At 57.3% G+C, this 40714-nt stretch carries 26 protein-coding genes; 9 read left to right on the top strand and 17 right to left on the bottom strand.

Features of this window, described 5'->3' with window-relative positions:
- Positions 1-83 precede the first annotated feature (83 nt).
- From E1H13_RS19430 to E1H13_RS19420, 3 genes are all read right to left on the bottom strand, one after another.
- On the bottom strand, positions 84-3014 hold the full coding sequence (locus E1H13_RS19430; RefSeq protein WP_169615725.1) for a right-handed parallel beta-helix repeat-containing protein: 2931 nt from the start codon (positions 3012-3014) through the stop codon (positions 84-86).
- Positions 3015-3541: 527 nt separating this feature from the next.
- Entirely contained in the window at positions 3542-4420 is an 879-nt protein-coding gene (locus E1H13_RS19425) for a mechanosensitive ion channel family protein (protein WP_169615723.1), read from the bottom strand.
- Positions 4421-4536: 116 nt separating this feature from the next.
- Positions 4537-6825 (bottom strand): bifunctional (p)ppGpp synthetase/guanosine-3',5'-bis(diphosphate) 3'-pyrophosphohydrolase, encoded by a 2289-nt coding sequence (locus E1H13_RS19420; protein ID WP_169615721.1) that lies wholly within the window; start codon positions 6823-6825, stop codon positions 4537-4539.
- A gap of 402 nt (positions 6826-7227) precedes the next feature.
- On the opposite strand from E1H13_RS19420, the gene patD reads away from it, so the two are divergent.
- Positions 7228-7572: a heterocyst frequency control protein PatD gene (gene patD / locus E1H13_RS19415; protein WP_169615719.1), complete on the top strand. Its 345-nt coding sequence runs from the start codon at positions 7228-7230 to the stop codon at positions 7570-7572.
- On the opposite strand, the gene E1H13_RS28335 is transcribed toward patD, so the two are convergent.
- Positions 7484-7699, bottom strand: a complete 216-nt coding sequence (locus tag E1H13_RS28335) for a 2-dehydropantoate 2-reductase N-terminal domain-containing protein (protein ID WP_169615718.1) — start codon at positions 7697-7699, stop codon at positions 7484-7486. The genes patD and E1H13_RS28335 overlap by 89 nt on opposite strands.
- A gap of 647 nt (positions 7700-8346) precedes the next feature.
- Here E1H13_RS28335 and E1H13_RS19405 point away from each other — a divergent pair.
- Entirely contained in the window at positions 8347-10347 is a 2001-nt protein-coding gene (locus E1H13_RS19405; protein WP_169615716.1) for a serine/threonine-protein kinase, read from the top strand.
- A gap of 12 nt (positions 10348-10359) precedes the next feature.
- Positions 10360-11349, top strand: coding sequence for a hypothetical protein (locus E1H13_RS19400; RefSeq protein WP_169615714.1), 990 nt, complete (start codon positions 10360-10362; stop codon positions 11347-11349).
- A 133-nt stretch (positions 11350-11482) separates the two neighbouring features.
- On the opposite strand, the gene map is transcribed toward E1H13_RS19400, so the two are convergent.
- A complete protein-coding gene (map, locus tag E1H13_RS19395) occupies positions 11483-12337 on the bottom strand; it encodes a type I methionyl aminopeptidase (protein WP_169615713.1) in 855 nt (284 codons plus the stop codon).
- A gap of 257 nt (positions 12338-12594) precedes the next feature.
- Between map and E1H13_RS19390 the strand changes: the two genes are divergently transcribed.
- Both E1H13_RS19390 and E1H13_RS19385 read left to right on the top strand, forming a co-directional pair.
- On the top strand, positions 12595-14049 hold the full coding sequence (locus E1H13_RS19390; RefSeq protein ID WP_206070718.1) for a 1-acyl-sn-glycerol-3-phosphate acyltransferase: 1455 nt from the start codon (positions 12595-12597) through the stop codon (positions 14047-14049).
- 197 nt (positions 14050-14246) lie between these two features.
- Positions 14247-15770, top strand: coding sequence for an N-acetylmuramoyl-L-alanine amidase (locus E1H13_RS19385; RefSeq protein ID WP_169615711.1), 1524 nt, complete (start codon positions 14247-14249; stop codon positions 15768-15770).
- Here E1H13_RS19385 and E1H13_RS19380 read toward each other — a convergent pair.
- The 5 genes from E1H13_RS19380 to E1H13_RS19360 all read right to left on the bottom strand — a co-directional run bounded on the left by E1H13_RS19380 (position 15767) and on the right by E1H13_RS19360 (position 23755).
- Complete coding sequence (locus tag E1H13_RS19380) at positions 15767-16948, bottom strand: TRC40/GET3/ArsA family transport-energizing ATPase (protein ID WP_169615709.1); 1182 nt, start codon at positions 16946-16948, stop codon at positions 15767-15769. The two genes, E1H13_RS19385 and E1H13_RS19380, sit on opposite strands and share 4 nt — an antisense overlap.
- 112 nt (positions 16949-17060) lie before the next feature.
- Entirely contained in the window at positions 17061-19061 is a 2001-nt protein-coding gene (locus E1H13_RS19375; RefSeq protein ID WP_169615707.1) for an FAD-dependent oxidoreductase, read from the bottom strand.
- Between the two features lie 71 nt (positions 19062-19132).
- On the bottom strand, positions 19133-19558 hold the full coding sequence (locus E1H13_RS19370) for a hypothetical protein (RefSeq protein ID WP_169615705.1): 426 nt from the start codon (positions 19556-19558) through the stop codon (positions 19133-19135).
- A gap of 125 nt (positions 19559-19683) precedes the next feature.
- Complete coding sequence (locus E1H13_RS19365) at positions 19684-22215, bottom strand: CPBP family glutamic-type intramembrane protease (protein WP_169615703.1); 2532 nt, start codon at positions 22213-22215, stop codon at positions 19684-19686.
- Positions 22216-22372: 157 nt separating this feature from the next.
- Positions 22373-23755, bottom strand: coding sequence for a hypothetical protein (locus E1H13_RS19360; protein WP_169615701.1), 1383 nt, complete (start codon positions 23753-23755; stop codon positions 22373-22375).
- Between the two features lie 368 nt (positions 23756-24123).
- On the opposite strand from E1H13_RS19360, the gene E1H13_RS19355 reads away from it, so the two are divergent.
- The 3 genes from E1H13_RS19355 (at position 24124) to uraD (ending at position 27181) form a co-directional block, all read left to right on the top strand.
- Positions 24124-25074, top strand: coding sequence for a FecR domain-containing protein (locus E1H13_RS19355; protein WP_206070716.1), 951 nt, complete (start codon positions 24124-24126; stop codon positions 25072-25074).
- 297 nt (positions 25075-25371) lie between these two features.
- Complete coding sequence (locus E1H13_RS19350; protein WP_169615697.1) at positions 25372-26550, top strand: 5-(carboxyamino)imidazole ribonucleotide synthase; 1179 nt, start codon at positions 25372-25374, stop codon at positions 26548-26550.
- Between the two features lie 112 nt (positions 26551-26662).
- Positions 26663-27181, top strand: coding sequence for a 2-oxo-4-hydroxy-4-carboxy-5-ureidoimidazoline decarboxylase (gene uraD / locus E1H13_RS19345; RefSeq protein WP_169615695.1), 519 nt, complete (start codon positions 26663-26665; stop codon positions 27179-27181).
- Positions 27182-27498: 317 nt separating this feature from the next.
- Here uraD and E1H13_RS19340 read toward each other — a convergent pair whose 3' ends face one another.
- The 6 genes from E1H13_RS19340 to E1H13_RS19315 form a co-directional block, all read right to left on the bottom strand.
- On the bottom strand, positions 27499-30132 hold the full coding sequence (locus E1H13_RS19340) for a DUF3536 domain-containing protein (protein WP_169615694.1): 2634 nt from the start codon (positions 30130-30132) through the stop codon (positions 27499-27501).
- 1179 nt (positions 30133-31311) lie between these two features.
- Positions 31312-32673 (bottom strand): HAMP domain-containing sensor histidine kinase, encoded by a 1362-nt coding sequence (locus E1H13_RS19335; protein ID WP_169615691.1) that lies wholly within the window; start codon positions 32671-32673, stop codon positions 31312-31314.
- 6 nt (positions 32674-32679) lie between these two features.
- Entirely contained in the window at positions 32680-33120 is a 441-nt protein-coding gene (locus E1H13_RS19330; protein WP_240966731.1) for a hypothetical protein, read from the bottom strand.
- 409 nt (positions 33121-33529) lie between these two features.
- Positions 33530-34954 (bottom strand): NADP-dependent phosphogluconate dehydrogenase, encoded by a 1425-nt coding sequence (gene gndA, locus E1H13_RS19325; protein WP_169615689.1) that lies wholly within the window; start codon positions 34952-34954, stop codon positions 33530-33532.
- A gap of 660 nt (positions 34955-35614) precedes the next feature.
- Positions 35615-35959, bottom strand: a complete 345-nt coding sequence (gene cutA, locus E1H13_RS19320) for a divalent-cation tolerance protein CutA (protein WP_169615687.1) — start codon at positions 35957-35959, stop codon at positions 35615-35617.
- Complete coding sequence (locus tag E1H13_RS19315) at positions 35956-36948, bottom strand: pentapeptide repeat-containing protein (RefSeq protein ID WP_347404192.1); 993 nt, start codon at positions 36946-36948, stop codon at positions 35956-35958. Before E1H13_RS19315 ends, cutA begins: the two co-directional genes overlap by 4 nt.
- Positions 36949-37285: 337 nt before the next feature.
- Here E1H13_RS19315 and E1H13_RS19310 point away from each other — a divergent pair, with 337 nt between their 5' ends.
- Positions 37286-38008, top strand: a complete 723-nt coding sequence (locus E1H13_RS19310) for a DUF2834 domain-containing protein (RefSeq protein WP_169615686.1) — start codon at positions 37286-37288, stop codon at positions 38006-38008.
- On the opposite strand, the gene E1H13_RS28330 is transcribed toward E1H13_RS19310, so the two are convergent.
- Positions 37923-40292 carry a tetratricopeptide repeat protein gene (locus tag E1H13_RS28330; RefSeq protein ID WP_169615684.1) on the bottom strand — a complete coding sequence of 790 codons (2370 nt, stop codon included), beginning with the start codon at positions 40290-40292 and terminating at the stop codon, positions 37923-37925. The two genes, E1H13_RS19310 and E1H13_RS28330, sit on opposite strands and share 86 nt — an antisense overlap.
- Between the last annotated feature and the right edge of the window lie 422 nt (positions 40293-40714).

The raw sequence follows: 40714 nt of genomic DNA, 5'->3' as shown, positions 1-40714 counted from the left end.
GTTCACCAGGTGGTCAACCTCACCGATGAGCGTCGCCATATCCTGCAATTCTTTGGAGCGCCCTGCCGGAAATACTATCTCCTCTACTGAGGTCTCTGGTTAATTCTCGCTGTGCCAGTTGAAAGTGCGGAATGTAGGCTGGACCCCTGGATCTGGTTGCTCACTACTGCCAGGCTGGAGAGGCGGCTGGTGCTGTCGGCAAAACCAAACACCCCGGTGTTGCCCACCTGCTGGGTTTGGTTTTGCCTGATCTGGCCCTGCTCAATGGTGCCGCCGTTGGTGGCAAACAGTCGCAGGCCGTCCTGGGCCGCTGCGCTGACTTGATTGCGATCCATGCTGACCGTAGCGAGCTGGCCGCCGGTTTCCGCAAAGGCCACAATGCCATCCTGGCCAATGGTGGTCAGGGTATTGGCGGTAATTTGGGCGCTATCAATGCCCCCCTGGTTGGCGGCAAATACCTGAATGCCGCTGCCGGTGGTTTGATGAATCTGGTTGGCGGTGATGTCAATTGCTGACAGCTGCCCTTCTCCATCGGCGATCGCCTGAATGCCGCTACCCCCGATAGTGTGTAGCTGATTACGGGTCAGGGCCACCTGGGTGAGTTGACTTTGGCCGTCAGCTATCACCAACAATCCCTCGCCGCCAATGGTATGCAGTTGATTGTTCTGAATCTCGGTACTGTCAACCCGGCTCTGGCCGGAGGCGAGCAGTTGAACACCACTGGCGCTGACCCCAGCCAGTTGGTTGCCGGTAATGCTGGCGGTTTCGATCTGACTGCCCTGATCAGCCAGGATCAGCAGGCCGTTACCGGCGATCGCGCTATTGTCTCTGCTGTGTCCCACCTGGGTCTGGGTAACCGTCAGGCTGGCTAGGCGGCTACCCTTGTTGGCGAGTAGCAATACCCCGTTTTGCCCTGCCCCCTGGATGGTGCCCCCCTCCAACCGAACAGCCCCCACCTGGCTGCCATTGTCCGCCAGCAGCAAAATCCCATTCCCTGCGGCCTCACCCACCTGAGGCTGGATCAGGGCAACCCCCTGCAGGGTTGAGCCTTGGTCAGCACTGACCAGGATGCCGTTGGCCCCGGCTTGAACCACCGATAGGTTGTCCAGGGTGACGGTAGCTAGGGTAGCCCCAGCTTGCCCAGCCACAATCACGCCATTGGCCCCAGCGGTTTCGATAGCGGTGTCGCTGATGGCAACCGGCCCCAGGGCACTGCCCCCCGCCGCCAGCACCAGCACCCCGTTGTCACCGGCCATGGCAACCGTCGTATGCCTGAGGTTTAGCGCCCCCAGCCCACTACCCTGCTGGGCCAAAATCGCCAGGCCATTGCTGCTGGCCTGATTCACCTGGTTCTGTTGTAGGTTGACCTGGTTGATCTGACTGCCGTTGTCAGCCAGCAGCAGCAGGCCATTGGCCCCAGCCTGGCCAATCTGGGTTTGTTGAATGTCCACGGTACCCAGGCGGCTGTTGCTGTCAACCAGGACCCCCAGACCGTTTGCCCCAGCTTGGTTGATATGGTTTTGATGGAGGTGGAGGCGGTTGATTTGACTGCTATCCGCCAGTCGGACCAGCAAACCATTGCCAGCGGCCAGACCAACTTGGTTGTGGCTGAGGTCAGCGGTTTCTACCGTAGCGGCTTCTGTGACAGTCAGCAGAATGCCATTTTGGGTCGCGGCTTGTACCTGGTTGCGCTGCACCGCCAGGTCCCCACTCACCTGGTTCAGCAAAATGCCATTGCGGGCCGCCAGGATGTGGTTGTCTTGCACCGTCACCGATCGCACCCCATTGGCCTGAATCCCGTCTTGGTCTGGGCCCGGGTCGAGGGTAAACCCTGACAGCAGACTGTCGTTGGCCATGACCACCGTGCCCGGCACATAGGGGCGACTGCCGCTGCCAGAGCCCGGTAAAGCCACCGTGCCCAACTGGGTGCGCAGGGGTTGTACCGGGCCAGGGGAAAGAACGTGCACCCCGGCCGGAATGGTAAACCCACGGGTTAAGCTGCCCGGCTGCACATAAATGCGATCGCCGCTGCCAGCCACCGCCAGGGCCAGATCAATCCCTGGGTAGGGGGCCGCCACAGACCCATCCCCTGGCCCTCCTCCGGGCTGCACATGGTAAAACTGGTAGGCCTGGTTGGTGTCAGGGTTGAGGGCAGTCTCAATCCGGCGATCGGTGGCGGTGGCAATTCCCATGGTGCGTTGAATGGGCTGCCCCAGGGCGATGGATCGGGGGGACTCGGCCCCAGAGCCACTTCCCCCCCAGCTAAAGCTAGTCTGTAGCAGCAGATTGGCCCCAAACCGTGGGTCATACTGCGCCCCCAGTTGCAGGGTCAACCCCGCCGCCGGGTTGGCGGTGAGCCAGGCCCGCCCGCCCAGAAAGCTGCCCTGGTCGAGGGGGGCATAGTAGTACAATCCGCCATAGCCATGCAGCGGCCCCAGGTCACCCAGGTGGGCGATCGCGCCCCCCACACTGACATCGCCACCCGCCATGGTCACCTGTCGGGTGGTGGGCAGCCGTAGCTGATTCCCCTGAAAAAAGGGCGCACCCCCCAAGCTGGTCCCAGAGGCGCGATCGCCCACTGGCCAATAGAGATTTCCCCGCAGTTCCCAGCCAGCCCACCCCTGCTCTACCCCGGCTGCCAATTGGTAAAAGCTGCCGCCGTCATAGTCCTGGGTGTCAAACCCCACATACCCCCCGTTCAAGCGGGCTTGATCGGGGCCCAGGGTGCGATACCCCAGCTGCACATTACTGCCCAAAACGCCAGCGGTATCCAGGCGGGCCTGCCCCTGCAAAAACCACAGATGCTGACCCGGCACTTGCCCCAGCGGCACAAAGCCGGTCAGGCTAGCAAACTCTCGAAATGCTCCATTGGTGTCAAACGTAACGCCCAGCCGTGGGCTCACCGGGGTATCGACCACCCTTGGCCCTGGCCCAGCCAGGACTGGGGTGAGCCACCCAGACCCAGCCACGACTACCCCAAGCAGCCCCACCCCTCTCACTATTCGCTGCAACACCCACTGCCTCCTCAATGTCTTGCCCAATCTACGGGGGCTCAGACTGTAAACCCGCCCATGGCTGGTAAAGAGACCGCAAACTTGTGTCTGAGTTTTGTGTGCCCTAGCTAAAGGGGCCGGGGGGATGCCCGTGAAAGGGCGGGGTGGTCCCCTCCTGGGAGGGGTGCCCGTTCGCGTTCGCGAAGCGTTCCGAGGAAAAGCGTTCCGCAGGAAAGGGCGGGGTGGGTCTTTTCAATCTAGCTTGACTCACCCCTACCCCTCCAAAGGAGGGGATTTCGGACCTTGATGCCACCGAATTTCTACATCTGGAAGCCCTAACGTCAAGATTTGACGTTGCACTAGTGGTCTGTCAATTCTAAATTTGTAGGTTGGGTGGCGCGCCAGCAGAACCCAACAAGGCTTACTGCTGTTGGGTTCCACTACGTTTCACCCAACCTACGGGGACCCTAATGTTGAAACTTGACGCTGCACTAGCGTCACTCGTTTAACAACTCGCTGCCTCCTGACAAGAAGCTGGCATCATAATCTCAGTTCGTGCTACTGCGTCGCTGACTTTCGTTAAACTGGTCCTGGTCAAACATATGGACGGTGCGAATGGGGTAGGGAATGGTAATACCGGCTTCGTCGCAGGCCGCTTTCAGGGCCATGGCCACCTGTGTCTGAATCCGTCGCACCTCAGCCATTTGGGGCGTGGTCCAATAGCGTAGCTTAAAGTCGATGGAGCTATCGCCAAAGCCAATCACATCCACCTCAGGTTCCGGGTGACTGAGCACCCCATCAGCCCGGTTAAGGACATCCAAAAAGGTTCCCTTGGCCAGGGGCAGGGGCGTGGTGTAATCTACCCCGATATCTAGGTCGGTGCGGCGGCTGCGAAACGCAGTCAACACCCGCACCGGATTGGTAAACACAATGGCATTGGGAATCTCGACCAGTTCTCCGGTATAGGTGCGCAGTTGGGTCGATCGCACTTTAATTAATTCCACTGTGCCCTCGTAGTCCCCCATGATCACCTGGTCTCCCAGACTGAAGGGCTCTTCGATCAGTAGCAAAATACCCGCCAGAAAGTTTTTGAAGATATCTTGAAAGGCAAAGCCAATGGCCACCGAGCCTAGCCCCAGCAGCCCAATGATGTCTCCCAGGCGCAGGTCAGGAAAGGCCACCACGGCGGCAATGATTAAGCCGATCGCCCAGGTGCCAATCCGGGCCACCTGCATGGCCAGAAGCTGCAGCGATCGGCTAGACACCAGGCGCTCAGCCATTTTACCAACGATCTGCTGGGTCACCTTGGCGACATACCAGGTGAGCAGCACCAACACCAGTCCAATGAACAGCCCAGGTAAAAGTTGAACAGATTGCCCCACTAAATCAAGCAGGCTGTCCTGAATACGCTGAAGCAAGGGGTTCATGGAGCTAAGGGTAATTAACTATTACAAAGTGATTACCTTAACATTGAACTGGCGTTTAGGAGTGGGTGTCGGGCTTTGGGGCCAGCCTAACCCCTGACACCCAACCCCGTCTCCCCTCATCCCCCCTCGCTCATCCGTCGAATATTCAGCACGTCGGTCATCTTGCGAATTTGGCTAAAGGTTTGGTCTAGGTGATCGTGGTCTTTGACATCTAGACCCAGATCAATTTCGGCGGTTTGGCCGGGGAAGGTTTTAACCTGGGCCTTGTGGACATTAATTTGCAGATCAGACAGGTGGGAGAGGATATCCTTCAGGACCCCTACCCGATCAATCACCTCAATCCGCACTTCCACGGGGTAGGTCTGGCGAGAACTATTGAGTTCATTGGGGTTCCAGCTGACTGGGATGATCCGATCGCCGGGAACCCCCTCCAGGTTGGGGCACCCCTGGCGGTGAATGGCAATTCCCCGACTGCCCATGGACACGCTGCCCATAATCGGTTCCCCGGGCAGGGGGTTGCAGCAGCCCGCAATGTGATACATCAGCCCTTCTACCCCCAGGATGGGTGCCTTAGAGGTGACCTGGCGCTGAGCCTTGTGGGAGCTGGTGACCGCCCCGGCCAGAAACTGATCAGAGCTGTCGAGGGAGGCCTCTGGGGAAACCGGTTCTAGGGGCTGCTGAGCCTTGACCGCATCCCGCAGGCGATTGACGAATAGACTGAGGGTGACTTCGCCATAGCCTAGACCTGCTAGCAAATCATCCACGGTTTGGTAATTGCAGCGTTCTGCCGCCATCTGGGCGGGTTCCGATTTAAGCAGGGCTTCAAAGCCATTGCGGCCCAACTCTTTTTCCAGTAGTTCACGGCCCCGGGCAATGTTTTCATCCCGGTGCGATCGCTTGTACCACTGACGAATCCGGTTGCGGGCGCTGGGGGTGACCACAAAGTTTAGCCAGTCGAGGCTGGGGTGACTATTCTTTTGGGTCAAAATCTCAACAATGTCACCATTTTCCAGATGGGTGTCAAGGGTGACGATGCGACCATTGACCCGCGCCCCAGAGCAGTGATTCCCCACCTCGGTGTGGATGCGATAGGCAAAATCTACCGGTGTTGCCCTCCGACTCAGGGGCATGACATCCCCATCGGGGGTAAAGACATAGACATCTTCATCAAACAGGTTGCCCTTGACGTTTTCTAAGAATTCCTGGGCATCTTTGAGGTCGTTCTGCCACTCTAGGAGCTGCCGTAGCCAGGTGAATTTTTCATCATCCGCTGTCATGCGGGCATTACTGGAAGCTCCAGTTTCTTTGTACTTCCAGTGGGCGGCAATCCCGTATTCAGCGATGTGGTGCATTTCTAGGGTGCGAATTTGCACCTCAATGGGCTTACCTTTAGGGCCAATGACAACGGTGTGTAGCGACTGATAGCGGTTAGGCTTGGGCAAGCCAATGTAGTCTTTAAACCGGCCAGGAATAGGACGAAAGGCGTCGTGGGCAATGGCTAAGGCTCGATAGCATTCTTCGTTGGTGCCCACAATCAGGCGGATGGCGGCAATGTCATAGATTTCGGTGAAGTCTTTCCGCTGCCGCTCCATTTTGCGGTAAATGCCATACAGGTGCTTGGGACGGCTACTGACATCGACCACTTGAATATCGGCCTGGTGCATGCGATCGCGCAGGGTTTCCGCCACTTGCACTAATCTAGCCTCGCGATCGGCCCGCTTTTCGGTGATGTGCTTCTGCATCTGCCGGTAGGCGTGGGGTTCCAGGTACTTAAAGGACAAATCCTCCAATTCCCACTTAAACCGTCCAATCCCCAGGCGGTTGGCCAAGGGGGCAAAAATTTCCATGGTTTCCCGAGCAATGCGGCGGCGCTTGTCATCGTTCAGGTGCTCTAGGGTGCGCATATTGTGCAGGCGATCGGCCAGCTTCACTACAATCACCCGAATATCCTGGGCCATGGCCAGAAACATGCGGCGAAAGTTTTCGGCCTGGCGCTCGGTTTTGCTTTCAAAATTAAATTTAGACAGCTTGGTGACCCCTTCCACTAGCTGCCGCACTTCATTGCCAAACTCTGCTTCAATCTCCTCTGGGGTAATGTCAGTATCTTCGACAATGTCGTGGAGAAAGCCGGAGGCGATCATGGCGCTGTCTCCCCCCAGATCCCGCAGCAGCCCTGCTACCGCAATCGGATGACAGATGTAGGGTTCGCCCGAGGCCCGGTACTGCCCCTGATGGAGTTCGTGGGCAAATTCAAAGGCCCGGCACACCAGGGAACTATTCGATTTATCGTCCACATCGGCGCTGGGTTCATCAGGGTGATCCCCATGGTGGGTCAGCACACAGGTTTTAAGCCACCCAGGGAGGGGGCAGTCGGTGGGAAGCGGGGAATGAACCGTTGCTGTCATAGGATGCGACGAAAGAACTTAGGGTGAAATAGTATCAGTCTTGGCAGAGCATTGACCTCGATGCTGAATTGACCAGATGGCGGTACCCTTGCTGTGGGTACCAGGTTATGGGTGCCAGAAACCTAGCCTCGAAAGAGGAGTCAACTTACGCTTAAATCACTCTAAAAAAAGAGTAGTGGTATGAAACCTAAGCACAGATCGTACAAATGTTCTGTGTCAGATGTCAGGTATTCAAGATAGAGATAAACTACACCATAACCAGAGAAAATGTTTCTGTGGTTAGTTAAGCCGCAACAAATGCTTATTGAGGGGCATTAGTTGAAAGACAGTTATTCATTAACCTTAACATTTGTTTCCAGGAGCGTGAACCTTTAAGCCAAATTGTTACTGATCCCCGCGTTTATGGCGATAGATTTAATTCAAACCTTACAAACCCGGCTGAATCAGCTGAGATCGCTGGGGCAACAGGCTAACCCCGACAGCCAATTGTTGCAGCAGCGCTTTCTGGAAGCCCAGCAGCAGTTTCAAACCCAGGTGCTCCCCCTGGGCGATCGCGCCGATGCCGCCCCCAATCTTCAGCCCATTCTGACTGAGATGAACCGCACCTTTCGCCTGCTGGGAATGGATGTGGCGTTTTTGCAGGCGGCCCGGCAGTCGGTCACCGCTCAGCAGCGACAGCGGCAGTTGGGTGACAAGCTCCAACAACTGCTGGACTTTTGTCAGGCTCTAGCTGACACTGGGCTGTAAAGCGTAACGATGTGGGTTTTGCATAACGTTGCCCCAGAGCTAACAACGCTACCTCATGACCAGCTTCCTGGAGGCGAGCAGCATATAGGCTGCCGAGTACACCAGCGCCAAACCCTAAAATTTTCATCGTTGAGCTCCTCGCTATAGCACTGAATTAGTGAAGCATCCACCCCAGTTAAAGCTGATCAAGACTGGGAAATAGCGCTAATTAGCTGGTTTTTGACAGTGACTGCGGTAAGACCTGCTGTTCGACGGCGTCCAACAACTGTTTGATGTTGGACGCGTTTTTTCCCAAATCAATGACTTGCAGCGGGAAAACACACCGACTAGACACCATTAACGCCCCATCAGACTGGAAATTAATGGTTACCCTCTCTCCATAGCGGTGGCATCGGGGTGACGGTTGTCTAACGGTTGTATGCGCTGCCATCAATGGGTGTTGTCCTATGGAAAAACCCACCCCCAAAACGTTGCTGTAACCAACTGCCTTCGGCTTAGCGATCGCAGTCTTAGCAAAACCAAGCATGCATCTGCTTGACCGAGGGCCGTTCAGAAACGTTCCGGGTTGTGGGTTGAGGCGACTCAACATTAGCCGTTCACAAGGTAGTGTAGGATGGCGCTAATTTGTGACAGGGCTGTTTAAGATCTATACCAAGTCCAGCTCGGGATCGGGAGTTTTCCACAGGCAGAACTCCAGGTCTGGACTTGGATCTGGTTTCGGTCTGGACTTGGATCTGGTTTATTGACAACCGCTAGGGTTAGCAACACAACGTTATGGACGGCACAGAACAGGGAGAAGGGTTAATTGGGGGCCGCTATCGGATCTTGCGGCAGCTGGGTCAGGGCAGCTTTGGCGACACCTACCTGGCCGAGGATGTGCATCGGTTTCAAGAACTTTGCGTCCTTAAAGAATTTAACCCCCAGGTGGAGGGCAAACCAGCCTTAGATAAGGCTCAAATGCTGTTCGAGCGGGAAGCAGGCATTCTCTACCAGCTCAACCACCCGCAGATCCCTCGCTTCCGGGAGCTGTTGCGGGACCAGGGTCGTCTATTTTTGGTACAGGACTATGTGGAAGGTCCCACCTACCGTGAGCTGCTGAATCGCCGCATCGCCTATGATGGCCCATTCTCGGAGGCGGAGGTCACTCGCCTGCTGATGCAGTTGCTGCCGGTACTGCAATACCTGCACAGCATTGGCATCGTCCATCGGGATATTTCCCCCGATAACCTGGTCCAGCGTAATGCCGATGGCCGTCCGGTGTTGATTGACTTTGGCGGTGTCAAGCAACTGGTGGTGAATGTGCGCCACCAGCTGGGGGTGCCTGACCCCTATCAGTCGGTTTCGGGGCAGGTAACCCGGCTGGGGGAGGGGGGCTACGCTCCAGAAGAGCAGCTAGAAACGGGTCGGGTTGACCCCACCACTGACTTGTACGCCCTGGGCATGACCGCCCTGGTGTTGCTGACTGGCAAAGAGCCAGAGCAACTCTATGACGAGCGCACCCAGTCCTGGACCTGGCCGGATCAGGTGTCCTTGTCCCCCACCGTGCGCCAGGTGCTAGAGCGGATGGTGGCCCAGACCCCTCGAGATCGCTACGTCACCGCCGGACAGGTGATGGCCGCCCTGAACTTAGCCCAGCCGACTTCAATGCCCGCCAGCCTAAATCAGCCCATGCCGGTGCGGATGCAGCCGATGACACCGCCGCCCCCCCTGGAACCCCCACCGCCGCCGCCCACTAGGGCCGTGGTTCCGCCACCGACCTATGATCCTACGGCCACCTTGGCCGCACCCCCCAGGGCGGTACCCCCAAAGCGATCGTCATCAGGATTTTGGCCCGCCCTGGGGGTCCTGTTCGTGGTGGTGGCGGTGTTAGGGGGGCTGTGGTGGTGGTTGCCCGCGTTGGAGCTAGGGTTTGTGAACCGTGAAGACACCCTAGACGATACCGAGAATCCTGCGTTTAGCGAAGCGGAGCAAGCCCGGAAGCAAGCCATTCGCGATCGCGCCCTGGCGCTGAATGTTGATCCGACCTATCTAACCCAACTGACTGACCAGTTCTTTTTTGAGCAGCACCCAGAACGGCAGGGCAATCCCCTCACCGACCAACCCGAGGACGAAGCTCTACGAGCAGAATGGGATGCGATCGCCGAGGCCAATCTCGACCTGCTGGAGACTAACCTGAGCACCGATGCCCGCAGTCGGCTAGGGCGCTATAACCCCAGCGATCGCGATCGCTGGCAACGTCAGGTCAACCAGATGTATGTCAGTAGCCGTGCCCTCTACGATCTGACCGACGCCCGCTTCGCCCAGATTTTTCCCGATCGGGCCGCCGAAGGGTTTGTGGAAACCCCAGTGGATCAAATTTGGTCTGCCCTGGCCCAGGATCAAGTGACCGCCATGGAAACAGGAGAGATCCTGAGTGAGATTCAGTTTGAACCAGATAGCTTTAGCCAGCAGGTGCAGGGAACCCTATCCCCAGGGCATGGCACTGTCTATATCCTCAACCTCAGTGCCGAACAGTTGATGCGACTTAACTTACAGGCTCCCCCGGACTCGACTCGGCTCTCATTTTTTGTGCCCTTGCCCGATGAAGCGGTGCCCTATCTGCTGAACAACAGTAGCCAAAATACTTGGGCGGGTGAGCTACCCCAGACCGGGTACTACGAAATTGTGATCATTTCTCGGGCCAGTAATCCCATCAACTATCGCCTTACTACTGCTGTGGACAATGTGATCGACGACATTATTAATCGTCCCCAAGCACCAGCCAAGTCGAACTAACGCTATTTTGGTATGCCTGTTCCCTTTCCATCGACCACCCCTGACACCGCTAAACCTTTGTGGCAAATACTCTGGGCCCCCATGTTGTTAATGTCCCTGGGGTTGCATGGGGTGTTGTTACTGTTGCCCATCGGTGGCGCTGATCAGGCGGTCATGCCTGGGCCCGACCCCGAGCAAGACAGTGTCACCATTACCCGGGTGCCCCCCGACGATCGCTCGACTGAGCCCCCCTTACCCGTTAGCCCAGTCCCCAGCCAAGCTGCCCCAACCGCCCCGCCGACAGAGGTAGGGGCTCCAACCCCAGTCAGGCAACGGCCCGCAGCTGCCCCAGCGCGATCGCCTGCCCCGCAGCCTGCCCCGCCCGCTACCGCAGCGCCCCCAGCCACCTCGTCCCCAGACTCCACCCCAGCTACCCCCCCAGAACCGACGCTGGCAGAGCCCCCCGACACCCCGCCCCCGGCCTCGTCTACGGCCCCTAGTCAACCCCTGTTTGACACCTCCCTAGGGGAGCAGCTGCTAGCCCATGGGCAAAGCCTCAACCTTCCCCAAGCGCAGATTGAGCGGGCACTTGCCTCCATTCAAGAGCGGTTTGTCTACGATGCTGAAGCAGCTAGCCCAGCCGCCTACGAAGCCAACTTGAACGAGTGGACTACGGCCCTGCAGCAGCACCCCGATCTGGTTAATGGGGTACCCCAAGCCTACCCAGACACTCTCTCAGTGACCTACTACCAACGGGCCTGCCTACCCGAAACGCCAGGCACAGCCAAAATTGGCGCGGTGGTTAACCCCGCTGGGGAGACCCAGGCTCGGCCGGTTGTTTTACAGAGTTCCGGCTATGGCGAATTAGACCGCCTGGTGATGAATCGGGTTCGCACCCATACTTTCCCCCAAGCTGCAGATCCTCGGGCCTATACCCTGGAAGTAGAGACAGACGTCAACCATGGTCAAAGCGGCTGTTTGGACCCCGACAATCTACTTGAGCGGCTCAGGGCAAGGGTTTAATGGCTGGCATCAGGTAACAGTTTAAAGCGGGACGGTTTCTTGGTAGCAATTCCCGATGGAGTGAGGTACGCCTTGGCTGAGTTCTAGATCCCAGGAGGGATCCCACGATGTACTTCACCCGAGGGAAATCTGCTTACGAAGCCAGTGCTAGGGATACTTGACTGCGATCGGTCAAAATTTCGTAGCCGGTTTCGCTGACCAGCACCGTATGCTCAAACTGAGCTGACAACGAGCGATCCACCGTGACCACAGTCCACTGGTCTTTTAAAGTACGGGTCTGCTTTGAGCCCGCATTGAGGATGGGCTCAATCGCCAGGGTCATCCCAGGGCGCAGCTTCACATTGGGCAGCTGGCGGGTGCGAAAGTTAAACACAGAGGGGGCTTCATGTAAGTTCCGCCCTACCCCATGGCCGGTAAAATCTTCCACGACGCTAAAGCCATAACTGGTGATGCAGTCTTCGATCGCTCCAGCAATATCCAAGAGGCTGTTGCCAGGTTTCACTTGACTAATCCCTGCATAGAGCGCCGCTTCCGCTGCCGTCATCAGCTTTTTGGCTTTCGCTGACACCTCCCCCACGGCAATGGTGATGCAAGAGTCACCGTGGAAGCCGTTATAGTAAGCCCCAGTATCCACCTTAAGCAGGTCTCCCCGGCGAATAACCTGACGTTTGCTGGGGATGCCATGCACCACCTGGTCATTGATGCAGGCACAGATGGAGGCGGGAAAACCGTGGTACCCCTTAAAGCTGGGGGTCGCTCCCATGGCGCGGATACGTTGCTCGGCGTGAGCATCTAGGTCGGCGGTGGACATGCCAGGCTGGGCCATGGCCTCAATTTCTTTGAGCACAGTGGCCACAATCCGGGCCGCCTGACGCATAATTTCTAGCTCTGCTTCAGATTTCAGCTCGACTCCCCCCACTCGACGACTGCGCTTGGGGAGGGTGGCCTGGTCGGCCCGACCGGGAATCAGCTTGGCTAGAAAATTCATAGGTAATTCGCAACTGGATCAAAACTTACGCTTTATATAAGTGTAATCGGTTGACGCCTGGACAATTGAAGCAACCCCCTAAGATCGGGTATCAGTCTGGTAAAAACTCTAAAAGTTAGATGCTAAGAATGGCAATGTTTCCAGCTTCTAAACCATAGACAATAGCCTGTACCCGGATCATGGGTTGAGCCAGTATCCAGCAAAGCTGTCTTTTGCCTTTTGCTATACATTGGGAGTGTCCTACGTAGGAGTCTCTTTTGGCCGATCGCCCTGGGGTACAGCCCCCGCTTCGCTTTATTCCGCCCCACTATCGAGCCTGGGTCGTGCGGGGCAGTTATCTGTTGCTGCCGATCCTCTTACGGATTCGGCTACGGCCATGGTTACCGGCGGGCATCTGGCCAGTAACCTGCCCTAACCCAGAGGTGTTAGCTCGCTGTTGGCAACAGTTTCAGGCGGGGCAAATTCGGCTTATTCTGGCCTTTCGCCACGGTCAGGTGGATGACCCCATGTGTTTGTCATACCTGTTTTCTCGGCTGGTGCCCCAGACGGCCCAGCGGTGTGGCTTTTCCCTCAAACGACCGATCCACAGTTTTTTTATGTACGACCGGGGCATGTCCCTATGGGCGGGGTCCTGGCTTAAGTGGTTTTTTGCCAGTCTGGGGGGCATTCCAGTGCATCGGGGGCGGCGGCTGGATCTTAAAGCTCTGAAAGCAGTGCGCCAGCAAATTCTGCATGCCCCCTTTCCGGTCACCATTGCCCCCGAGGGCGCCACCAACGGCCATGGGGAAGTGATTAGCGAACTAGAGCCGGGAACGGCACAGATGGCCTTTTGGGCTGTGGAGGATTTGCACAAGGCGGGGCGATCGGAAACCGTTGTCTTGCTACCGGTGGGGTTGCGCTATGTTTATCCCAACCCCGACTGGCAGGCGCTCGATCGTCTGATGGGTCGCTTAGAGGCTGACTGTGGCTTACCGGTGCAGTCCTTTGACTACCCTGGGCAAGCTACCATAGACCAGTACTACCAGCGGTTGTGGACATTGGGTCAACACCTCCTGGCTCGCATGGAAGGGTTTTATCAGCGGTTTTACGGCAGCTTGTGGCCCCCCGAGCCTGACCCCAAAGCCGACACAGAGCCCGCGCGGTTGGCCCAGCGGTTGAGTCAGGTGTTAGAGGTGTCTTTGAAGGTAGGAGAAGACTTTTTTGGCCTGCCCAGCACCGGCACCCTGGTCACTCGCTGCCGCCGCCTAGAAGAGGCCGGGTGGACCTACATCTACCGAGAAGATATTGACGACCTGAACCAGCTTTCGGCCTTTGATCGCGGGTTAGCGGACTGGATTGCTGAAGCCGCTACCCTACACTTGCGGCATATGCGCTTGGTGGAAAGTTTTGTGGCTGTGAGTGGCCATTACGTGAGGGATAACCCCAGCTTTGAGCGATTTGCGGAAACCACGCTAATTTTGTTTGACCTGGTGGAGCGGGTGAAAGGGACTAAGATTCCCCGGCGACCGCAGCTAGGTCGTCGTCACGCTATCATCGCCATCGGCGAACCGATGGATATCAGCCAGCGCTGGCCTGATTATAGCCAATCCCGGCGGGCGGCGAAAACCGCTGTCGATACCCTGACCCAGGACCTGCAACAGGCTCTGGAGCAGCTAATTGCGATTCAAGCTGAGGAAAGTGAGCTAATATCTAAGCCGATTCAGTTGATTTGACCGCTTAAGGTGGTTTTTGGGAACCGTGCTCCCCAGGGCTGTGTCTGCCCTGGCAACGCTCTGGTGGTCTCAGACATCGCCTTACACGGATACCTGAGAGCATCCCCTGGCCCTGGCCCTGGGATGGCTTGGGTACAACTGGGTCGCTGTGGTGCATGGGGAACAGGCGATTGCGGCTTAAACAGCTTTTTACTGGGATGGTCAGCATAGCTGGGGTATGCCTGTTTGGTGGGTTGCCCGCTAAGGCTACAGCGCGGCTGCAAACCTGGGAATTTGACACTGGCCAAAACCGGTTTATGTTTACGACAGACAGCAGTGTGCAGCCTCAGGTGAGCCTGCTGCCACATCCCAAGCGGCTGGTGATTGACCTACCAGGCATTGTGACTGACGAAGCGGTGGGGAACCAGTTCATTGGCGGGGCGGTTACGGCGGTACGGGTGATGCAGGCGGACGCTCGCACCACTCGCATGGTCCTAGAACTCGATCCCAGCTATAGCTTAGACCCACACCAGGTAAAAGTATGGGGGATGACCAGCCACCAGTGGGTGGTGCAGCTGCCCAGTGCGATCCAGACGGCTGCCCCTAAGGCCTCACCCCCACCGCCATCTTCCCCTAGCCGTTCGTCTGCGGCTGATCCGGCTAGCGCCTTACCGCCGCTGTTAAGCCGTAACCAGGTCACCCATGCCCCGGTCTCTCGCTCTGCGACGGTGGTGCAGGGGGTGCAGGTGACCCAGGAGGGATTTTTTGTACCCATGCAGGGGGCTGCACCCCAGATTCAGGTGTACCGTACCCGCAACGAACAGCAGGTGCGGCAGTTGGTGATTGATTTATTGGATGCCGCCATTCCTCAGGGGTTAAGCCCCCAGTCGTTGCCCCAGGGGCGTTATGGTATCCACCACTGGGCGGTGACTCAGTTTTCCACCAATCCACCGGCGGTGCGCCTGATCTTGAATTTGGACGCCGCCAGCCCTGATTGGCAGGTCTCTTTAGTCTCCGGTGGTATTTGGCTAACTCCGGTGGGTATGCCGGCTAGTCAGATTGCTACGGCTCCCACTACCGTTGTGTTGCCGATGTTTAACTCGGCCCAGACCCAGCCTGCCCAGGCGGCCCCCCCCCCAGCGGCGATCGCCGCTTCCCCAGCCCCCCAACAGCCTGCTCCAACTCAACCCAGCCGCGATCGCATCGTAGTGATGCTCGATCCAGGCCATGGGGGAGCCGACCCAGGGGCCGTGGGCATCGGTGGCCTGCGGGAAAAAGATGTGGTGTTGGCCGTCTCCCATCACACGGCTAATGCCCTGCGGGCCCAAGGGATTGCGGTTCAAATGACCCGCCAGAGCGACCAAACCCTGGACCTCCAACCCCGGGTGGATATGGCCGAGTCCGCCAACGCCACCATTTTTGTCAGCATCCACGCCAATGCCATCAGTATGCAGCGGCCCGAGGTGAATGGCCTGGAAACCTACTATTTTTCCGATGCCGGACATCGCCTGGCCTCGGTGCTGCATCGACGGGTCCTGGGCACCGTGCCGATGAACGATCGCGGTGTGAAGCAGGCTCGCTTCTTTGTGCTGCGCCGCACCTCTATGCCCGCCGCCCTGATCGAAATTGGCTTTGTGACCGGGGCGACGGATGCGCCTAAGTTACGGGATCCCCAGTGGCAGGCTCAGATGGGACAGGCGATCGCCCAGGGGATTTTGGATTACATCCAGTCGGGGCGCTAGCCCGCCGTGGCAAACCGGATCTTCAAATAGTCATCCTCCATTTTGGCCCCGGCTGGCTGTAGGGCCGCTAGGGCCTGGGGCAGCACCAGGTTACGGCGGTGGTTGCCAATGCGAATATTCAGCTCATCCGCCGACTTACTCAGCTCGATCTTATCCTTAGGAATCCCCGGCAGATACAACTCCAGGCTATAGGTGTCATTGTCCTGGAGCACCCGCAGGGTGGTTTCTTTGTAGTACACCTGGGTCGGGTCTTCGTCCCCATAGAGGGTATCTTTAAGCCGCTGTAGGGCCTCTAGGCCACACAACTCTTCTGCAAATAGAGGAATTTCCTTCACCGGCAGCGGCCGGAAATCATCATAAATTTCCTGTTTATACTGCTGCTGCTTTTCCTTCATCCGCTGAAAGAACGGATCCTGCACCGCATCAGGAATAATTCGGTTGGCAATCACCAAGTCGGTGCCGACGTTATACAAGCTGAGGTAGGCGTGGGCCCGCAGGGATTCTTTAATCACCATTTTTTCCGGGTTAGTCACCAGCCGGACTGAAGTGGTCGTGGCGTCGGTCAGCACCTGTTCTAGCTCAATGAGCTGCTCATAAAATTCATAGGGGGCATCCATCACCTCTTTCGTGGGCAACGAAAATCCAGCCACCGGGCGAAACAGAGGCTCGACCAGGGGCCGCAGCGCTTCTGAAACCGCCTGAAACGGTTTATAGAGCTTACGCATGTACCAACCTGCCACCTCCGGCAAGCTGAGCAACCGCAGAGCCGTCCCCGTCGGGGCCGAATCAATGATCAAGACATCGTATTCGTTCTCGTCATGGTGGCGCTTCATCCGCACCAAGCTAAAAATCTCATCCATGCCTGGCAAAATCGCCAGTTCTTCCGCCTCAATACCCTCTAACCCTCGGGCCTGCAATACGTCAGTAATGTAGCGCTTCACCGAGCCCCAGTTTCCCTCTAACTCGCGTAGGGCATCCAGTTCAGCCCCCCACAGATTGGGCTGCACCAGACGAGGATCATGGCTGAGCTCCAGATCAAAGCTATCGGCCAGGGAATGGGCTGGGTCAGTGCTGAGCACCAGGGTTTTGTACCCCAGTTCAGCACAACGTAACCCGGTGGCGGCAGCGACAGATGTTTTACCAACGCCACCTTTGCCAGTCATTAACAATACCCGCATGTGGGTGTCCTCGCCTTTTTCCTATAGTTACCTAAATAACTAATCTATAGTTTTTTCAAGGTTTCCGCAGGCAGTAGAGAAAAATCAAAGGGGAATACCCCAATCAAGTTTCCTACCAGGTAAACCGGAGTCCTTGCTCCACCAAAAATGCTTGTAGGGCAGGCATTTGTCCGGTGGCCACCACCTGGGCCGGGGTCAGATCGTAGGGTTTGCCGTGGCGCAGCAACCACCCCGCTGTGGCCCCAGCGGCTCCGCCAATACTCCATTCCCCGTAATGCACCCGAGTCACACCATTGACAATGTGACTGACAGCAATGCTTTTGCCCCCGATCAAGACGTTATCGACCCCCTGGGGAACGATGCCCTCTAGGGGAATCTGCAAAGGGCGCACCACAAACTCTTTGATGCTAGCCCCTGCCGCCTCGTAGGAGGGCCGCCACTCCCGGTAGCGACAGCCATGAATGTCAATGTCGTAGTGGGCCAGGGCGACGGCAGTGGGGCTAAAGTCACGGCCACCGGTCATGTCTTCCCGCAAGTCGGCCTCCACCGCCATAAAGCTTTCCTGGCCATAGGCGGGGCGCCCTAAAATTCGTCGGCCCTCCCGAATGTAGGGCACCATACTCAGGCCTGACTGGGTACCCAGCGGTGCGTCTTCGCCGGTCAACAGGGACAGGGGTAAGTTTGAGGTGGCTTCGGTTTCGATCAGCCATTCGGCAAACATTAGGGCATGCAGTTCCCCATAGTTGAGGGATTCTGTAGACAGCCCCCCCATCCAGTTTTGCCGTTGACCGCTGAGGCGCAAGTCTTCATCGGTCAACACCAGGGGGGGGTCCATAAAGTGCCAGTCGTTGCCTTTGTTCCAGTTCATCAGGGACATTTCCCCAGGACGGGTGACATTGACGTTGGCGGCGCCGGGAACCTGGCTGACGATCCGGCGATAGTTAAAGACGCTGCCAAAGTTAAAGAAGGGAAAGCCTTCTAAGTCAAATTCCTGGCGATGTTGATCGCGGGTTAAGGGGGAATCTAGGGCATTGAGGGTTTTCAGGCTGGTGTCGCGATCGCTTAACGTCGCCAGCACAAACGGATAGGTGTAGGCCTGGGTACAGTCGGGATTATCCTTAGGCGGGGCGTTAACTTCACCGGTAAAGGATTGGGCATCGGAGCCAAGCCGATGGGGGAAATTAGCCCAACCCACCAGTTCCCCGGTGTCAGTGGCATCAATCACGATCATTCGCCGCCCCGGGGGGGGCTGTAGCCGAATCGGAACCTTATTGTAGACATCGTCGTCGGACCAGTCGTACCAGGCCTCCAACTCTTGGGACAGCCGACCCGTAGGCACATAGTCAGGATCTCGAGGAATCCGCCTAACCCCGTATACCGCCGTAATGTTACGTCCAGTGGTGTCAAAGGCAGCCCCCTTAAACGCCGTGGACGTGGACCAGCGGCTGTTAGGTGCAGAGGCTGCGGCCTGGCGCAGTAACATTTCAGCGGCGGTCGCCCCAGCCCTGGGACTAAAGCACAACTCCCCCACCCAACAGCTATTCACTTGGTTGACAGCCATTTGCCCCGGCAGCCCTGTCCACTCGGGCAAGTAAACGGGCTGGCGCTTGATTAGGGCTTTAAAGGCTTCCCAACTAGGGGAAAAATTGCGCCGCCAGCGCATGGCCCGGGATTCATCAATGGCTGAGACCCCCTGGGAACTCACCTGTCCCCCTAGCCAGGGGGTGAGCTCAATCGTGCAGGTGGTGACCCCGGTGTCCATGGCGTGGGCGGCCGCCGCTATGCCGCCCAAGGTGCCGCCAATTACCACCACTTCACAATCCCAGACTTCCTCAGCCAGGGGTAGGGGGTTGAGGGTGGGGCGTCCATTGGCCGTCTGAATTTGGCGAATGCCAGTGGCCAACTCGGCTCGGCTGACGATTTGCCCCACTGGCCGCTGGGATAGTAACACCGGCTGACGCCAGTAGCCACTGGCACTGCGGAAAGCGGCCAGCAGCAGGGTACTACCCACCAGGGCGATCATCAACAGGGCTGACAGCCGCTGACGTTGCCGCTGGCGTTGGCGTTTTTTGCGCTTAAGGGGCAGTGAACGGTAACGGCGACGCTCCAGCATGGACAAAGGATCAATACTCTCTGACGGAATTTGCCTGTGAGTGTAGCAGTGAAACTGGGTTGTGGCACATGCTATTTGATTGAAACCCGACCATCATTTTCGATGTAGACGGAGCGATCGCTGGGTTCACTGGGGGCGTTATAGATCTCGACCGTCAGGGTTGTCTCCACAGGGCGACCCAGGCGCACCCGCACTGGTTGGTCCCTCAACGCCCAGAGAAACATGGAAATATTTGGTGTAGTGCCCCAGCCAAACCCCAACTCTGTGGTGTCTCCTGGACGCAGGGTCCGAGGCCCAATCATGGGCGGTTGTTCCACCGCCACCTGCACAGTGCTGCGATTGACCACCTGTACCGTGACGGCATCCCCAGGGGTGAACTGAATTTGTCCCGAACCACAGTCCACCATGCAGGGCTGGGCGAGTGCTGGTGTGCCCCCTGCGAGCAAAACTACCCCCATCAGACAGCCAATGGAAATCAGTGACGATAACTTCAGCATGATCAGGACCCTCCGCAATTAGCCATGAGCTATTGGTCATTCTAGGAGTATCCGGGGATCATGGCGCATTGGGTTGCAAAGCTGGGGAATCGAGGTGCTCCTACCCCAGGTTTCATAGACCTAGCTTAGGGGCTGGCCGGGGCAGGAGCTTGGGGTGCCAGGCGGGCATAGCCCCCCAGGATATAAATCCATACGGCCACTACCGCCCAGTGCCCAAAGGTGACCAGCCACAGGGAACCGGTAATTCCGTACAGGCCAATCAGCACTATGCCTAACCAGCCCATCAGCACGATGAAGCGTGGATCTGACAGGGTGACCCAGGCTGAGCGGTAAACGGTTTTGCCAATCACCCAGTGGTACAGCATAAACAGCCCCAAGCTGAGGAGCCCCCACAGCAGCCAAATACCAACCGGCACCCCTTCCACCGGGTGGGGTAGCAGCAGCACCCGAAACACAATTTCTTCTGCTAAAGCCGGAAAAATTGCAATTCGCAGCAGCCCCAGCAACACCAGTAGCGGGTGTTGCCGGACAACCTGCCACCGCAAGAACCCATTGCGCAGCCCCACAGGAATGGCTAAAGCGGCATAAAGGGCCAATGTGCCCAGGGTGATGGTGATGGTTGGCCCTGTAGGCCAAACCGCAAAAGCGTCGGCCAGTCGCTGCACCAGCCGACCGACGACTGGGATGCCCCCCATCAGGGTCGTGGGGGCGATGGGTTCCACCCCTGGGTCAAAGCCGCCCACCATATTGGTGCGTAAGAACCAGAGCTGTGCCCCGTGCTGCAAGAAAATGCGAGCCACTTGGTCATGGCCCCAGCGGGGCATCATGGTCTGCCAACTTAATACGCCACTGGTTAGCCGAGGACTGCTGATGAAATCTCCCCCCGACTCGACTGCCGCCAGGGTCTCAGCGTTGGTTTGCCAATCCGCCCGCACCACCCCGTAGGGCACCAGCATCGCTTCTAAGGCTTCTCCTAGGGCAACAAAGTCTTTGGCCCGCTGGGCTTCAGGGCTATCAGGGTGCTGCTGCACCCAGGTGACAATCTCTGGGTGGCTTTCAATTTGCCGCCGAATTTGCTGCATGGCAATAAACAACGCCTGGTTGGAATCTTGCACACAGGACGCCGCTGGGGTAACTGCAGACACGCCAGTGCCGTCGCCAACCCGATAGCGGGCGGCAATGATTTGGGTTTGTAGCAGCAATTCCCGAAACAGAGAGATCTGGGTATCGCCAAACTGAAACGGGGTAATAAAGGCATCTAGCTTGACGACAATATCTGACACCGGCCGAACCCCCAACCACCCCCGCTGCATATCGCCGATGTAGTCGATCCAGTCGTGGGTGCCCGAGGCAATACCATTGGGGTTTTGGGCATAAATTTGTTGGTACTTGATGTCGAACTGTAACTCGTTGGTCAGGGGCTCGCGCACCACCCGCACCAGGCCATAGGCAAAGTGGCCAGCAACCGTTCCCAGGGGAGAAAATTCCGCCTTTTCCCCGCCAATGCCGCCAAACAGGTGAATCAGCAGGGCATAGTCCCCTGCTTGCCACTGGTTCTGGGGGGCCGGGTCCCCCGCAGGGGCCAGCAAAACCCGTTGCAGGGTGCCCTGGCGCTGGGGGGTATCTTGCCAGTTGCCCCGGTCAATGTAATTTAAACCCGCGCTACGCCCCAGCACGACTCGATCCGGGTCTAGCTGAAATAACGCCCGGGGCTTGAGGGACTGCACCGTGAAAACGCCTTCTGGATCCCGCGCCCCATAGATGTACCACCCGGCCACCCCAGCGGGGGAATCGGCTAAGTCTCGCAGATTGGAGAAAAAGCGATCGCCCCCGAGCCGGGGCTGCTGCGGAATTCGCACCGTACTGATAGGACCCGTAAACCCCTGGGTAGCCGGATCGTAGAATTGCACCCGAAAAAATTCACTCGGGCAAGGGGGCTCCCCGGGGCAGTCGGGGGGTAAGGGGGCATCGACCGTTTCATCGGATCCTAGCAATTGCACCAGACCATATTCCCGCCCGGTAATTTGCACCGGTTCTAGGGCGGTTTGGATCACCGGGCGATCGCCGTCGAGTTCGACAGTTACCTCGGTTAAACGGACGGTGACATCATCCTGGGGGCGCACCCCAGCTAATGACTGTAGCGGCCCCACCTGGGAGCGACCATTTAGCCGAGTCGGCATCACATTGCCATTGGCCAAAAAGCGATAGGCTTGGTCACTGAACGTCACATCTCGGGTGACGGCCGCCACGTAGCGATCGCGCATATCCCCCGGCTGCCAGGTCAACTTGAGTCGCTGCCCCACTAAGTTGGCATGTTCTGTTGGGCTGTGCCAAAGTTCCAGCCAGGCCCAATCCCCAGGATCAGCGTCGTAGTCGGCCTCTGTGGGCAGCATCAAGCGCCCGATCCAATCGCCATTGGGGCGCAGGGTCGGGGCCGTCGGCAGGGGCCGCACGGGAAACGTCTCAAGTTGGTTAAAAGGCTTTGCTTGGGCTAAGTCGTAGCTAGAGGGAGTGATATCATCCGCCTCAGGGCTGGCTTGTGGCGCTGCCGCCGTCCCTACCATGACCAGCCAGGCCACCGTGATTCCCACCAGGATGTAATGGACCAGGCGCCTGGCAACTCGGGACAGAACCAAGCGGTAGTTGGAGAGGGGCATCACGCACAACCATCAGCACATTGTGTTGAATTATGCAGGATGTCTACACTCCTGGGAAGCCTTTAGCCCCATGCCTCCATCCCAGGACGTCATTAGGGTGCTGGGTTCTATAAATTGCATGGTTCTGCCCGTCAGCCATCTCGGGTTTGGGATGACCTTAAAACAAGGGTAAATTGACTTCCAGGTTCAAGCCAAACAACGTGTCATCAAACCGCACCCTGGGTTCAGACGATCGGCCAAATCCAAATCCCCCATAGGCACTCAATCGCACTGTCGGCGTAATGCTGTACACCACTTGCCCGAGCAATTGCTGAAACGTATCATGGCGCGCCTGGGCGGCGTAGTCCACCAGGGTGACTTGATAGCTAAGCCCGGCCTGAAGTTGGGGATTAAACCGATAGGCCAAATAGGCCCCAATCACTTGGGAAAAGCGGCTGAAATCTGTCAATACAGGTCCAGAGTCAAAATTTGACCGCACCGTGGCATCGTTATATTCGGCCCGGTAGTACGTATCTAGGCTGAGTTGGGGGGTCAGCGGGTCTCGACGACCGAGGGTTAGGGCGATCGCTGTATTTTCAAAAAAGCGAAAACGGTTAGGCCCTGGGCGAAACAGCTCTTGATAAGAGACCGTCAGTTGCCCATAGGTGCGCGGTGACAGGCCTTGGCGAATGCCAACCCGAAACCGCAGGTCGTCGTAATTCACGCTGGACTGACTGCCATAGCGCTGTAGGGCCGCGTCAATGGTGCCAATCAGAGTCGTTTCTGGACCTAGGGTTGGATACACTTCAAAGGTGAGAGAGGGACGGAAAAACGTATCCCCCGTGAGGTTGCCCACATCATCAATCACCAGCAGAATATTGTCACTGCTACCCATTAAAAAGCGAGCGGTTAAAAAGCCAATTTTTGGCGGTTCATCTGGGGGAGGAATCAGTAAGGGGGGTTGCTCACGAATCCGTAAGATCCCCAGGTCAGGGTCTTCTAAAGGACTGCGCACCTGAATCACCCCCAGCTCAGGATCCCCTGGGGGTAGCTCAGTGTCCTGGTCCAGTGGTACCCCCTCAAAGGGTGGCTCTTCGGTATCATCGTCATTGTCCTGGCCCTGGGCCAGGGCTGGCTTGAGTCCCACCGATGACTCGCTAGGGGTGAAGAGCGGCGCATTTAGGGGAAATCCCTGCGTCGGGGCAAAGCTCACCTCTAGGTCTAGATGGGCAGGGGAGACGATAGGACCGGGCTCTAAGGCCGCTATCGGGGCGTGGTCAGCCCCTAAGGGGAGATCCGGGGCAGACAGATCCGGGGATGACGCTGGCTGGTGCTCCCCAGCTTGGACAGCGTCAGGATCATCAGGTGATAGGGCTACCGCCAAGGGCGCGATCGCTGATTCTGGAGTCAGACGTTGACTGAGGGCTACGTCCGTCGATACGGTTAGGGGAACTGGGTCTACCGCATAGGCAGGCAAGCCGTAGCCAGCGCTAATGCCGATGCCAAGACTGAGCCATCCTAGACTGGGTACCCCTAACGTTAGGTAAATCCGCCGTTTCAATGGTTGGTTCTGCCAGACTAAAACAAAGAGAATTCGATCCAGATGCAGCCCTATGCCCCATCCTAAGCCCCAATAGAAATTAAAGCCTGGCGATAGAGCATACTTAGGGCATGGTAAGCCAACTCTGAACTATCAGTAGAATCACTGATGCTTGACTGGATTCCTGACAATCAAGGCCACATTTACCAAAAAAATACGCATCAAAACAGAAGATTCATGGGTTAGACAGTTCTGACAGTCGCTGGCCCCTGCCAAAGCAAACATAATAGACCTAGGATGAGCGGGCCTTGAGCCTTCTGTCTACCTATTGTTGCCTTGTTCCAGGTTCAGCCCTGGGGTAGTTTATGACCTTCCGTTCCCTTGTTTCGATGGCTGTGGCACTGGCAGGACTGGTCATTGGCGTACCGTCCGCCCAAGCCGAGGTGCCCTTCACCCGAGCCTGGGTTAACTTCAGTACCAATCAGGTACACCTAGCGTCTGTGGCAGGGAATGTGCGTCCGGCAGTGGTCGCTGAGTGCCTTTGCCCCGGGGATCGAATCACAACCAACGTCGCCGCTAAAGCTGAGTTGCTGTTTAATGACGGCTCCTTGGTCCGCATGGGAGAACAGAGTAGCCTACATTTTTGGCCCCAAACCCGGCAGCTGCGATTAAGGCAGGGTACAACCGCTCTATTTGTGCCCCCAGACCAGGGGCGCACCGCCATTCACACCGCTAACGCCATTGTCGGTTTGCAAAATGCAGCGGTGGTGGTCCGTTATGTGCCCGAGCGCAATCTGACGCTGGTGATGGCCTTAACCAGCGACAGTGCCGGGCCCATATCCTTAAGTACTAATGATCACAGTCAGACGATAGCCCTTTTGGGTGGTCAGATGGCCTTGGTGAGCGGTACCGATATTGAGGTGGCCGAGTTCGACTTGCAGGGGTTTTATCAAACCAGCCGTCTGGTTCTCGGCCTCAACATTCCAGATTCCCGGCCTTTGGCCGATCAACCCCATGACCCAATCGCAACCCTGCGCCCCCACTTGCGGCGGGCTCTGGCCCAACAGTCCCCCTTTGATGGCCCTAGCGCCATTGTCGATCCGAACCTAATTGGTCGGCCCAATCGATCCTTAGGGACGACTTCTCCAGAGCCCGTCGGCCTCGAAGTCAGTGCCCCATTGCCCTCTGAAGAGAACTGGCTGCCTGCCACCGTAACTCCTCCAGGGGTGGTTACTCCCTTGCCAGAATCAGAACCTGCAGGGGCTCCGGCGGTTGGAACCAGTGGAGATATGACTGTCCCTGGGGGAGGCTCGGTAGAGCCAGAAGCAGGCGTCCTGTAACTAAACGAACCTGGGTTCGGGATGACACCATCCTTTACTTGGGAAGGGTGCCCGTTGGCGCAGCGTTCTGCAGGAACGGGCGGGGTGGGGCAAAATGCTTTGCTATGAGTTGCCATGCGAGCCTTGACTGACCCACCCCTACCCCTCCCAGGAGAGGATTTTGAGACTGCGTTACCCCAGCCTTTCCTGACTTAGAGTGCTGCTGGTAGGGAATTACGCCAGATCTCGAACTGGACTTGGTATAGGGTGATCAAAGTTAGTAGGATTGGAGGGGTTCACAGCAGCATTAGGGGCAGTATGGGGCAGGCGAGGGATGACAACACTCCCCCCACCGTTCAGCGAGTGGGGGTGATTGGTGGTGGCCAACTGGCTTGGATGATGGGGCCTGGGGCTAAATCCCTAGGGTTAGAGTTGGTGATACAGACCCCTGATCCAGAGGATCCAGCGGTGGCGATCGCCCAGCATACCATTTTGGCCCCCATAACAGACGTCGACGCTACAGCGGTGCTGGCCAGCCAGTGCGATGTGATCACCTTTGAAAATGAGTTCATTGACTGTGCTGGGCTGCAACCCCTGGTGAAGCAAGGAACGATGTTTCGACCTGGGCTTGAGCTCATGGCCCTGGTGCTCGACAAGCTCCATCAGCGCCAGTTTTTTCAGCAGATGGGTCTGCCCAACCCCCGCTACGTTTTCCTAGACGGTGGAGAAGCACCAGAGGTGCTGCTGGCCAAAGCCGAGACGGTGGGGTTTCCCCTGGTGATGAAAACTCGTCGCTTAGGCTATGACGGCTATGGCACGTTTGTGGTGGCCGATCGATCTCAGTTAACAGCTGCTTGGCAGACCAGCGGTCGAGCCCCAGTACTGTTGGAGGAGTTTGTGCCGTTTAAGCAAGAATTGGCGATTGTGGTAGCCCGCTCCGTCAGCGGAGAGTTGGCCCTTTACCCGGCGGTAGAAACCCAACAGGTTAACCAGATCTGTCGTCGAGTGGTGGCCCCGGCCCCGGTGAGCCCAGCGGTGATGGATCGGATGGCCACCCTGGCCCGCACCCTAGTGAATGGCTTAGACCTGGTGGGGGTGATGGCGATTGAATGTTTTCTGACTGAAGACGACCAGGTGCTGATTAACGAAATCGCCCCCCGCACCCACAATTCCGGCCATTACAGCCTGGATGCCTGCGTCACCTCCCAATTTGAGCAGCAGCTACGGGCCATTAGCGATCGCCCCCTTGGCCCCACCGATCTCACCTGTGATCAGGCGGTGATGGTCAACTTGTTAGGGCTAGATGCCTCTGACGCTACTCACCAGGAGCGGTTGGCCAACCTAAAGGCTATCCCCCAAGCCCAGGTGTACTGGTATGGTAAAAGCCCCCGCCCAGGCCGTAAGCTGGGTCACGTCACCCAATGTCTTAGGGCCGATGCTGATTCGGCCAGGGTGGCTGCGACCATCGAGCGGCTTTGGTATGGTGCTGAAACCTGATACCCCAGGACAGACACCCCAGGACAGGCACCCCAGAACAGGCACCCCAGAACAGACCCATCGGTCTGCCCATACGATCTTGGCACCCAGAACCGATTTCCTAAAACCCTCCATGCCCTACCCCCTCAGCCAACTCAACTCCATGTCCCAGGCCGAGTTTGTAGAGGCCATTGGCCCTGCGTTTGAAGCTACTCCGGCGATCGCCGCCCAGGTCTGGCACCAACGCCCCTTTGCCTCGGTGGCCGATTTGCACCAGCGGATGGTGGCCATGGTGCGATCGCTGTCCCCAGAGGATAAACTAGCCCTGATCAAGGCCCACCCCGACCTCGGGGCTCGGGTGACGATGGCTGATGCCTCTGTGGCAGAGCAGAGTAAAGCGGGCTTAACAAACCTGAGTGCGGCTGAGTATGAGCGGTTTCAAACCCTAAACCAGCGCTATAAAGACACCTTTGGGTTTCCGTTTATTCTGGCTGTGGCAGGCCATACCAAAGTCTCGATTCTAGAAAACTTTGCCCAACGGGTGAATAACCCAGTCGAGGTAGAAATGGCCACGGCCCTGGGCCAAATTGAGGCGATCGCCCGTCTCCGCCTAGACACCTGGATTGAGGACGATGGCAAAACCAACGACTGACCGCTGCGGGGGTGTCACATTGCGGGTGAGGGTGGGCTAGAGCATCTGTACTATCTCAAGAGAGTATGTCAAGATCCCAGGGTTCTGCCCTGGGATACCCCGAAAGTAATGGCCAGTCAGCCCAAGAACCCTCCTAAGAAACACGGCTCCGATCGTAGGGTGGGCTCTGCCCACCAACCCCAGGAACCGCCGTCACCGGGTTTCTTCCTGCTCTATCGAAGGGCACCGCCGTTAGTCAACCGCTGGGATCTGTATCGGCGTACTAGCCGCCATCCCAGGGGTGCCAGGGCATCCTGATGGCGGCAAAAGTCCCTGGGTCATAGGCCTTCCAGGGCGTCCCGTACAGCCGCCACGTCCACCGACAGGTAGTCTCCTAAGCGCAGGATGTCGTACACCTGGACTCGTTGCTTTGCCCTTAATAGCTGAATCCCCTGGGCCGCCCGGTGCAACAGGTCAAACACCTGACGGTGCAGATACTGGTAGTACAGTTCCTGGGGGCGCTCTAGGGATAACCCCAGGGAGAGGCGATCGCCTAACGCGATCAGCCGCCCCAGCCAATCCACATCGGCGGCCAGGGACTCACTGGGTTCATGGCTCAGCAGTTGCCAGACCGATCGCCAGATCAGCCCTTCTAGCATGGGCTTGGCGGCAGGCAAAGATAGGCGAGCATTGAAGTAGCTGGCCTCAGTGGCGATCGCATCTAGCTCATTTAAGTACTCTTCCCCCTGGCGCAGGGGATTGCTGCTGGGATCGCTGGTCTCCCGCTCCAGGGCATGGAGCACCTCCAGGGTACGCTGGCTGAGGGCGATGTCAGCGGCCACCTGTAGTTCCTGGGGCACCGGCAGCCCGTCCCGGTGGAAGGCCCGCAGCACCCCATAGTTGTCGCGGTACACCTGGGAATAGAGCTGGTCCAGCCGCAGCAGGGTGTCCTGGGAGAGCAACTGCATCATCCGGTGGCGTTCTTCAGCGAACAGGTCCTGGAGACCATAGGCGCGATCGCCAAAGATGCGGTTAATCGCCAGGATGGTTTGGGCGGCACTGGCCTGACCCAGGCCGTCAAACAGCTCGTCTTTGGCCTTGGTATAGTCCAAACGAGAACGGAAGCTGCGAATACCACAATGGAAGTCCCAGCCCCCCAGGTGCAAAGCCCCAAAGGCCAAGGTCAGGGTCTCGCGGGTAATGGTGGAGGTAAGCGTCACCTGGCCCACCGCTAGGGACAGAGGCCCCAGGCGCTGACGGCGGTAGTCCTGCTGCTCCACGGTGTAGCTGTAGAGGCTTTGTTCCCGGCGGTAGTCGCTGAACAGGGAGCCCATGGCATAGTGGGCCACCACCTGCTCTGGTGAAACCCGGCTGGGTTTCACCAAGGTCTGGTACACCCCAGCCCCGTCTTTAAAGGTAGCCACGTTACTGGGGGCCGCCCGCAGCCGTTCCACAAATGCCACTTCCAGGGCGATCCCGGCCACCTCGCCGGCCAGGTCCATGGCCCGGGCGGCATAGCGCAAAATTTGGGTGCCCTCAGGGCGAGAGATTTCATCGAAAAACCAGCCGCAACTGGTGTACATCAGCAGGGCATGGCGCTGCATTTCCAGCAGCTGTAGGGCCGTGGTGCGTTCTGTGGCTGAAAGGGGACGGGCCTGATGGGCGGCAAAGAAGGCGGCGAGGCTGTCGTCACTGCGATCGCCCATTACCGCCACATAGGCATCCCGGGCCGCCCAGGGATCGTTCAACAAGGCTGCTCCTTGCTGCTCAAACACCTGACTCAGCTGATCCCGCAACCAGTCCAGGCTGTCTCGCAGGGGTCGCCGCCACTGCTGCTGCCAGTCCCCGCCGCCGCCACAGCCGCAGTCATCTTGCCAGCGATCGACCCCGTGGGAGCAACTCCAGGCGGTCACTGGCTTCAGCTCGGCTTCCCAGGCGGGGGGATGGGTGGCCAGGTAGTGGGCATAGTTGGTCACCGTCCAGCCCTGGCGGGGAAATTCTTCGGTGACGGCATAGGCCAGGGCCTTTTCTGCCCCACCCCGATGGTGGCCAAAGGTTTCACCATCGGTGGCCACCGAAATTAACTGGAAGGGGCGATGATCCCCATGGATGGCTTGGGCAATGCGGCCCGCAAAGTGCTGGGACGAGCTGAGCACATCGTTAAAGCCCATATCCCGTGAGATCGGGCCGTCGTAGAAGAAAACATCAATGTAGCGACTGGGGTCGGGGCTGCCGTCGGGATACTTGAGAAAGCAGCGGTAGGGGCGGCTGGGGTCAATCTGGCCGCCACCCACCTCGTGCCAGTCCCCCCGTTCCCCGTGGGTGGTCACCAGGGGCCGACAGCGCTGCACCTGGGAGGGGGCCAGGATGGTGAATTTGATCCCCTCCTGCACCAGCACCTCCAGGGTGGGATAATCCACCGCTGTCTCCGCCAGCCAGATGCCCTCGGGATCGCGGCCAAACCGACGCTTAAAGTCAGCGATCCCCCAACGCACCTGGGTGAGCTTGTCTCGTTGGTTAGCCAGGGGCAAAATGATGTGGTTGTATACCTGGGCGATCGCGTTGCCGTGGCCGTTCAACCGCTGGCAGCTATTGCGATCGGCATCCAGGATGCGCTGGTAGGTTTCCAGGTCGTAGCGTTCCATCCAGCTCAACAGCGTGGGACCCAGGTTGAAGCTGATGTATTCAAAGGTGTTGACAATCCGAATCACCTCGCCGCGATCGTTGAGGATGCGGGCGTAGGCGTTGGGACGATAGCACTCGTGGTGGATGCGCTCATTCCAGTCGTGGAAGGGGGCCGCCCCTGGCTGCTTTTCGATCGCATCCAGGTAGGGGTTTTCCCGGGGGGGCTGGTAAAAATGCCCGTGGACGCAGACAAAAATCCCCGTACTAACAGCGGGGATCAAGCCATCATGGGTACTGTGATCCCCAGGAGCCTGGGACGGCACAGTTTGCTGGAGTGTATCAGCCATAGGTTGAGGTAATAACGATTAGTGCAATTGGATGGGGATCAAGGGCCGCAGGACGTTTAGTGCTCGGTGAATCTGATAATGGGGTTCTGCAACCGCGAGCTTTAGGTGGCTTCTAGGAAACTTTCTACCGAGTGGTGGGCAATGCCCACCCTACGAGAGCTGCGATCGCTGACAAAAAGAGAGATTGTCTTTCTCAGAAATCTCCTTTTCAGCCCGTCATCGTTACCTGGATAGACCACTAGAGTGACCTTGGGCACCTGCGATCCCCAGGAGCGATCCCCGTGGGGACTTAGGCGACTTCTGGAAAACTTTCTCCCTAATGGTGGGCAGTGCCCACCCTACGGTGGTTGCAGTCACCTGCGATCCCCAGGAGCGATCCCCGTGGGGACTTAGCCGTGGTCTAGGGCTATATCGGCGAAAAAAAACTGTTGGACACCAGAACCTGGTGTGATGGGTTGAAAACCTGACGATGTTTATGGTCGCCAACTGTTGGAATGATCGAACGGGATAATCGAATCGGTGATTATCGACTTGAAAAAATCGACTTGAACCAAACCCAAACCTGGAATTATATCTGGGGAAAACCCCAGGTCCCGAGCTGGACTTGGCATAAAAATCTGGTTAGATTTTAACCTGCCTGCTTCTCAGCCCCCAAAATACTTAATGTCTGTTGATGATCGTAACGATAGCTTCATCCACTCTGCCAGCCACCTATCCCTAGGGGGAAAATCAATTTTATCGAGCAAAGCCGCTCCGTCGGTCAACGCGCTGCTGTGCGCCTGTTTCGCCAACGCATTCACCATCTGATTCATCAAGACGCTTACTCGAAGAACGAAGACGGCACCTCATCACCCATTGCCTGACAAACAGCGGTGCATTGCGGCCCCAGGTTGACTACCAATACCCAGACCCTGACCGCTAATGCACCCTACGGTTTCAATCCAAAATCCAAAATCCAAAATTCTCCTCTCTCCAATTCCCCGCCAGGGCGGACACACAGGTCCGCCCCTACCCATCCACCCATCCACCCATCCACCCATCCACCCATCCACCCATCCACCCATCCACCCTACCCTTCGGGAAGCCGCTCCGCGTCTACCACCCATCCACCCATCCACCCATCCACCCTACCCTTCGGGAAGCCGCTCCGCGTCTACCACCCATCCACCCATCCACCCATCACTCCCCCACCCCCGGCAACACCACCACCACCCTCGTTCCCTCACCAGGCTGGCTGGCCAGACTAATCTGTCCCCGGTGGGTATCGACGATCGCTTTGGCGATCGCCAGTCCCAGTCCGGTTCCTTTATCTCCCTGGCGCAGGCGGGCTGGATCGGCCCGGTAAAAACGGTCAAACACATGGGCCAGGGCTGCTTCATCCAGGCCGATGCCGGTATCCGCTACCGTCACCTGTACCCAGTTGTGCCCCTGCTGCTTGATTTTCTGAGGGGTAATGGTGACCTGGCCTTGGTCAGGGGTGTACTGCACCGCATTGCTGACCAGGTTGGTAAACAGCCGGGTGAGCTGACCAGGATCACCCGGCACAATCAGGGGGGAGGGTCTGGGGCTAGCCCCTTTACTGCGGGTCAAAAGCTGGGGTTTTAGGGTCAGGGTGATGGCGCGATCGCGAGCTATCACCTGCTGTTCTTCGGTGACCTCCTGGAGCAACGGCTCAATATCTACCGCTTCTGGGTCCAGGGGCATTAGCCCACTGTCTTGACGGGCCAAAAACAGCAGGTCGTCCACCAGGCGTCCTAGCCGTCGTGTTAGCCGCTCAATCACCTGCAGCTGTTGCTGTTGGACCTCCAGATCGGGATTGGGGTCGGCCAGGGCCACTTGGGCATTGGTCTGAATCACGGCAATCGGGTTACGCAGCTCGTGGGAGGCATCGGCTGTAAATTGTTTCAACTGTTGGTACGAATCGCGCACTGGGGCCATGGCGATCCCCGACAATAGCCAGCCAATGGCGGCCACGGCCCCCACCATCAGACTGGTCCCCAGGGCCAGGTCCACGATTAAACGGCGACTGGGTTTGGTGACTTCAAACCAGGGATGGCTGACCCGCAAATAGCCCAACACCTGACCATTCGCCTGCACCCGCTGGGTAATCTGGCGAAACACCTCCTCAGACCCTACCCGCACCGTTTCCCCGGCTGGGTTCACATGCAGGGGCACTGGCAACGTGTCCGATAGGGTAGACCACAGCAGTTGCCCGGTGGGGCTAAACCACTCCAGGTCAATGTGGTCGTCTTCTACGGCTCGGGTATTATCTCGAAAGCTGGCCTCCACATTCACCCCCAAGGGGGGCGTGTCTCCGGCCAAGCGGGTGCCCTCTGGGGTCAAGATTCGTCGCCCTGTTACATCAGGTTCAATCACCAGGGAGCGCTCTACGATCTCCACCACATGGTTGAGGGTGTCATCGACCCGTTCCACTAGGGTGGTGCGCACATACAGGTAAAAACCACTGGCGAACAACAGTAACAGTACCGCTGTGACGGCTGTGTACCATAGGGCCAATCGTTGCCGGGTCGCCTGAAACATAGCGCACTAGGGCTGGGTTAAAAACTGCTCGATCATCTCCTTTGCCGGTTCAACCATCGCCCAGGTCCCGTCGGCCTGGCGGCGGAGGGTGGCCAAGGCGACGATATCCCCCTGGCCCACAGTATCCCCCTGGCGGCGATCGCCCAGTCGAGTTTGCCGCAGGCCACAAAGGCGAAAAAGATAGGCAGGCACCTCAGGACTAGAGACAACCACACAGTCCTCGCCATGGCCGCTGGCGGGCTGTACCTGACCGCCAAAGGGCATATACAAACGGTTGCCCCTGATATCAAGGGCCACATCCCCTAAACCACTGTGAACCTGGTAGTTGGCAATGCGATCGCCCGGTTGCAGGCTCCAGTCTTGGTACAGATTGATATTGCGAGGGGCCGGGGCATTGTCTGCGCCACTGCAAGCCACCAGGCCCGCCAGTAACCCCAGCAGGCCCAACCCCTGAATCCAACCCCTGGGGGGCTCATCTCGATATAACCTTCTGTGTAGCAATCTGTATAGCAATACGCCTGACCTAACGTTCCTATGTACTAACGACACCACCCCTTACTGTAGCGGGTGGTGTCGGCGTTGTGCATCGGTAGTGGGGGGCTACCCAGGGGTTACTGGTGTATCAATCCATACCGGCAAAACGGAATAAGCCACTTCTCTAACCCAGCGAGTTCACCATCCCCTCCTGGGAGGCCTGTGCTGAGCCTGTCGAAGTAAGTAGGGGTGGGTCAGTTAAGGCCAGTAGGAGGAGATGGTGTTATGCCGTACTGAGGTTTAGGCTATACCAAGTCCAGCTCGAGATCTGGAGTTTGCCCACAGGCAGAACTCCAGGTCTGGACTTGGATCTGGATTTAAATCAAACCCGGGCAGGGGCCTTAGTCCACTCGGTGTGGAAGGTGCCCTCTTTGTCGACCCGCTGGTAAGTGTGAGCACCGAAGTAGTCACGCTGGGCCTGGGTCAGGTTTTGCGGCAAGCGATCGCGGCGATAGCTATCAAAGTAGTCTAAGGAGGCGCTAAAGGCGGGCACCGGAATCCCAAAGGTGGCGGCCATCGACACCACCTCTCGCCAGGCCGCCTGACGATCCAGAATGGTTTGCTTAAACTCTGGGGCCAGAAGCAGGTTGGCCAAATCGGGATTTTCATCGTAGGCCTGCTTAATCTTGTTCAGGAACCCGGCCCGGATGATACAGCCTCCCTTCCAAATGCGAGCGGTTTCCCCTAGATCAATGTCGTACTCATAGGCTTTAGATGCCGCACCAATTAACGCCATACCCTGGGCATAGGAGCAGATTTTAGAACAGTAGAGGGCGTCACGAATTTTGTTGATCATCCCTTTGACATCGTCATCAAACTTAGCCACTGGGCCGCTCAACTGTTTGGAGGCCGCCACCCGTTCTGATTTGATCGATGACATGATCCGGGCATTAACCGCAGCGGTGATCGTTGGGATGCCGACCCCCAGTTCCAGCGCACTCATCACCGTCCAACGACCCGTGCCCTTTTGCCCCGCCGCATCCATAATCAGTTCTACCAGGGGCGCTTTCGTTTCAGGGTCAACGTTGGTAAAAATATCCGCTGTGATCTCAATCAAAAAGGAGTTGAGCTCGTCAGTGAGGTTCCACTCGCTAAACACTTCAAACAGCCGGTTGTGATCGAGACCCAAGATACTCTTCATTAGGTCATAGGCTTCAGCAATCAACTGCATATCGCCATATTCGATGCCGTTGTGCACCATTTTGACGTAATGGCCTGCTCCCCGAGGCCCAATGTAAGTAACGCAGGGGCCGTCATCCACCTGGGCGGCAATTTTCTTCACGATCGGCTCAATCGAGTCGTAGGCGGCGCGGGTGCCACCGGGCATCAGGCTGGGACCCAACAGAGCCCCCTCTTCGCCCCCACTCACCCCCATGCCAATAAAGCGCAAACCGGTGGATTCTAAATCTTTGGTGCGCCGCTCTGTATCTTCGTAAAGGGAGTTACCCCCATCCATGATCATGTCGCCGTCATCCAGCAGAGGGCGCAACTGATCAATCACCGCATCCACTGGGCTGCCGGCCTTAACCATGACTAAAATCCGGCGGGGACGTTCAAGGGACTGAACAAACTCTTCCAGACTGTAGGTGGCCTTAACATTTTTGCCCTGAGCTCGCTTTTCCATGAAGCGCTCGGTCACGGCAGCGGTGCGGTTGTAGACCGCCACTGGAAAGCCCTTACTCTCGACATTGAGGGCCAGGTTCTCGCCCATAACGGCAAGGCCAATTACACCAAAACTTTGTGCCATATCGTAATCTCTCGGTAACGGTTTGAGTGAAATCTACTATGCGGATCAAGGGTGAGCGGATCTGAGGTCTGCGGATCAGGGTTGCAGCATTTGTCGGATCAACTTGAACAAACGGTTAAAGCAGCAAAACAAGACATGATCAAACGGACAACGACAACAACCTGAGCAGAATGCTGATTCAACGGAATCTGTCAACAGAGTAAACAACTTTTTTGGAAAGGGGATGCTCCCAAAGGTTTTCTTTAGGCGATGCTGTTCTACGCCAAGGATCCCTGACTTAACCTGGAAGGTTACGGCTGATCTTTGTAGCTTCTGATGCTGTTCCAGGGAGGTGAATCCTCTAAAAAATAAAGCAGCTGCGATCGCGGCCTTGCCTACTGTAGGGTTTAGGGGTCCATCTCAGCCCACACTATCGACGGGACGTTATGCCTCTCGCTTGATGGGAATGCGACCTAGTTGTGAAGTCTCCTTGTCCATAGGGCTGGCCATGGTCAGCCTTTTTTGTGGCCAGCACCCCGATTCCCATGGGGTGCACGGCTGCGCCCAGGCAGAGTTCTTTTCTAAAGCGGTGCATTGCTTCGCGAATGCACCCTACGCCCCTCTTTTTCGTTCTTTCCTCTTCCCTCTTCCCTCTTCTTTTTTCTTTCTTCGTTCTTCCCTTCAGCTTGGTCGCGTTTCCGCCAGCATCCACTGCAAGTAGTCCGGTAACCCTTGGGTAATGGGCAGGGCGATGATTTCAGGCAGGTCGTAGGTGTGGCGCTGACGAATGGCTACCGACAGGTCTTCAAACCGGTTCAGGTCTGTTTTGATCACCAGTTGCCACTCCTGGTCCCGTTGAACCTCTCCTTGCCAGCGGTAGATCGATTGCAGGGGCATGAGACTGACACAGGCGGCCAAATGGGTTTCCACCAGGTAGTGCCCTAGATCTTGGGCTTCAGCCTCAGATCCCACAGTCACCAGGACGACCCCTGGGGTATGGGGGGCAGAGGTTTGGGGGGAATTCATGAGAGAGGCAGTTGATCGACAAACTGGGATTGATCGAGGGTGGCCCGGGCAGGGCGATGGGTCCAGCGGGTTTCGCCACAGACGGCCTCGTACAAATAGGCCCGGGCTTCCATCGGCAACACGGATTCCGTAAATTCAGTGCCATCCACTTGGGCCGCCTTCAGGGATACCTGACCCAGGTGGGCCCGGGTCAAGTCGGCCCGAGACAAGTTCACCCCGTCTAACACACTATTCCACAGGACGGCCCCGGTTAAATCAGCACTGTTGAGGTTAGCCCCGACCAGGCTGCTACCCCGCATGGTGGTCTGGGACAAGTTAGCCGAACTGAGGTTGGCATGGTCCAGCTTGACTCCATTTAATTTAGCTTCCTTGAGGTTGATTCCAGCCAGGTCAAGGCCTCGTAAATCTACTCCGTTCAACCAAGCCCCTTCTAAGTTGGCACCATCCAGGCGGGTTTGCTCTAAATCGGCCCCACTCAAGCGGGCTCCAGTCAAGTGAGCCCAAGACAGATCAGCCCCACACAAGTCGGTACCCCGCAGATTGGCCCCCCGCAGATTGGCCCCCCGCAGATTGGCCCCCCGCAGATTGGCCTGGCGCAAATTAGCATGGCATAAATCAGCGCCGCTTAATTGAGCTTGGTCTAAGTTGGCCTTGACTAAAAAGGCCCCCCGCAAATTGGCCTTGGTCAGATTAGCCTGGGCCAGATTGGCCTCACTCATTTTGGCGAAGCTGAGGTTGGCATAGGTCAAGTTGGCCTGGGGCAAGCTTGACCGGGTCAGAAAGGAACGACTGAGCTGCGCCCCACTGAGGTTGGCACGGGTTAAGTCGACCTCGACTAAAATGTGATGGCTGAAGTCGGCCGCAGTGAGGTGAATACCGGCAAAGTTACGGTAGCCAGCCTCGTATAACTCGAGAAAATATCGAATATGCATAGCTTTACGGTGGTGAGCCTGGGAAGAGAAAGGCTCACGGTGAGCAACTAAAGGCACGGCAGATTCCCAAATAAGGGCACAGGCAATAGCTTGGGCTTGGGGGCTCCAGTGGCCAATAACGTTAGTACAGGACGTAAAACACCTCAACAGACGATGGGCTTAGTATAAGTAATGAATTTGGCCTTGTTGGCAAAGCCGCTGTATCCGTAGTATTAACTGACCTAAACACACAAAAGCGAACATAAGTTTACGTTCTGGTTTCTTGTTAATAATTTTTTAATAAAGACATCTGCCCAACCCTAAAGCCTTTGACTACAGGGTATTTGCTTTAGGCCTGACTGTCTGCTTGTTTTGCGTTTGGTTGATAATTTAGTGAAAAACTTAGCATTGGCGAGTGATGAAGCAAATTAGTTTAATCGGCCTGTGGCTGGCATTTGTGTTGTATGCATTTATACTGGCTCCCCCCGATCAGGCCGATACCTTGGGGTTGATTCAACGCCTGTCCACTGGGGACTGGCAGGGTATTAACCCGATTATTGTGGCCTTATTTAATGGCATGGGCATCTGGCCAATGGTATATGCGTCATTGATGTTGATGGATGGCCAGGGACAAAAACTATGGGCCTGGCCCTTTGTGGTGGCGTCTTTCGCCGTTGGGGCCTTTGCTTTACTGCCCTATTTGGCCTTTCGGCAACCTAACCCTGGGTTCCCTGGCCCTAAGTCCTCCCTGATTCGACTGTTGGACTCGGCCTGGTTGGGGGCGGTGTTGTCCGCAGGGGCGATCGCCCTTTTCGGGTGGGCATTGGTGCAGGGCGACTGGGCTGACTTTTGGCAGCAGTGGCAAACCAGCCGCTTTATTCATGTCATGAGCTTAGATTTTTGTGCCCTATGGCTATTGTTCCCGCTCTTGCTGGCGGATGATCTAGCTCGGCGCGGCCTCAGCCAGCGGTGGATTATTCCGGTGGTGCTGGCTCTGCCCCTGATGGGAGCCTGCGGGTATTTGGCCCTGACTCCATCACCTCATCACCCCATTACCCCCCTTCCCGTAGCCGACTCAGAGCCCGCTGGACAGAAGCTAGCCCCTGGCGATCGCCCTGGGCTGCAAGGTGATCGCTAGCTCGTTGTAAATCGGCGATCGCCCGATCGTGGTCCCCTTGGCTTTGGTAAATGGTGCTGCGATAGCAATAGGGTAGGGCAATGGGATCGCCACAGGCGATGGCGTCGCTATAGTCGCGCACGGCGCCCTTCAGGTCGCCCAGCTTTTGCAGGGCACTGCCGCGATACACATAGGCCATGGGCAGGTGGGGTTTCAGGGCGATCGCCTGGGTAAAGTCTTGAATTGCCGCTGGGTAGCGCCGCTGTTCTAGGCGTAGCCAGCCGCGGTTACAGTAGGCAGCAAACAGCTTGGGATTGTGCTCTAGGGCCTGGGTAAAGTCCAGTTCTGCTTGGTCGGTATGGTTGAGCTCTAAGTGGGCCGCCCCTCGGTTATTGAGGACGATGGCATGGTCGGGCTGTAGCCGCAACACATGGGTATAGTCGCTGATGGCCCCAGGTTGGTCTCGCAGGTCGTGGCGGGTGGTGCCCCGGTTAAATAGGGCGATTTTGTCCCCTGGGGTAATGGTGGGGTTTTGAAATCGCTGAATCAACCCTTGAACCACTTGTGGATCAGCGGTGCGCAGCTTAGCGTCCACCTGGGGAAAGGGGGTGCTGGCGGTGGCGAAAGGCTTGAGGCTGACAATTGCGTAGGTGCGATCGCTGTCGGGGCCGCTGTCGCACACCACATAGCTTTCAGCGCTCCCCATAATTTTGAATCTAAAGCGATCGGGGTAGGTTTCCCGCAGCGGTAGAAGTTTACTTAAAGCGACCTTTAACTGGCTGAGCAGATTCGGCTCCAAATCCCAGCGCTGGCTGATGCGCCAGATCAGACGCCCTTCCCCTGGATCTGCCTGGTGGCACCAGCCAATGTCCACCTGGCCGCCCCGCTGGAGCAAGTGGACCAAACCGCTCAGCAGCTCATCGTCAATGGCCACGTGGTGGGCCCAGGGCCACACCAGTATCAGTCGCTGTTGGGCCTGGGCGATCGCCTGGTCCAGCGCTTGGCGGCTAGCGTTGGTATTGGGGGCCGCTGCCCCATCAGGGTTAATAAAGTCCAAAATCCAACTGGGGTCTTGGGGGTGGCCATCGCTGTTCTGGGGCGTTAAGACTGACTGGCGTAGCCCGTTCAGTTCAGCTTCCGTCTGCCCCAGTCGCTGGGTGAGTTGAGCCATGGCCTGACGGCTGACCATTCCCTGTTTCATCTGAGGTAGCACTTGAGCCCATTGGTGGCCCAATCGCTGCTGCCGTTCTGCCAAGGACTGGTTAGCCCCCGCCAGTTTAGAGAGCTGAGCCTTTAACTGACCCAAATGCTGAGAGACAACTTGCTGCACTTGCTCTGGGGACTGTCCGGTAGTTTCCTGCTGATTAACTTGCTGCTGCAGGGCCTGCATATTGAGCTTGAGTTGGTTGAGATCCTCAACTAAGTCTTTTAAGTCTTTACCGGCATTCTTCGCCGCCGAATCGCTAGCAGACAGGTCACCCATCGCCCCCACCGGAACTTTGGTCAAAGCTCGCTCTAGGTTCGCCTGTTGACGGGTTAGATCCCGAACGTGGTTAACCAGATTGGTGAATTCGGTTTGATCGACCAGGTGGCTGATCGCTTTCATTATCTCAGTAATCTCAGGCCCCGTTGAGCCAGGGGGTGTCCTTTGGGTCAGGTTTTGTAGCCGTTGCTCTAGCTGCTGGACCGTGGCCTGAAGATGGGTCACTAGGGTGCGGGTTTCCGATCGCAGAGTCTCGCTGCCGATGCGGGCTTGCATCAAATCTGTTCTGACTTGGGACACCTCGCCTTCCAGGGCCTCTAACCGAGGCAACGTCGCCAGTCGTTGCATGTAACTTGTCAGGTTTTGCACCCCCACTTGGGTCTGGGTGTATTGCTCTTGTAGATCGCCAATTGCCGCTTGAATCTGACTCAGATCAGGGGCTAGCTCTTGCTGAATTTGGTCATTGACCTCGTGGCGCAGCTGGGAAATTTCGTTCGAAAACTGCATGAAGGCCCGGTTATTACGGGCCATCACCGATCGTTGGAAGTTAGTTAGGGCCTCTGGCGAAGGTAGGGCTGATACTTGTTTGCTGAGGTTGGTCAGGCGGTGGCTCGTCTGTCGCTGTTGCCGGGCCAACTTGGCCTGGGCCTGGTCAAGCTGCTGCTCTACCCGGTTGCGGTTCAGCAATCCGATGGCCGCCATCACCGTCAAGGGGGCGGTGGCTAGGGCCGCATTTTGGGCCGCCATTGAGGCCACGGCTCCCACCCCTGAACCAACGACCAGAGCCCGCTCTGCCCGTGTTAACCAATGATTGTCTGCCACGATGATTACCCCTGATATTACTGATGCCTAAGTCAGTCCGATGCGGCCGCAGAGAGGGGGCATCTCGGGGCTTGACCGCGTGGCCTTACCCCTAATTAATTATTATTCAGAAGAGATATCTGGGGGAGGCCTACATCTTTTTTCAGACCGCGATCGCGCCATCAGGATATTTTTTAGCCCTGTACCAGGTCCCGCTCAGGATCTGGAGTCTTCCCCAGACAGAACGCCAGCTCTGGCCTTGGATTCGGTTTAGGACGCCAGCACAGATCCCAGCGGTTGACTAACGGCGGTGCCCTTCGATAGAGCAGGAAGAAACCCGGTGAGGGCGTTTCTTGGGGCTTGGGGCAATACTGTTCGGATAAACAGAATTTCAGTATATTTGCACTGTTCTGACAGAGCAGGTGTATGGTGCAACTCAAGGA

Origin of the sequence: Nodosilinea sp. P-1105, from assembly GCF_012911975.1 — a bacterium.
Lineage (GTDB): Bacteria > Cyanobacteriota > Cyanobacteriia > Phormidesmidales > Phormidesmidaceae > Nodosilinea.
Note: the sequence above shows the minus strand (reverse complement) of the source record. Positions and strands in the feature narration are given on the sequence as shown.

What these genes read in the sequence shown, in the direction of transcription:
- E1H13_RS19425 (WP_169615723.1), bottom strand. Translation starts at nt 4,420, where the DNA reads ATGAACCCCTTGCTTCAGCGTATTCAGGACAGCCTGCTTGATTTAGTG.
- E1H13_RS19420 (WP_169615721.1), bottom strand. Translation starts at nt 6,825, where the DNA reads ATGACAGCAACGGTTCATTCCCCGCTTCCCACCGACTGCCCCCTCCCT.
- patD (WP_169615719.1), top strand. Translation starts at nt 7,228, where the DNA reads ATGGCGATAGATTTAATTCAAACCTTACAAACCCGGCTGAATCAGCTG.
- E1H13_RS28335 (WP_169615718.1), bottom strand. Translation starts at nt 7,699, where the DNA reads ATGAAAATTTTAGGGTTTGGCGCTGGTGTACTCGGCAGCCTATATGCT.
- E1H13_RS19405 (WP_169615716.1), top strand. Translation starts at nt 8,347, where the DNA reads ATGGACGGCACAGAACAGGGAGAAGGGTTAATTGGGGGCCGCTATCGG.
- E1H13_RS19400 (WP_169615714.1), top strand. Translation starts at nt 10,360, where the DNA reads ATGCCTGTTCCCTTTCCATCGACCACCCCTGACACCGCTAAACCTTTG.
- map (WP_169615713.1), bottom strand. Translation starts at nt 12,337, where the DNA reads ATGAATTTTCTAGCCAAGCTGATTCCCGGTCGGGCCGACCAGGCCACC.
- E1H13_RS19385 (WP_169615711.1), top strand. Translation starts at nt 14,247, where the DNA reads ATGGTCAGCATAGCTGGGGTATGCCTGTTTGGTGGGTTGCCCGCTAAG.
- E1H13_RS19380 (WP_169615709.1), bottom strand. Translation starts at nt 16,948, where the DNA reads ATGCGGGTATTGTTAATGACTGGCAAAGGTGGCGTTGGTAAAACATCT.
- E1H13_RS19375 (WP_169615707.1), bottom strand. Translation starts at nt 19,061, where the DNA reads ATGCTGGAGCGTCGCCGTTACCGTTCACTGCCCCTTAAGCGCAAAAAA.
- E1H13_RS19370 (WP_169615705.1), bottom strand. Translation starts at nt 19,558, where the DNA reads ATGCTGAAGTTATCGTCACTGATTTCCATTGGCTGTCTGATGGGGGTA.
- E1H13_RS19365 (WP_169615703.1), bottom strand. Translation starts at nt 22,215, where the DNA reads ATGCCCCTCTCCAACTACCGCTTGGTTCTGTCCCGAGTTGCCAGGCGC.
- E1H13_RS19355 (WP_206070716.1), top strand. Translation starts at nt 24,124, where the DNA reads ATGGCTGTGGCACTGGCAGGACTGGTCATTGGCGTACCGTCCGCCCAA.
- E1H13_RS19350 (WP_169615697.1), top strand. Translation starts at nt 25,372, where the DNA reads ATGGGGCAGGCGAGGGATGACAACACTCCCCCCACCGTTCAGCGAGTG.
- uraD (WP_169615695.1), top strand. Translation starts at nt 26,663, where the DNA reads ATGCCCTACCCCCTCAGCCAACTCAACTCCATGTCCCAGGCCGAGTTT.
- E1H13_RS19340 (WP_169615694.1), bottom strand. Translation starts at nt 30,132, where the DNA reads ATGGCTGATACACTCCAGCAAACTGTGCCGTCCCAGGCTCCTGGGGAT.
- E1H13_RS19335 (WP_169615691.1), bottom strand. Translation starts at nt 32,673, where the DNA reads ATGTTTCAGGCGACCCGGCAACGATTGGCCCTATGGTACACAGCCGTC.
- gndA (WP_169615689.1), bottom strand. Translation starts at nt 34,954, where the DNA reads ATGGCACAAAGTTTTGGTGTAATTGGCCTTGCCGTTATGGGCGAGAAC.
- cutA (WP_169615687.1), bottom strand. Translation starts at nt 35,959, where the DNA reads ATGAATTCCCCCCAAACCTCTGCCCCCCATACCCCAGGGGTCGTCCTG.